General features: G+C 38.7%; 66 protein-coding genes and 1 pseudogene (2 of these 67 cut by a window edge). 19 read left to right on the top strand and 48 right to left on the bottom strand.

Annotation, left to right across the window (positions count from 1 at the left end; translation table 11 throughout):
- Positions 1–99, top strand: the 3' portion of a protein-coding gene (gene grxD, locus EAH57_RS11965; protein ID WP_004671348.1) for a Grx4 family monothiol glutaredoxin. It extends 243 nt beyond the left edge of the window; 99 of the gene's 342 nt are visible here — the last part of the coding sequence; its start codon lies beyond the left edge, outside the window; the stop codon is at positions 97–99.
- Positions 100–150: 51 nt separating this feature from the next.
- Here the strand turns inward: grxD and EAH57_RS11970 are convergent, their stop codons facing one another.
- Complete coding sequence (locus EAH57_RS11970) at positions 151–474, bottom strand: hypothetical protein (protein ID WP_121930242.1); 324 nt, start codon at positions 472–474, stop codon at positions 151–153.
- Between the two features lie 128 nt (positions 475–602).
- Here EAH57_RS11970 and EAH57_RS11975 point away from each other — a divergent pair, with 128 nt between their 5' ends.
- Positions 603–1523, top strand: a complete 921-nt coding sequence (locus EAH57_RS11975; protein ID WP_121930243.1) for a LysR substrate-binding domain-containing protein — start codon at positions 603–605, stop codon at positions 1521–1523.
- A gap of 37 nt (positions 1524–1560) precedes the next feature.
- Here EAH57_RS11975 and map read toward each other — a convergent pair whose 3' ends face one another.
- Positions 1561–2355 (bottom strand): type I methionyl aminopeptidase, encoded by a 795-nt coding sequence (map, locus tag EAH57_RS11980; RefSeq protein ID WP_121930244.1) that lies wholly within the window; start codon positions 2353–2355, stop codon positions 1561–1563.
- Positions 2356–2697: 342 nt separating this feature from the next.
- Here map and brnQ point away from each other — a divergent pair, with 342 nt between their 5' ends.
- Positions 2698–3999: a branched-chain amino acid transport system II carrier protein gene (brnQ, locus tag EAH57_RS11985; protein ID WP_121930245.1), complete on the top strand. Its 1302-nt coding sequence runs from the start codon at positions 2698–2700 to the stop codon at positions 3997–3999.
- A 402-nt stretch (positions 4000–4401) separates the two neighbouring features.
- The gene (locus EAH57_RS11990; protein ID WP_121930246.1) at positions 4402–4662 is read left to right on the top strand and encodes a hypothetical protein; all 261 of its coding nucleotides are present in this window, start codon (positions 4402–4404) and stop codon (positions 4660–4662) included.
- A gap of 13 nt (positions 4663–4675) precedes the next feature.
- Here the strand turns inward: EAH57_RS11990 and EAH57_RS11995 are convergent, their stop codons facing one another.
- Positions 4676–5131, bottom strand: a complete 456-nt coding sequence (locus EAH57_RS11995; protein WP_121930247.1) for a hypothetical protein — start codon at positions 5129–5131, stop codon at positions 4676–4678.
- 137 nt (positions 5132–5268) lie between these two features.
- Here EAH57_RS11995 and EAH57_RS12000 point away from each other — a divergent pair, with 137 nt between their 5' ends.
- Together EAH57_RS12000 and EAH57_RS12005 are read left to right on the top strand one after the other, a co-directional pair.
- Complete coding sequence (locus tag EAH57_RS12000) at positions 5269–6126, top strand: alpha/beta fold hydrolase (protein ID WP_171407458.1); 858 nt, start codon at positions 5269–5271, stop codon at positions 6124–6126.
- Between the two features lie 711 nt (positions 6127–6837).
- A complete protein-coding gene (locus tag EAH57_RS12005; protein WP_004671360.1) occupies positions 6838–7302 on the top strand; it encodes a MarR family winged helix-turn-helix transcriptional regulator in 465 nt (154 codons plus the stop codon).
- A gap of 58 nt (positions 7303–7360) precedes the next feature.
- Here EAH57_RS12005 and EAH57_RS12010 read toward each other — a convergent pair whose 3' ends face one another.
- The 5 genes from EAH57_RS12010 to EAH57_RS12030 all read right to left on the bottom strand — a co-directional run bounded on the left by EAH57_RS12010 (position 7361) and on the right by EAH57_RS12030 (position 13672).
- Complete coding sequence (locus EAH57_RS12010; protein ID WP_121930249.1) at positions 7361–8029, bottom strand: SOS response-associated peptidase; 669 nt, start codon at positions 8027–8029, stop codon at positions 7361–7363.
- 78 nt (positions 8030–8107) lie between these two features.
- Entirely contained in the window at positions 8108–8728 is a 621-nt protein-coding gene (locus EAH57_RS12015) for a 2OG-Fe(II) oxygenase (RefSeq protein ID WP_121930250.1), read from the bottom strand.
- Positions 8729–8933: 205 nt separating this feature from the next.
- Positions 8934–11096 carry a malate synthase G gene (locus EAH57_RS12020; RefSeq protein ID WP_121930251.1) on the bottom strand — a complete coding sequence of 721 codons (2163 nt, stop codon included), beginning with the start codon at positions 11094–11096 and terminating at the stop codon, positions 8934–8936.
- Between the two features lie 292 nt (positions 11097–11388).
- Entirely contained in the window at positions 11389–12534 is a 1146-nt protein-coding gene (gene zapE, locus EAH57_RS12025; RefSeq protein ID WP_121930252.1) for a cell division protein ZapE, read from the bottom strand.
- Between the two features lie 118 nt (positions 12535–12652).
- Positions 12653–13672: an AraC family transcriptional regulator gene (locus EAH57_RS12030; protein WP_121930253.1), complete on the bottom strand. Its 1020-nt coding sequence runs from the start codon at positions 13670–13672 to the stop codon at positions 12653–12655.
- Between the two features lie 155 nt (positions 13673–13827).
- Between EAH57_RS12030 and EAH57_RS12035 the strand changes: the two genes are divergently transcribed.
- Positions 13828–15342 (top strand): flavin-containing monooxygenase, encoded by a 1515-nt coding sequence (locus tag EAH57_RS12035; protein WP_121930254.1) that lies wholly within the window; start codon positions 13828–13830, stop codon positions 15340–15342.
- A gap of 47 nt (positions 15343–15389) precedes the next feature.
- Positions 15390–16307, top strand: coding sequence for a lysine exporter LysO family protein (locus tag EAH57_RS12040; protein WP_121930255.1), 918 nt, complete (start codon positions 15390–15392; stop codon positions 16305–16307).
- A gap of 69 nt (positions 16308–16376) precedes the next feature.
- Here EAH57_RS12040 and pyrF read toward each other — a convergent pair whose 3' ends face one another.
- Positions 16377–17057: an orotidine-5'-phosphate decarboxylase gene (gene pyrF / locus EAH57_RS12045; protein WP_121930256.1), complete on the bottom strand. Its 681-nt coding sequence runs from the start codon at positions 17055–17057 to the stop codon at positions 16377–16379.
- Between the two features lie 111 nt (positions 17058–17168).
- On the bottom strand, positions 17169–17717 hold the full coding sequence (locus tag EAH57_RS12050) for a helix-turn-helix domain-containing protein (RefSeq protein ID WP_121930325.1): 549 nt from the start codon (positions 17715–17717) through the stop codon (positions 17169–17171).
- A gap of 88 nt (positions 17718–17805) precedes the next feature.
- Between EAH57_RS12050 and EAH57_RS12055 the strand changes: the two genes are divergently transcribed.
- Both EAH57_RS12055 and EAH57_RS12060 read left to right on the top strand, forming a co-directional pair.
- Positions 17806–18462 (top strand): AzlC family ABC transporter permease, encoded by a 657-nt coding sequence (locus EAH57_RS12055; RefSeq protein ID WP_121930257.1) that lies wholly within the window; start codon positions 17806–17808, stop codon positions 18460–18462.
- A complete protein-coding gene (locus EAH57_RS12060) occupies positions 18459–18785 on the top strand; it encodes an AzlD domain-containing protein (protein WP_121930258.1) in 327 nt (108 codons plus the stop codon). Before EAH57_RS12055 ends, EAH57_RS12060 begins: the two co-directional genes overlap by 4 nt.
- 86 nt (positions 18786–18871) lie before the next feature.
- On the opposite strand, the gene EAH57_RS12065 is transcribed toward EAH57_RS12060, so the two are convergent.
- From EAH57_RS12065 to EAH57_RS12200, 28 genes and pseudogenes are all read right to left on the bottom strand, one after another.
- Entirely contained in the window at positions 18872–19237 is a 366-nt protein-coding gene (locus EAH57_RS12065) for a lipopolysaccharide assembly protein LapA domain-containing protein (protein WP_121930259.1), read from the bottom strand.
- A gap of 14 nt (positions 19238–19251) precedes the next feature.
- Positions 19252–19554 carry an integration host factor subunit beta gene (locus EAH57_RS12070; protein ID WP_004671373.1) on the bottom strand — a complete coding sequence of 101 codons (303 nt, stop codon included), beginning with the start codon at positions 19552–19554 and terminating at the stop codon, positions 19252–19254.
- A gap of 156 nt (positions 19555–19710) precedes the next feature.
- Positions 19711–21393: a 30S ribosomal protein S1 gene (gene rpsA, locus EAH57_RS12075; RefSeq protein ID WP_005197163.1), complete on the bottom strand. Its 1683-nt coding sequence runs from the start codon at positions 21391–21393 to the stop codon at positions 19711–19713.
- Between the two features lie 114 nt (positions 21394–21507).
- Complete coding sequence (gene cmk, locus EAH57_RS12080; RefSeq protein ID WP_121930260.1) at positions 21508–22188, bottom strand: (d)CMP kinase; 681 nt, start codon at positions 22186–22188, stop codon at positions 21508–21510.
- A gap of 9 nt (positions 22189–22197) precedes the next feature.
- Positions 22198–22638, bottom strand: a complete 441-nt coding sequence (locus EAH57_RS12085) for an SRPBCC family protein (protein ID WP_121930261.1) — start codon at positions 22636–22638, stop codon at positions 22198–22200.
- A gap of 27 nt (positions 22639–22665) precedes the next feature.
- A pseudogene (tadA, locus tag EAH57_RS12090) lies at positions 22666–23215 on the bottom strand (tRNA adenosine(34) deaminase TadA).
- A 5-nt stretch (positions 23216–23220) separates the two neighbouring features.
- Complete coding sequence (locus EAH57_RS12095; RefSeq protein WP_171407459.1) at positions 23221–24345, bottom strand: enoyl-CoA hydratase/isomerase family protein; 1125 nt, start codon at positions 24343–24345, stop codon at positions 23221–23223.
- Complete coding sequence (gene ung, locus EAH57_RS12100; RefSeq protein WP_121930264.1) at positions 24342–25055, bottom strand: uracil-DNA glycosylase; 714 nt, start codon at positions 25053–25055, stop codon at positions 24342–24344. The genes EAH57_RS12095 and ung overlap by 4 nt, the downstream gene beginning before the upstream one ends.
- 44 nt (positions 25056–25099) lie before the next feature.
- Positions 25100–25696: a 6-pyruvoyl trahydropterin synthase family protein gene (locus EAH57_RS12105; RefSeq protein WP_121930326.1), complete on the bottom strand. Its 597-nt coding sequence runs from the start codon at positions 25694–25696 to the stop codon at positions 25100–25102.
- Positions 25697–25798: 102 nt separating this feature from the next.
- Positions 25799–26758, bottom strand: a complete 960-nt coding sequence (gspK, locus tag EAH57_RS12110; protein ID WP_121930265.1) for a type II secretion system minor pseudopilin GspK — start codon at positions 26756–26758, stop codon at positions 25799–25801.
- A gap of 5 nt (positions 26759–26763) precedes the next feature.
- Entirely contained in the window at positions 26764–27381 is a 618-nt protein-coding gene (gene gspJ / locus EAH57_RS12115) for a type II secretion system minor pseudopilin GspJ (protein WP_171407460.1), read from the bottom strand.
- Positions 27381–27767: a type II secretion system minor pseudopilin GspI gene (gene gspI, locus EAH57_RS12120; protein ID WP_004671386.1), complete on the bottom strand. Its 387-nt coding sequence runs from the start codon at positions 27765–27767 to the stop codon at positions 27381–27383. The genes gspJ and gspI overlap by 1 nt, the downstream gene beginning before the upstream one ends.
- Positions 27754–28305 (bottom strand): pilus assembly FimT family protein, encoded by a 552-nt coding sequence (locus tag EAH57_RS12125; RefSeq protein WP_121930327.1) that lies wholly within the window; start codon positions 28303–28305, stop codon positions 27754–27756. Before EAH57_RS12125 ends, gspI begins: the two co-directional genes overlap by 14 nt.
- A gap of 8 nt (positions 28306–28313) precedes the next feature.
- Entirely contained in the window at positions 28314–28925 is a 612-nt protein-coding gene (locus EAH57_RS12130; protein ID WP_165382378.1) for a TetR/AcrR family transcriptional regulator, read from the bottom strand.
- A gap of 41 nt (positions 28926–28966) precedes the next feature.
- On the bottom strand, positions 28967–29740 hold the full coding sequence (locus EAH57_RS12135; protein WP_121930268.1) for a TatD family hydrolase: 774 nt from the start codon (positions 29738–29740) through the stop codon (positions 28967–28969).
- 22 nt (positions 29741–29762) lie between these two features.
- Positions 29763–30107, bottom strand: coding sequence for a PilZ domain-containing protein (locus tag EAH57_RS12140; RefSeq protein ID WP_121930269.1), 345 nt, complete (start codon positions 30105–30107; stop codon positions 29763–29765).
- 358 nt (positions 30108–30465) lie between these two features.
- Positions 30466–30774, bottom strand: a complete 309-nt coding sequence (locus tag EAH57_RS12145) for a hypothetical protein (protein ID WP_121930270.1) — start codon at positions 30772–30774, stop codon at positions 30466–30468.
- 202 nt (positions 30775–30976) lie between these two features.
- Positions 30977–31978, bottom strand: coding sequence for a DNA polymerase III subunit delta' (locus EAH57_RS12150; protein ID WP_121930271.1), 1002 nt, complete (start codon positions 31976–31978; stop codon positions 30977–30979).
- Position 31979: 1 nt separating this feature from the next.
- Complete coding sequence (kdsB, locus tag EAH57_RS12155) at positions 31980–32741, bottom strand: 3-deoxy-manno-octulosonate cytidylyltransferase (RefSeq protein ID WP_121930272.1); 762 nt, start codon at positions 32739–32741, stop codon at positions 31980–31982.
- 9 nt (positions 32742–32750) lie between these two features.
- Complete coding sequence (lpxK, locus tag EAH57_RS12160; RefSeq protein WP_121930273.1) at positions 32751–33761, bottom strand: tetraacyldisaccharide 4'-kinase; 1011 nt, start codon at positions 33759–33761, stop codon at positions 32751–32753.
- 2 nt (positions 33762–33763) lie between these two features.
- A complete protein-coding gene (gene msbA, locus EAH57_RS12165) occupies positions 33764–35491 on the bottom strand; it encodes a lipid A export permease/ATP-binding protein MsbA (protein ID WP_121930274.1) in 1728 nt (575 codons plus the stop codon).
- Positions 35488–35916 (bottom strand): ExbD/TolR family protein, encoded by a 429-nt coding sequence (locus EAH57_RS12170; RefSeq protein ID WP_121930275.1) that lies wholly within the window; start codon positions 35914–35916, stop codon positions 35488–35490. The genes msbA and EAH57_RS12170 overlap by 4 nt, the downstream gene beginning before the upstream one ends.
- Positions 35917–35930: 14 nt before the next feature.
- On the bottom strand, positions 35931–36560 hold the full coding sequence (locus tag EAH57_RS12175) for a MotA/TolQ/ExbB proton channel family protein (protein WP_121930276.1): 630 nt from the start codon (positions 36558–36560) through the stop codon (positions 35931–35933).
- Positions 36561–36616: 56 nt separating this feature from the next.
- Positions 36617–37504, bottom strand: a complete 888-nt coding sequence (locus EAH57_RS12180) for a ParB/RepB/Spo0J family partition protein (RefSeq protein WP_005197195.1) — start codon at positions 37502–37504, stop codon at positions 36617–36619.
- Positions 37501–38283, bottom strand: a complete 783-nt coding sequence (locus EAH57_RS12185) for a ParA family protein (protein WP_121930277.1) — start codon at positions 38281–38283, stop codon at positions 37501–37503. The genes EAH57_RS12180 and EAH57_RS12185 overlap by 4 nt, the downstream gene beginning before the upstream one ends.
- Before the next feature lie 18 nt (positions 38284–38301).
- Positions 38302–38937 carry a 16S rRNA (guanine(527)-N(7))-methyltransferase RsmG gene (gene rsmG / locus EAH57_RS12190; RefSeq protein WP_121930278.1) on the bottom strand — a complete coding sequence of 212 codons (636 nt, stop codon included), beginning with the start codon at positions 38935–38937 and terminating at the stop codon, positions 38302–38304.
- A gap of 167 nt (positions 38938–39104) precedes the next feature.
- Entirely contained in the window at positions 39105–39794 is a 690-nt protein-coding gene (gene murU, locus EAH57_RS12195; protein ID WP_121930279.1) for an N-acetylmuramate alpha-1-phosphate uridylyltransferase MurU, read from the bottom strand.
- Entirely contained in the window at positions 39794–40807 is a 1014-nt protein-coding gene (locus EAH57_RS12200) for an aminoglycoside phosphotransferase family protein (protein WP_121930280.1), read from the bottom strand. Before EAH57_RS12200 ends, murU begins: the two co-directional genes overlap by 1 nt.
- 118 nt (positions 40808–40925) lie before the next feature.
- Here EAH57_RS12200 and EAH57_RS12205 point away from each other — a divergent pair, with 118 nt between their 5' ends.
- Positions 40926–43400, top strand: a complete 2475-nt coding sequence (locus EAH57_RS12205; RefSeq protein ID WP_121930281.1) for an LPS-assembly protein LptD — start codon at positions 40926–40928, stop codon at positions 43398–43400.
- Complete coding sequence (locus EAH57_RS12210) at positions 43400–44707, top strand: peptidylprolyl isomerase (RefSeq protein WP_121930282.1); 1308 nt, start codon at positions 43400–43402, stop codon at positions 44705–44707. The genes EAH57_RS12205 and EAH57_RS12210 overlap by 1 nt, the downstream gene beginning before the upstream one ends.
- 109 nt (positions 44708–44816) lie before the next feature.
- Here EAH57_RS12210 and fba read toward each other — a convergent pair whose 3' ends face one another.
- From fba to EAH57_RS12225, 3 genes are all read right to left on the bottom strand, one after another.
- Positions 44817–45854: a class II fructose-bisphosphate aldolase gene (gene fba / locus EAH57_RS12215; RefSeq protein WP_004671418.1), complete on the bottom strand. Its 1038-nt coding sequence runs from the start codon at positions 45852–45854 to the stop codon at positions 44817–44819.
- A gap of 213 nt (positions 45855–46067) precedes the next feature.
- The gene (gene rhlB / locus EAH57_RS12220; RefSeq protein ID WP_121930328.1) at positions 46068–47219 is read right to left on the bottom strand and encodes an ATP-dependent RNA helicase RhlB; all 1152 of its coding nucleotides are present in this window, start codon (positions 47217–47219) and stop codon (positions 46068–46070) included.
- 106 nt (positions 47220–47325) lie between these two features.
- Entirely contained in the window at positions 47326–47538 is a 213-nt protein-coding gene (locus tag EAH57_RS12225; RefSeq protein ID WP_004653893.1) for a cold-shock protein, read from the bottom strand.
- Between the two features lie 356 nt (positions 47539–47894).
- Between EAH57_RS12225 and EAH57_RS12230 the strand changes: the two genes are divergently transcribed.
- From EAH57_RS12230 to EAH57_RS12250, 5 genes are all read left to right on the top strand, one after another.
- Positions 47895–48137: a sulfurtransferase TusA family protein gene (locus EAH57_RS12230; protein ID WP_121930329.1), complete on the top strand. Its 243-nt coding sequence runs from the start codon at positions 47895–47897 to the stop codon at positions 48135–48137.
- 138 nt (positions 48138–48275) lie between these two features.
- The gene (rpoH, locus tag EAH57_RS12235) at positions 48276–49145 is read left to right on the top strand and encodes an RNA polymerase sigma factor RpoH (RefSeq protein WP_004671421.1); all 870 of its coding nucleotides are present in this window, start codon (positions 48276–48278) and stop codon (positions 49143–49145) included.
- Between the two features lie 101 nt (positions 49146–49246).
- Positions 49247–49612: a DUF423 domain-containing protein gene (locus EAH57_RS12240; protein WP_004671423.1), complete on the top strand. Its 366-nt coding sequence runs from the start codon at positions 49247–49249 to the stop codon at positions 49610–49612.
- A 9-nt stretch (positions 49613–49621) separates the two neighbouring features.
- Positions 49622–49819 (top strand): sulfur carrier protein ThiS, encoded by a 198-nt coding sequence (thiS, locus tag EAH57_RS12245; RefSeq protein ID WP_121930283.1) that lies wholly within the window; start codon positions 49622–49624, stop codon positions 49817–49819.
- Positions 49820–49842: 23 nt separating this feature from the next.
- Positions 49843–50628, top strand: coding sequence for a thiazole synthase (locus EAH57_RS12250; protein ID WP_121930284.1), 786 nt, complete (start codon positions 49843–49845; stop codon positions 50626–50628).
- Positions 50629–50680: 52 nt separating this feature from the next.
- On the opposite strand, the gene EAH57_RS12255 is transcribed toward EAH57_RS12250, so the two are convergent.
- The 4 genes from EAH57_RS12255 to yaaA form a co-directional block, all read right to left on the bottom strand.
- Positions 50681–51136, bottom strand: a complete 456-nt coding sequence (locus EAH57_RS12255; RefSeq protein ID WP_121930285.1) for an NUDIX domain-containing protein — start codon at positions 51134–51136, stop codon at positions 50681–50683.
- A 94-nt stretch (positions 51137–51230) separates the two neighbouring features.
- The gene (locus EAH57_RS12260) at positions 51231–51851 is read right to left on the bottom strand and encodes a metal-dependent hydrolase (protein WP_121930286.1); all 621 of its coding nucleotides are present in this window, start codon (positions 51849–51851) and stop codon (positions 51231–51233) included.
- A gap of 12 nt (positions 51852–51863) precedes the next feature.
- Positions 51864–52124 (bottom strand): hypothetical protein, encoded by a 261-nt coding sequence (locus EAH57_RS12265; RefSeq protein ID WP_005197227.1) that lies wholly within the window; start codon positions 52122–52124, stop codon positions 51864–51866.
- A gap of 30 nt (positions 52125–52154) precedes the next feature.
- The gene (yaaA, locus tag EAH57_RS12270; RefSeq protein WP_121930287.1) at positions 52155–52928 is read right to left on the bottom strand and encodes a peroxide stress protein YaaA; all 774 of its coding nucleotides are present in this window, start codon (positions 52926–52928) and stop codon (positions 52155–52157) included.
- A 124-nt stretch (positions 52929–53052) separates the two neighbouring features.
- On the opposite strand from yaaA, the gene EAH57_RS12275 reads away from it, so the two are divergent.
- Together EAH57_RS12275 and EAH57_RS12280 are read left to right on the top strand one after the other, a co-directional pair.
- Positions 53053–53682 (top strand): alpha/beta hydrolase, encoded by a 630-nt coding sequence (locus tag EAH57_RS12275; protein WP_121930288.1) that lies wholly within the window; start codon positions 53053–53055, stop codon positions 53680–53682.
- A 91-nt stretch (positions 53683–53773) separates the two neighbouring features.
- Positions 53774–54847: a DUF2157 domain-containing protein gene (locus EAH57_RS12280; RefSeq protein ID WP_121930289.1), complete on the top strand. Its 1074-nt coding sequence runs from the start codon at positions 53774–53776 to the stop codon at positions 54845–54847.
- 3 nt (positions 54848–54850) lie between these two features.
- Here the strand turns inward: EAH57_RS12280 and EAH57_RS12285 are convergent, their stop codons facing one another.
- The 3 genes from EAH57_RS12285 to rtcR form a co-directional block, all read right to left on the bottom strand.
- Positions 54851–56080, bottom strand: a complete 1230-nt coding sequence (locus tag EAH57_RS12285) for a type II toxin-antitoxin system HipA family toxin (protein WP_121930290.1) — start codon at positions 56078–56080, stop codon at positions 54851–54853.
- Complete coding sequence (locus tag EAH57_RS12290) at positions 56080–56400, bottom strand: helix-turn-helix domain-containing protein (protein WP_121930330.1); 321 nt, start codon at positions 56398–56400, stop codon at positions 56080–56082. Before EAH57_RS12290 ends, EAH57_RS12285 begins: the two co-directional genes overlap by 1 nt.
- Before the next feature lie 71 nt (positions 56401–56471).
- A protein-coding gene (gene rtcR / locus EAH57_RS12295) for an RNA repair transcriptional activator RtcR (RefSeq protein ID WP_121930291.1) crosses the window boundary here: on the bottom strand, positions 56472–57671 show its 3' portion. It continues 393 nt past the right edge of the window; only the last 1200 of its 1593 coding nucleotides appear in the window; the start codon falls outside the window, past its right edge; the stop codon is at positions 56472–56474.

The raw sequence follows: 57671 nt of genomic DNA on the forward strand, positions 1-57671 counted from the left end.
GGCGAGCTTATTGGTGGTAGCGATATCATGCTTGAAATGTTCCAAAATGGTGAGTTAAAACCATTAGTTGAACAACACAGCGCGGCACCTGAGGCCTAAGCTGTACAAAAGAAAGCCAATCAAATGATTGGCTTTTTTATTGAGTTAAATTTAATTCTGATTAAAACCAATGTATCTAAACATTCCTTCCACACCCAAATCAGCTTTATAGATTTGCATTGCAGCATAATCTGCTTGCGTCACACTGAGAAAAATATTCATGTTTGGATCTTCATGTATTTCCTCAACAGGCTGTGGCAATGCCTCTTCAAAACGATCAGATATATACTCAAAACCTAAATCCATAGCGATAAACAAAGTATGTTCACAAGGCTGAATATACTGTTCTTGCTCCCAATCTAAAACTGCATGATCACAATAAGGACAGCAAACATTTGCTGTAGCAGTAGACACTTCAATCAGTTGATAAGGCATATTGATCAATCAAAAAAATTTTAACGATTATAAAAGAAATTATGCTTCACAAAAAACATCTACTCATCACTTATTTTTGCAACGATATATCTATAAAATAATGAATGTTGCAGAAATGGAATTAAATAATGTTAACTGATTTAGATGATTTTTATTGTTTTGCTCTTGTTGTCGAACATGGTGGCTTTAGTGCTGCAGAACGTGCCACAGAAATCCCAAAGTCTAAACTCAGCCGTAGAGTCTATAACCTAGAAGAACAATTAGGCGTGCGTCTAATCCAACGCAGTTCACGTCATTTTGCTGTTACCGACATTGGTATGGATGTTTATCGACATGCTCAAGTGATGATGAATGCCGCTCAAGCAGCGCATGATGCGGTTAATCATTTAAGTAGTGAACCTCGAGGAGTCATAAAAATCGGCGTTCCCGTGGATATTGCTCAAAATCAGATGGCAAAAATCCTTCCAGCTTTTTTAAAGAAATATCCTGAAGTTCGTGTACAAATGATAGTTAGTAATCGCCGTATTGATGTGATCAATGAGGGCGTAGATATCGCCTTACGTGTGCGTTCTAAATTAGATGATGATCCGAACTTGGTTTTGCGAGAATTTGAAGCCATTGAGCAACGCCTCTTTGCCAGCCAAGCCTACCTAAATGAATTTGGACATTTAAGCACACCAGAACAACTGACCGATCATCGTATTATTAGTATGGCTGAAGATCATCTCGATCAACATTTCTTACTCACCGACCCAAATAAACTACAGAAAAAAATCAAAGTTAATCCTGTCATTATGGGTTCAAACTTACTCATGCTCGCTGAATTAGCTAGTCAAAACTGTGGTATTGCTTTGCTACCTGATAGCATCGCACAAGACTTCGTTCAATCTGGTCAATTGGTGAAAGTATTGCCTGAGTGGACTGCACCACATGGTATTTTCCATGCCGTTTATCCTTCACGTAGAGGATTATTGCCGGCAGTACGGGTATTTATCGACTATTTAGTTGAGCAACTGGCTCAGTGTGCAACAAAAAAGGTTCGATATTAAAATATCGAACCTTTGCTTTACTTCGCAATGTTCATAACTAAATACTAGGATAATGACCTGTTCCATTCGGCCACGGGGTCAATAACTCAAAACCATCATCAGTAACTGCTACCATGTGTTCCCATTGCGCTGATAGTGATTTGTCTTGTGTGACCACCGTCCAGCCATCACTTAACTCTTTAATCTGTGGCTTTCCAGCATTGACCATCGGCTCAATGGTAAAAACCATTCCTTTTTTCAATACCATGCCTTGACCTTTTTGACCATAATGCAAGATATTCGGTTGTTCATGGTAAACACGTCCGATCCCATGCCCACAGTATTCACGCACGATACTATAGCCTTCCCGTTGCGCAACGGATTGAATTGCATGACCAATATCACCCAATGTCGCGCCAGGCTTGACCGTATGAATACCCGCTAGCATCGCCTCGTAGGTTGTTTCGACTAATTTTTTTGCTTCCGAGGCAGGTTCGCCCACAAAATACATACGACTGGTGTCACCAAAATAACCATCTTTAATGACCGCAACATCAATATTTAGAATATCACCATCTTGCAAAACCCTTTTCGCAGAAGGAATTCCGTGACACACTTCTTCATTAACCGAAATACAGGTGGTTTTGGTAAAACCGTGATAGCCAACATTAGCAGGAATAACTTGTAATGTATTGACGATATAATCATTACAGATATCATCTAAATATTCAGTTGAAACACCAGCCTTTATATAAGGGCCAATCATTTCCAATACTTGTGCCGCCAAACGACCTGAGATACGTAATCTCTCAATATCTTGTTCTGTTTTAATGGTCACAGTAGAAGCTCTCATCCGAGATATTCCTTATAAAAAACAAATTAATTCGAAAAATGCAGATCAAGTATTGCATTGTGTATTTCAGATAGTTGTACGCTTCAACCATAAAATCTTCAATCATTTTATGACTAAAACAGCATTTTTATTTTACATTTAATTTCAATTATGATCACAGGAAAAAACGATAGCACACGTGATACCAGCTCTAGCTTTTAACAAATTCAATTAAGCCATAACACTGTAAAGTTCTAATGCGGTCTTTTTAGCCAAAAATAAAGCAACTTTCACATAAATTAGTTTCAAATAACCGCCTTTATGCTCTAAAATTCGCACTTTTATTTTAAACTCCCCTCTTTTATGAACCAACTCCGTACAGGAGATATTATTGCTTTAGGTTTTATGACCTTTGCACTGTTTATTGGTGCTGGTAATATTATTTTTCCTCCCATTGTTGCCCAGCAAGCTGGTGAACATGTGTGGCTTGCTGCATTTGGCTTCTTAATCACCGCAGTTGGTCTTCCTGTTATTACCATCATGGCCTTGTCTCGCACCCAAGGTTCAATTGAAACCATCAGTTCACCACTCGGACGTTTTGCCAGTTTATTGCTCACAATCGTCTGCTATTTAACTGTAGGGCCACTTTTTGCAACCCCACGTACAGCTACTGTTTCCTATGAGATTGGCTTTGCGCCTTACTTTGGAACATCAAGTGGCAGCCTTTTTATTTATAGTATCATTTACTTTGCTTTTGTTACGGCTATTTCGCTTTATCCAAACAAACTCTTAGATACTGTAGGTCATGTACTTGCACCATTAAAAATTATTGCGTTGGCAATACTCGGCATTGCTGCATTTGCTATACCGACTGGATTGATCTCACCACCCATCAATAACTACGTTGCCAGTCCAGTTTCCGAAGGTTTTGTCAGTGGTTACTTGACCATGGATACGTTAGGCGCTTTAGTCTTTGGTATTGTGATCATTCAAGCGATTCAGTCTCGTGGTGTAACCGACACTAAGCTCATAACCAAGTATGCCATCATTGCAAGTCTGATTGCGGGTGTAGGGCTTACTCTAGTTTATATCAGCTTATTTAAGCTTGGTTTAGGTAGCCATGAAGTCGCTGCAAATGCAGACAATGGTGCAATTATCTTGCATGCCTATGTACAGCACGCATTTGGCGATTATGGCTCTTATTTTCTCACAGGTTTGATTTTCCTTGCCTGTATGGTGACAGCAATTGGTTTAACCTGCGCATGTGCCGAATACTTCACAGAGTTGACTGGTCTACCTTACAAATTATTGGTTTTTATTCTCACAGGGTTTTCACTATTAATTTCAAACTTAGGCTTAACCAAGTTGATCGCCTTCTCAATTCCAGTTTTGAGTGCAATTTATCCACCCGCAATTGTGGTGATTATGCTGAGCTTTTTTTGGAAATATTGGAATAAGCCCTCTATTGTCGTCGGTTCAGTGACTGGTGTTGCTTTCCTTTTTGGTATCATCGAAGCCATTAAAGCAGCAGGCTTTGGTACTCACTTACCTGCTTTCATTGAACAATTACCATTAAATGAACAAAATCTTGCATGGTTACTTCCATCTTTAATCATTCTTGTAATTGCAATGATCGTTGATCGAGTGTTAGCTGCAAAAAGATAAAATGATTTGTCGTTAAGATAGTGTTTTACCCAAACATGATTTTAGCTATACGAAAAATGTTCCTTTACCCAATGGACGTATTTTGTTTACGACAAATTATTCTCACCTAAACATCGCTATCCATATAAACATCGCATTTTTCATACCCGAATCACCAATTAGCACTAATGAATAGCATTGCTAAGTTTTTCAAAATGTAAAAAAATGGAGTTGATATTTAACAAAAAATACCAACAATATACATTAAGAATACTAAAAAACCTTAACAATCAATACCAATATAAACTTATTCAAAAAAATTATAGATTTACCTATTGAAATAAAGAGAAAATCGCAGTACAACTTAAATAACAATTCCGACGAAATCGCATGGTTTTGTCATCAAAACAAGGAGGGATGGAGATGTTATCAACACATTTCAACAAGCAAGTCTTCATTAACACTCTGAAGACCAATGACTCAATTATTTATGCCATTACCACACTTGCATTAATGGCTACACTCTTATTTCAGGGTGCCATTAAAGGCAACTTGAAACCTGAATATTTTGTTTACGCACTGATTGTCTCATTGGCATTTTGTGTATGGGCATTCGTTGATCAAAAATTCCGACAGCTCAGCCTCGCACGCAAGATAAAATCTTTAAGGAAAGTGGATGAGTGATCATCCATTTTTTTTAATTCAGAAATTTAGCAATTGTTGCAAATACCAATACTGCTGTCGCACCTAGCTCAACAACAATTAAACTCAGCATGATGAGACTCATTGACCAAGCAGGAAGTGTCCATCGCCCTAATTGATGCGGTTGTTTGAATTGATTGGTGGTATCCTTTAAAAAGCCATGAATGATATAAGTCAAAATTGACATCGCAAAAAAGAATAAATTTGCAATGACGCAAAACAAAGCAATAGTCTCTGATAAAACGGTAAAATAACTTAAAACAGCAAGAATCAAACTCGCAGCAGCATAAAGTAGGCTACTACGATGGGCAATATCTACATAATAATGTGCTCTTGCTTGTTCTGTTTTTCTAATCTGATAATACTTCCAGACTCCAGTCAGCATACCAACCCATAAAAAAATCCCACTAAACACAATCGCAATTTGTGTCGCGCTACTCAAATCATACATCTCGTCACCCCAATAAAAATATGATTCATTATGCGCACCTATATTACCTAAAAATTGACTTTGTAGTCATTTTTTAATCGAGTTTCTTTTTAGAACTCATGTAAAGTAAAAAGATGCAATTACAAGAGTATTTTCAAATGAATACCTATGAATCATGCTGGATCAATTGTAAAGATGGCTATCAACTGGCTGCCCAATTTTATCCTACACAAGTTGACAGCAAAAATTATCCAATTTTGATTTGCCCCGCAACAGGCATCACAAAAACGTTCTATCATTCTTTCGCTGAATGGCTAAGCCAACGAGGCTACCCTGTTCTAAGTTTTGATTTTAGAGGAATCGGAGAATCACTACATGAGCCGTTGAAAAACTCCACGGCCAGTATTAACGATTGGGGAATTTTAGACATCCCCGCAGCAGTTGACAGCTTATTGCATCAAACACAATCTGAGAAAGTAATCATCATTGGGCACAGTGCTGGTGGACAGCTACTTGGTATTAACCCCAACTATGACAAAGTCGCTAAAGTAGTCGCAATTGCAGGTTCTACTGGACATGTAAAAGGATTAAAAGGCAAGACCAAATTTTTAGCACCCATTATGTTTAATATAATTTTTCCAGTCTCTAGCTTTATCAAAGGTTATGGTGCAACACAATTTATCGGAATGGGCGAAAATTTACCCAAAAATGTAGCGAAGCAATGGGCGGAATTTTGCAGTAAACCGGGTTATGTCATGAACGCTGTAGGTAAAACCATATTTGAAGATTATCATCAGGAAATTCAATGCCCTATTACTTCATTTTGGGCTACTGATGATGAGATCGCTACTCAAGCAAACGTCAAAGAGCTCTTAGGTTTATATCCAAATGCCAAGACCAAATTAATTGAGCTAAAACCTCAACAACATGGCTATAAGCAGATTGGGCATATGTTAATGTTTAAAAAATCACATCAGAAGTTATGGCCTATTATTGAAAATGAATTAACAGTCTAATCTTCTCTATCTATCTCCTCTTTTAGATTCACACTTTCCGCATCTAAACGCGTAATCCAGTTTAGATGCGTTTTTTTTATTATGTTTTGATGGTTGCGATTTGCTAGGTATGACTTTTTATTTCTTGTGTTATCAATTAATTTTTCTTATCCAACAATATTATTAATTAGAAAATCTTAACAAATAATACTTCTAAAGTAATAAATTTAAGTCTCCTCGCTATAAAGTGTGATAAAGCATGTATTTATTCAACATTACTTATCACTTCTTTTCCATCAAATTTTAACCAAATGATTAAAACAAACACATGTATTTTTTATATATTTAACGATTATTTATTTTATAAATATAATGATTTTGTATTTTTATGACATTTTAGACAGAATTTTTTATAAAAAAGTCACGTCAAAAAGCGTATTTTTTTCCTACAATACGATTACTCTACAAATGAGCAGAAATGTAAAATTGTAGGAATATCACTGAAATAAAATGATTCAGGAAATACATTATTCATTACAAATTTATGTGAATTTTGTGATAATTCCCTTAATCATTTATAAAGATAGTTTCATAATTATCTTTGGTAGATTTGCTATAAATGAAATGATAAAAAAATCAGAAAAGGTTTTTTTAGCAGATAAATTGTAGACATTTCATGGAATCTAAGAGCGACGCTATATTGCTCGATATACAAGCATGGGAAAGAAGTAAATGACAAAGAAATATGCGCGTTTTTTACCTACAGCCGAATCATTTAAACTAGAAGATTTTCCATACTATTGGATTTCTCAAGTAAATTCTCAGTACGTTCAAAATATTGACAACGTACTCAAGAAATATGGTTTAGACAACTCTCGTCGTCGTATTTTAATTGCATTAGAAGTTAAACCTCATGCAAGCGTGTCCGAACTTTCGGACATGGTGATTTCAAAAATGTCTACTACAACCAAGATTGTTTATCGCTTGAAAGATGAAGGTTATATCGAAACCTATTCTTGTAAAGATGATGGCCGTATTACCCGCGTTTATCTAACCGATAAAGGCAAAGAAATGGTCATCAAAATAAATGATCTAACTTCTGTTATTTTGGAACAATCTTTTGATGGCTTAACGCCCCTTCAAATTGAAAAAACCATGGAAATTTTAAAGCTTATGTTTAAAAATCTTGCGCGTTGATTTTTGCTTAGCGAGGAAGGCTTCGATTAGAAGCCTTTTTTATTTGGATTATAGAACTCTAGAATGCATCGAACATATTTAACTGTGGTGTGATTTTTTCTATCATTGCCTTAGGCACATATGAACATTCAAATTCTTCTACAGGGAAACCTTGCATAAAATCGAAGAGTTGATTCGGTTGTTTTAAACTTAGCCATTCATCTAAACGATCATGAGGAATAACCACAACTGATCGTTTTACATCACCTGGCTCATGAAAATCTTTCATCATTGGATGGTCAATTGCATTCATGGTCAACATGGTTGCAGAACGAATAATCTGATCATTTAATTTTCGAATCTCATAAAGTGCCGCAATAAAAAAACCTTTGCCATCTTTACGGCGAACTCCCCATCTTTGCGGCTTATGATCAATATATTTACTTTCATAAAACTCTGAGACAGGGATAACACCAAACTTACACTTAGATGCGGCTTCTTGAAAGCTTGGCTTCTGAAAAATTGTTTCGTGCCGCGCATTATAAGTATGCTTCGTGATATTGGTATCTTCAGACCATTTAGGCACTAACCCAAATAACACCTCACGCCACTCCAAACCTTGTTCCGATTTAAACAATAAAGGAGTCTTATAACTTGGATAGACTTCATCCGCATACTCAAAAGGAATAAGCGGAAGTTCAAGTTGCTTCGCTTGTTCAATAGTCAAAGGTTTATAATTAGCACACATAAGATCACTTAATCATACAACGCTCAAAAATAAGATATTAAAAAGGAGGTCTATTCACCTCCTCACTTTGTTCAAACCTTATTTAAATAACTTTTTCAATTTCGCACTTAAACCATGTACAAAACGATGTTTGGCATTGGCTTCGTCGCTGGTTAAAAAATTGATCTGAATGGATTGTCGTTGCCCTTCATAAGGAACATAACCGTGCCAACCGTTATCAGTCACTTTAAAAGCAACCAATGTGCCTGGACCCGCATTAATCTCTTCAACATAATCGTCCATATTCTTTTCATCATTTAAAATACGAAGACGACCCGTAGGTGCATCCCACGATTCATTTAAATAAATCAAAATAGTCAATAACTTGGTCTTCGAATCAGAATGAATACGCCCATCTTTTTGACGAGAATAACCGCGTAAAGTGATCATCATTGGATGCTCCATCACATCCACATCAAATTTTTCAGTCAGGATTTGACGGAACGCTTTACTATCTAAAGATTTCAAAAAACGATCAAAATTGGGTTTAATTTCTACATCTTCTATGTTGTAACTACCACCTTGTTCAATCTTTGGAAAATCTTGAATAACAGCTTTCACTTCAGCGTCTACTATCGAATTTTCCACAACAAAGTATGGGTAAGGTGAAGTAGAAACTTGCGCTTGTTTTAAAGCATCTAATTTTAAAATATGTGACATCGTTACGATTCGACTGAATGATCAAATTAAAATAAATTATAGCAAATATTTTATTTGTATGATGTTTCGTATTTTTAACAATTGCTTAACATAAAATATCTCACCAACCACTTTTGTTTGTACTTTTTATTAACCTGATATTTATCGATACAAATTAATATGCATAAAAAAGAGCCTCCGTAGAGGCTCTTTGGATTAGATGAGATTAATCGCCTGTATAACCTTTTAATTTTAAACGCGCAGCGTGTAACAATGGCTCTGTGTAACCTGAAGGTTGCTCTGCACCTTTAAAGATCAAGTCTGAAGCCGCTTGGAAAGCAACACCATCAAAATTTGGTGCCATCGGCGTATAAAGCGCATCATTCGCATTTTGTTGATCAACAATAACCGCCATACGTTTTAGTACGTCTTCAACTTGAGTGCGCGTTACAATACCGTGACGCAACCAGTTTGCAACGTGCTGAGAAGAAATACGTAATGTTGCACGGTCTTCCATTAAACCAACGTTGTTGATATCTGGAACTTTAGAACAGCCAACACCAAGATCAACCCAACGAACAACATAACCTAAAATACCCTGACAGTTATTTTCAAGTTCATTGTTCAGTTCTTCAGCCGTCCAATTTGTTTCAGGCGCGAAAGGAGGTGTTAACAAGTCATCTAAAGACAACATGTTTTCAGCAGCTAACTCATCTTGACGTGCTTTCACATTGATTTGATGGTAATGCATTGCATGCAAAACAGCACCTGTTGGAGAAGGAACCCATGCACAAGTCGCACCAGCATTTGGATGTGCAGTCTTAGTTGCTAACATGTCTTTCATGCTGTCTGGTTTTGGCCACATGCCTTTACCAATTTGTGCTTTTCCTTGTAAACCACACGCCAAACCAATTGCTACGTTACGGTTTTCGTAAGATGCAATCCATTTTTGTGTTTTAACAGCTTCTTTACGTACCATTGGCGCAGCTTCCATAGAGGTGTGAATTTCATCACCTGTACGGTCCATAAAACCAGTATTAATGAAGATTGTACGGTCTTTAGCAGCAGCAATACAGTTTTTCAAGTTTACAGAGGTACGACGCTCTTCGTCCATGATTCCGATTTTGAGTGTTTTTGCTGGTAAGCCAAGCGCTTGTTCTGCACGCTCAAATAACTCAACTGCAAATGCCACTTCTTCTGGACCATGCATTTTTGGTTTAACGATATACATCGAACCTTTACGAGAGTTTTTATTCTCATTTTGGCCACGAATATCTGCAATTGAAAGTAATGGCGTCACCAAAGCATCCATAATGCCTTCAAAAACTTCTTTACCTTCAACTAAGATCGCAGGGTTTGTCATCAAGTGACCAACGTTACGAAGTAGCATCAGTGAACGACCATGTAATGTTGTGGTGCCACCAATTAAGTTTTGAACGGTACGATCTTTGTTCAGCGTACGAGTAACGGTTTTGCCATTTTTCTCGATTGATTCTTGCAGATCACCTTTCATCAAACCTAACCAGTTACGGTAGCCTTCAACTTTCTCTTCTGCATCAACGGCTGCAACAGAATCTTCTAAATCTTGAATCGTTGTAATTGCAGCTTCAAGTGTTAAATCCTTAACACCAGCAGCGTCTGTTTTACCGACTGGACTATTTGCATCGATATCAATGATAACGTGTAAGCCATTATTTAATAAAACGATTTCTGTTGGATTGGCAGCATCACCATTAAAACCAACAAACTGAGACTCATGCTCTAAAGATGTTGTAGAACCATCTTTCAAAGTTACGACTAAACGATTGTGATCAATCGCATATTTGGTCGCATCCGCATGTGAACCTTGTGCCAACGGGAAAGTTTGATTCAAGAAGTCCTTAGCAAATGCAATTACCTTATCGCCACGAACTGGATTATAACCCTTACCTTTTTCCGCACCGCCTTCTTCAGAAATTACATCTGTACCATAAAGCGCATCGTATAAAGAGCCCCAACGTGCATTTGCAGCGTTCAAGCAATAACGTGCGTTACGTACAGGTACTACCAATTGGGGACCTGCTAATAGAGCAATTTCTTCATCTACATTTTCAGTTGTAACATTGAAGTCTGCAACTTCTGGCACTAAGTAACCGATTTCAGTTAAAAATGCTTTATATGCGTTTAGTTCAAATTTATTGTTGCGATGCCATTCATCAATCTTCGCTTGGAGCTCTTCACGCTTAGCCAATAATGCTTTGTTCTTTGGGCTAAGATCGACAACGACTTGCTCGAAGTTTTTCCAATAAGTTTCACTGTCTAAACCAGAATCTGGTAAAGCTTCATTTTCGATGAAATCGTAAAGTTCTTTAGCAATCGCTAGCTTGCCTTTTTGAATACGTGCAGTCATTGTCTTTCCTGATGGTGCTAACTTTTTATAACAAGAAACCTAGTATACCGATTTATACTAGCCTGAATAGTAATATCACATTCCTAAATAGTAAGCATTTTCCAAGCAGAAGGTATTGACAAATATCAATTTACACCTTATTTGAAAAATAAAATATATAACGTCCTTACTGTTTCAGTTTGCAACACACTCAATTCTAAAACCTACTTAGTTATAGCAAAATTTAACCAAGAATAAAGCTTTCTGTATCTATATTTATAAAAAAAGACATTCCGAAGAATGCCTTGTAGTTTTATGATGTTTTCGCAATTTGAATTTGCCGATGTTCAGAATTCAGATACTCATCTGATTGCATTTCTAACAATCTTGAACGTGTCCGCTCAATTTCAAATGCCAATCTATCCCCTTTATAAAGCTCAATAATTGAGTCTTCTGAGGTCAGTAATAACTTCACACCACGATCATAAAATTCGTCGACTAAATAAATGAAACGACGTGTTCCCTCTGACAAGAAATCAGTCAGATGCGGAACACCACTCACCAATACCGTATTATAAATATTGGCGATCTCAATAAAATCAGCAGGACTACGTGGTTTAAAACAGAGTTCCGAAAACTCACACCACAAAACATCTTCAGTGTGTCCCAAAGTCTCTACTACTCGATTATTAATCATAATCGGAGAGTTTGACTGTACCTGAGTTTGTGTTAAAGCATGAAAACGCTCTGACATCCAAGACTGTACATCATGACCAAGCGGGTGTTTAAACAGCTGTGCTTGTTTTAATACCCGTAAACGATAGTCAATCCCTGCATCTACATTCAAAACTGTACAGTTTTTCTGTACCAATTCAATCGTAGGCAAGAAGCGATCACGGTGAATACCATTTTTATATAAACCCTCTGGCGCAATGTTTGAGGTTGCAACCAAAGTAACGCCCCGCTCGAACAATTTTTGGAATAAATCACTCAGAATCATTGCGTCAGTTACGTTTGATACAAAAAACTCATCAAAGCATATCACCACAGCATTTTTATAAATCTGATCAGCGACTGAATCTAGAGGATTGCGTTGTCCTGAAAGCTTATTTAACTCTTTATGTACATGTTGCATAAAGTGATGGAAATGCATCCGTATTTTACGACGGAATGGAACTGATTCATAGAATTGATCCATGAGCCAAGTTTTTCCACGACCAACACCACCCCACATATAAACACCTTTAGGGTAGGTTTGACGACGGAAACGTCGAAATGCTTTTTTTGAAGCCTTATAGCGAGTGAGTAACTCTTTCCATACTCGATCTAACTCTTGCACTGCCTGAGCCTGAGCTTCATCAGGCATGAATTGTCCTGACTCAATTGCTTGAGCATAACGCTCAGCAGGTGACGTTGGAATATATGCAGTACTATGTGAGTCTGGTTTAGAATTTGACATAAGGTGTTATTGCAATTTTAATTGAGGAAAATTATATCGAACATTGAGTTCAAAGACATTAGATTTTAGGCTTATTTATCATCACGTTTAAACATCATAATGTACCATTTTTAATCATTTAATGATTTCGATTATATTGGCGAGGACTGTGTCCAAACCACCTTTTGAATGCATGATTGAAAGCCGCTGGCTCAGAATAACCCAACATTTCGGCAATTTGTTCAATTGAGTATGAGCTGCCTTCGATAAATTTTATTGCCTTTTGCTTTATCAGTCTTTCACGAATTTCTTTATAGCTGGTCTGCATTTGCTGCAATTGATGCCTTAAAGTTCGCTCTGGAATTTTCAATGCACATGCTGTTTCAGTCATGGTTGGTATAACTCCATTTTGTAACTCTAGATAATCCTCAACGTATTCGACGATCGTCACTTTTGAATCAGAAACCTTTTCTAATAGTTCTATGTCACGTAGGCATTTTTCTTCATACATTCTATAAGTTAGTGCATCAGCCGAAGGAACACTAACATCCAAAATTTGAGTATTTTCTAAAATAAATACGGCTTGCTTACACCCAAATTTGACATCTTGACCATAATATTGCTGATATGCAGCGGTTAATTGCACATCATCTGGTCTTTGAAAAGGCAGTTCGATCTGAATATTGGGGGTTTCGAGTCCCATCATCTTAAATATATCTTGTAGGAACTTATAGGTTCCTGAGATTTCACATTGCACTCTAAACTGCCCTAAATGGGTATCTAGATCAGTAGGTTGATAAAATAAATGAATCGCTTTATTGTCAATTTCGAGCTGTAAAGAACCAAATAAATGAGTTAACTGTTGGAAACGCACACCATTCAACAAGGCATGATGTAAAGTTTCACTGGTAACGATCAACATGAGAAAAGGACCGTATCCAGCCAGTGCATAATGTTGCCCGATGAACAGACCTTGTTCTGGCGCAATATCCTGACTAATATGTTGCAAAATATCCCATTCAATTGCATCAGGTATAATTGAACTTGGATCTAAAGCATCAGCCTGTATTCCCATATTTGCTAAACGTGCATCCACATCAATACCAACATGACGCATGCCTTGAATCAAATACATCAATCCGAGGATAGATCTCTTCATAATTCTGAATACAATTCTCAAAACTTTAATGTTTTACTATAAAAACATATATAAATGAATTGCCGAAATGATCAAGTTTTACGTCTATACAATCATATTTAATCTCGCCAAAACCTTTAAACTGGCACAAAATTTAGTGGTATAGGGCGTGGACTATGCGTAATGTAAACCAGAATGCAATTCAAAAAACTAAAGTTGCAATTATTGGTGCAGGTTTTGGTGGCTTAGCAATGGCAATTCGACTATTACAAAGCCAAATCAAGGATTTTGTAATCTTAGAAAAAACCAATGATGTTGGCGGTACATGGCGTGAAAATCAATATCCTGGCGCTGCTTGCGATGTGCAATCACACATGTATTCCCTGTCATTTGCACCCAAAACAGACTGGTCGAAGCGCTATGCCGAGGCAGATGAAATCTTTGATTATATTCAAGATATTACTGAACAATACACACTGAAAGATTATTGTAAATTCAATCATGAAGTCACACATGCCGAGTTTGATGAAGATCGTAATATTTGGACGGTAGAATTTAAAGACCAACCTACGCTTGAAGCACAGTTTGTTATCTTTGCTTCAGGTCCACTCCATGTCCCTCAAGTTCCACATCTCAAAGGCATAGAAAAATTTAAAGGTAAGGTTTTCCACTCTTCTCAATGGGATCACAATTACGATCTAAGCGGTAAATCCGTTGCCTCAATTGGTACAGGTGGCAGTGCAATTCAATATATTCCTGAAATCGCACCGGAAGTTAAGCAACTTTATGTTCTTCAACGTACTGCAGCTTGGGTCATCCCTCGTGATGAACGTAAATACTCAAAATTAAGTAAAACATTATTTAAAGCGTCCAATCTCTATCGTCAAATTCACCGTAGTCGTTTGTACTGGACCAATGAATCTCGCGTCGTACCAATTGTACAACCTCAGATTATGAAATATGGTCAAAAACTTGCTGAAGCCTTTATTCGCTTCCAAGTCAAAGACAAAGAACTTGCAAAGAAACTTACACCTGACTTCGTGATGGGTTGTAAGCGTATTCTGATTTCAAATAAATATTTTCCTACCTTCAACCGTAAAAATGTTGAGTTAATCACGGATGGTGTTCAAGAAATTACAGAAAATGGCATAATGACCAAAGATGGTAAAGAACGTCAAATCGATTGCTTAATTTACGGCACAGGTTTTATCACTGATCCACGCATCTATTTGAAGCATTTCAATTGTGTTGGACGCAATGGGATTGAACTCAAACAAGCATGGAAAGATGGCGCAGAAAGTTACTACGGTATTAGCACCAAAAACTTCCCCAACTTGTTCCAGTTATTGGGTCCGAACACAATTCTTGGGCATAACTCTGTGATTTTCATGATCGAATCACAAGTGAATTACATTCTTCAGTTGATCCAAACCGTAGATAAAACAGGTACTCAAGCAATTGAAGTCAAACATGACGTACAGGATCAATTTAACGAACGTGTCCAAGAACAACTTAAAGGTACGGTCTGGCAAGCTGGTGGTTGTAGTAGTTGGTACCAAGCAGCTGATGGTAAAAACTTCTCTTTATGGCCAACCTATACTTGGAGATTCTGGTTAGAAACCCGTAAAGTAAATGTAGCTGATTATAATTTTATCAGTACTACAGCAAATGTAAAAAACAATGCAGCCTAATCAATAATTCTTCATAATAAGCAGGTTATTCGTGACCTGCTTTTTTTATGCAATCTGTCGTCCTTATTTTCCAAATTTTTATTGCAATAAGCTTAGGCTATTTCTTAGCTCCCCACTTATCACAAAAAATTAAGCGATTTGTTTTTCAAATCCTTCCTTATTTTTCTTATATTCTATTAATTAGTGTTGCATTTGAACTCAGCCAAGCGTTGAACCACATTCCAAATCCTATTGCAATTTTACCACCTGCAGTATTAATCGCATTTACCACCTCGATCGGCTCATTTTTCATTTGTTTGATTACCTACAAAATCATTGATCGCCAAAGCGTACAAGGAAGAATTTCATTACATCTATTCATCAATGCATTGAAAAATATTGCTAAAGCATTTTTAGCATTGGGTGTCGGAATTCTGCTTGGCACACTTGTAAATATCTCTAATCTACAAATCACATTTAATAGTTGGTATTTATTACTGATATTTATCTGCTTGATCGGTATTGAGCTCGCCTTTACACAATTTGATCGCAGTTGGTTGAGTTGGAAAATTTTACTTGTTCCTATTGCTGCCATTATTGGCTCGTGTTTAGCCTCTATTTTCAACTATTTTATTTTATCCAATGACTATAGCTTGAATGAAGTGATGGCTTTGGCCCAAGGCTATGGTTGGTATTCAATGTCTGGGATTTTATTCACAGAACTACACTCAGCCAAACTCGGTGGGATTGCCTTATTAACTGATCTGTTCAGAGAAATTTTTGCGATTATATTGATGTATTGTCTGGGTTGGCGTTTTCCACGATCGGCAATTTCAAGTGCTGGCGCAACCTCGATGGATGTCACACTCGCCATGGTCAAACAATCATGTGGTACGCATTACATACCACATGCAATGATGAGTGGATTAATTCTCTCGTTACTTGCGCCACTATTAATCAGCTTGTTTTTAAATCTGAAATTATAATGGCTATTCAGTTTGCTAATTCGTCGATCACACCATAGGCGAACATAGTTCACCTATCCATGAGTAGATTTAAATCGAAGCTAAAATCGACTTTAACATTTCGGTTGGATTGTCTGCTTTAGTGATTGGACGACCAATCACTAAATGTGTAGAACCATCTTGCATCGCTTGATTTGGTGTCACGATACGTTTTTGGTCATCGGCATTTGAGCCTTCAGGACGAATACCTGGGGTTACCAGTGCAAAATCTTGACCAAGCATTTCACGTAAGATTTTGGCTTCTTGGGCAGAACACACCACTCCATTCAAACCACTCTCTTGTGTAAGTTTTGCTAAGCGCTGTACCTGCTCAACAGGTTCAATATCCAAACCAATATCACGTAAATCTTCACGTCCCATCGAGGTTAAAACAGTCACCGCAATCAATTGAGTTTGATAATTTCCCGCCTGCAATCGCTCTACACAAGTTTCCATCATCTTACGGCCACCAGATGCATGGACATTGACCATCCAGACACCTAAATCTGCAGCTGCACAAACAGCTTGCGCAGTTGTATTTGGAATATCATGAAATTTTAGATCAAGGAAAACGTCAAACCCTTTATCTTGTAGGTTTTTAACAATAGATGGACCTTCACGAGTAAAAAGCTCTTTGCCCACTTTTACACGACAAAGTGACGGATCAAGCTGATCTACAATAGTTAGGGCGTCAAATTGGCTTTTTGCGTCTAAGGCAACAATAATACTCACAAATCTAGTTCCATCACATAAAAATCAGTTCATTATAAGATGATTAATAAAATGAACAAAGTAAGAAAGCATCCATAATGAAAAAAGCTTTCTCACCACGATACCTTTCAGCTATCTTTGCTCAGAAATTAATATTGCTCTGGTATCTTGTTCCAATGCTTCGAAAATATGTTCTTGGTCAGCAGGATAACAAATATAATCCCCTTCACCTAACAACACAGAATCAGAAATCAATCCAACCCTTGCTCTACCTTTCATGATAATAATATGTTCAATACTGCCTATCGAATGCGGTTGACTACAACGAGGTGCGCCAGGTTGCGTTGTCAAAATATACACATCTCGTCTAGCTCCTGTTGGACAGGTTGCCAATAAAATTGCTTGATAATGTGCAATCTCCGAAGAAACAGATGGTCCTTCTCCAAAACGAATGACTTGTGTCTGAGCAATATTTGTTTCCATTAACTTCGCGAATGGAATTTCTAAAGCAACACATAAAGCCCATAAAGTTTCGAGACTAGGATTGCCTTGAGCCGACTCTAGCTGAGACAAGGTCGATTTAGCAATACCTGCTCGACGAGCAAGTTCAGCCAAAGATATTCCAGCCTTTTGTCTTTCTCTTTGTAAACCTTTTGCAACAATTTCTATTGGTAACGCCATAAAACACCATAAAGAACGAACGTTCGCTTTGACGAACATATAAATATTATTCTATTATATCGTACGTTCGTTTTATATAGAAAACATAATGCAAGATAAAGACCGATATAATCTAATCAAAGCCATAATACTTATATCTATTGCAACGGGTATTGTTGGTATTTCACTCGGTTCAGTTGCAGCTAGCTTCAATCTACCGATTTGGATACCTTTACTCCTATCCATTACCGTACTTGCTGGGGCAGCCGAATTCACTTTCATTGGGATGATTGCAACTGGTGCAAACCCAATTTTTGCAGCACTGACTGGCATATTAATCAATTTGCGCCATTTGCCATTTGGACTTTCAGTCGCAACATTTATTGAGAAAAATAGGTCTAGGTTTATTGCTTGCCATATCATGAATGATGAAAGTGTCATGTTTGGCTTAAGTCAACAATCGCCACAGTTAAAAAAGTGGGCATATTGGATGTGTGGCTTAGGGATTAGTCTTCTTTGGCCAATCGGTGTTTTGATCGGTTATCTATTAAGTAAGAGCATTCCAGATATTTATGTATTTGGCATTGATGCTGCATTTCCAGCAATTCTTTTCGCACTAATTTTGCCACTATTAAGAAACAAAACAACTCGAAATAGAGTATTCGTCGGCACGACACTATCTTTAGCCTCAATCCCTATACTCCCTACAGGTTTGCCCGTTTTAATATCAATGTTTGGTTTACTTTTGGGGATTAAGTCAAAATGAAAGACAGTCAAAGTTATATCTTTGTTGGAATCGTTATTCTGGCTTTGGGTACATATCTGATTCGTTACTCAGGCTTTTATTTAGCCAATCGTATGACAATCAGAGAACATCATAGACAACTCCTATCTGACTCGGCTTGTGTACTGCTCTTTACATTAGCTGTATTCAATACGCTTTTCACCGAAGGTCACTTTAGTGGCATTAGTAAAATTATCGGTGTTTCCGTTGCTATTATTTTTGCTTGGAAAAAATACTCCCTTATTATCGTTATTTTAGTGGCAATGATGATTACTGCGATCTTAAGATATCTAGGCTTTCCTTAAAATAAAAAAATAGCTCTTTAATCAAATAAAGAGCTATTTTTTAGCTGTAAAATCGTTAGATTTTAAAGCACTTGAAATATCTTAAATTATAGTGGATTACGAGGTTGGCTTTCTGAATTAATATCCATCACCGTTTTCTCATGTCTCACACTGGCTGCAACTTCTGCTGCAGCTTGCTGAGCAAGTTGAATTTGCTCTTTGCGAAGATGGTCAATATCTTTACGTAATCGCTTGATTTCCCAACTCGTTTGAAAAACGCGAAAAACCTGTACGCCCAGCAATAATCCAACCACAACACCCAATGCTAAAGTCAATAAAAGCAAAAGACCTAAACGCATGGCAGGAACTTGAGTAAATAATAAATCTACTGGCAGCTCTGTTGGGTTTTGAAGCACTAAAGCAAGCGAATAGCCAAAAATAACAACGAGCAATGCAATTAATACATAACGCATAAACACCTCAACTCTTAATCAGCGGTTTCGTTTACTGCATCACGAAGTGCTTTACCTGGTTTAAAATGAGGAACAGCTTTTGCCGCAACATCAACAGATTTACCAGTTTTAGGATTCCGACCTAAACGTGGCTCACGGTGATGTAAAGCAAAGCTACCAAAACCACGAATCTCGATACGATCACCAGTTGAAAGTGCTTCAATCATTTGATCGATCATAATCTTTACAGCATCTTCCACTAATGGTTCAGCCAAGTGTGGGTTTTTAAGTGCAATCCGTTCAATTAAATCAGATTTATTAAGTGCTTCAGTAGTCATTGATGACCTCTTTAATTATTGCTACTTCTCAGTTTTTTAATAATAACCTGTTTAAATACAAAACGGTAGCGTAGTACATCAATACTACGCTACCGTTTACAGTATTTTTGTATAAAAAAGTACGTATCTGTTACAAGAAACGTACCTTTTAACAAATTACTTCATTTGAGCTTTAATTAAGTCACCAATGGTTTTAGGACCATTGCTTTCTGCAGTTTGAGTTGCAGCAGCTTGACGAACAGTGTTCACAGCTTCTTTCTCTTCAGCTTCGTCTTTCGCTTTGATAGACAAGTTGATAGAGCGAGACTTACGATCAACGTTGATGATCTTCGCTTCAACTTCTTGACCAACTTCTAGGAACTTAGTCGCATCTTCAACGCGATCGCGGTTGATTTCAGATGCTTTAAGCGTTGCTTCGATGTCATCAGCAAGTTTAACTGTTGCGCCTTTAGCATCAACTGCAGTTACAGTACCTTTAACTAAAGCACCACGTTCATTCGCAGCTAAGAAGTCATTGAATGGATCGCTGTTTAATTGCTTGATACCAAGGCTGATACGGTTACCTTCAGCATCTACAGATAAGATAACTGCTTCAACTGTGTCGCCTTTCTTGTAACGACGAATCGCTTCTTCGCCTTGTTCGTTCCAAGAAATATCAGACAAGTGTACTAAACCGTCGATTCCACCAGATAAACCGATGAAGATACCGAAATCAGTGATTGACTTAATCGTACCAGAAACTTTTTCGCCTTTTTCATTTGCTTTAGCAAACTCTTCCCATGGGTTAGCACGAGTTTGTTTGATACCCAATGAAATACGACGACGTTCTTCATCAACTTCAAGAACCATAACATCAACTTCATCACCGATCTGAACAACTTTAGATGGGTGGATGTTTTTGTTAGTGTGGTCCATTTCTGAAACGTGTACTAAGCCTTCAACGCCTTCAGCGATTTCAGCAAAACAACCGTAATCAGTTAAGTTAGTCACACGTGCTTTAACGATAGAACCTTTAGGATAACGGTTCATGATCGCTAACCATGGATCTTCGCCTAATTGCTTAAGACCTAAAGATACGCGGTTACGCTCACGGTCAAACTTAAGTACTTTAACTGTAACTTCTTGACCAACTTCAACAACTTCTGAAGGATGTTTGATGCGTTTCCAAGCCATATCTGTGATATGAAGAAGACCATCAATACCACCAAGATCAACGAATGCACCGTAATCAGTAAGGTTCTTAATAGTACCTGTAACTGTTTGGCCTTCTTCAAGTTGAGCAAGTAATGCTTCACGGTCAGCTGAAGATTCAGCTTCCATAACTGCACGACGAGATACAACAACGTTGTTACGTTTCGCATCAAGTTTGATTACTTTAAACTCTAACTCTTTACCTTCAAGGTGAGTAGTGTCACGGATAGGACGCGTGTCAACTAAAGAACCTGGTAAGAATGCACGAACAGGACCGATGTCAACAGTGAAACCGCCTTTAACCTTACCAGAGATAACACCAGTAACGATTTCGCCGTCTTCAAAGATTTTCTCAAGCTTAGTCCAAGTTTCAGCACGTTTTGCTTTTTCACGTGATAAAACTGTTTGACCCATACCGTTGTCAAGTGCTTCAACCACTACGTCAACAGTATCACCAACTTGAACTTCAAGTTCACGTTGTTCATTTAAAAATTCAGCACGATCAACAACGCCTTCAGATTTAAGGCCAGTGTCAACAGTAACCCAGTCAGAATCGATACTAACAACAGTACCTTGGATGACTGCACCCTTTTCAACGTTGAGGTTTAATTCACTTTCTTCAAAGAGGGCTGCAAAAGATTCGGTCATGATATACCTGATAAAGTCCGCGGTCTTGGATCAGACAAGGCCGGTTTAGTTAAGTTGTTACATTGTCCAAAAAATCTGATCAAGCAATGCTTCAACTGATAAAAAATTGTGTATCTATTTTATACGGCTATTGATATAGTCAACCATCAACTGAAATACTTCATTGATACCTATTGTAGAACTATCAATGACATACGCATCTTCAGCGGGTCTGAGAGGAGCAACAGTACGCTCCATATCTCTTTTATCCCTAGCCTGTATGTTAGATAAAATGTCGCTTATTTTAGCATCAAGACCCATGCCCTGCAACTGTTTTACACGGCGCTCTGCACGAGACTCAGCCGATGCCGTCAAATAAATTTTAGCTTGCGCTTCTGGAAAGATCGATGTCGCCATATCACGACCATCGGCAACCAAGCCAGGTGTTTGGATAAATGCACGTTGGCGTTCAAATAAAGCTTTACGCAATTCAGGAACAACCGCAACTTTTGATGCGTACTCTCCAACCTGCTCAGTCCTGATCGTATTGGTGACATCGACACCATCCAACAAGATCAATGTAGTTGTATCCGTTGTTTTGAATTCAATATCCAAATTGAGCGCACAATCAATACATTGCTCTAATTTTACATCCAGTTGGTCGAGCAGATCTTGTTGAAACAGTGACAGCCCGAGTAAACGATAAAGTGCGCCAGAATCTAATAAATTATAATGATAATGAGCAGCAATTTTTGCAGCCAAAGTCCCTTTACCAGATCCACTTGGACCATCAATCGTAATAATATGAACTGTCATTCCCATCTCTTATGCAGCAACTGATTTCGCTAATTTTGAAAATCCTAGTGTAATCGCTGCTTTGAGTTGTGCAAGAACTAATTTGCTTACAAAAGGTGCTTTTGCTGTAAATTCAATCTTATAGGTTACCAAAGTGATATAAGGCGTAATTTCTTTGAAATCAATTTGCCCCAAATGGTGCTTAACCAATCGATTGTTAATTATTTTATATTCAATACGTTGATTTTCTTCTAACAGAGTGATCTCTTCTTGAAGTGGCTTAATTGGACCAAAGCCCAAACGGCGAATTGAACCGATACCATCTGGACGTTTAGGATCAGCAGAATCCTTGACACGCACCACCTGTAACGGTGCAAAAGCTTTACTATAAGTTGCGTGTTTTGACAATAACTCAAAAACCTCAGAGATCGGTGCATTGAATTCTTTTTGTATGGTGATTGCATTACGCATAGTTTCGCCTTTTTAATTAAACCAAAATCATCGGAGGCTTAGTTTGCCACAATCGCTGAGACATTTTGAATCATTTAAGGACGTTTTTTGATAAACGGCTTTTCTTCTTTTCGCTTCTTCTTTGTTTAAAAAAATCACTGAGTTGAGTTGAACATTCCGCTTGTAAACAACCTTGTTTAAAGGTGAATTTATGGTTGTAATAACCATTTTCAAGCAGTTGACGGGCACTGACCAGTGAACCTGCCTTAGGCTCAGTTGTAGCAAACACTACACGTTGAACACGCGCGTGAATTAAAGCCCCCACACACATTGTGCAAGGCTCAAGCGTGACATAAAGCGTGGCATCATCAGGAAGTCGGTAATTATTGATAGATTGACAGGCCATACGTAGCGCTTGAATCTCTGCATGCGCCGTAGGATCCGAAAGTTTGATCGGGGCATTATAGCCCACCCCAATGATTTCACCTTGGCTGACAATAACAGCCCCTACAGGAATCTCCCCCTGAGCTGCGGCTAATGCAGCCTGCTCGTAAGCAAACTGCATCCAATGTTCATCATTACTATTATTTTTACTCATATGCCTTAAACAATAATACCGTATTGTCTTAACAAAGCATTCCAGCTATCAATATTTGTCACTGGTGGACAATCAGATAAAATATCTTTTAAAGTAATTTTCTCTGTCGCTTTCCATTCTGGAGAGAGATCTTTGTCCACTAAGCGAGCACGCACGCCTTCTACGAAGTCAGGATGACGGATTTTCCAATCAGAAATCTGAGCTTCTAGCGCAAAAACCTCATCCCAAGCATGACCCTGTTTACCCCATTGCCAAAGTAACCACGTGATCGCTGCTGTACTCGGTGACCCCTTTTGCAAGTTCTCACTTGCCTGACGCAACCAATCACTACTCGCCTCACTCAATCCGATAATTGCCTGATAATCAAATTCAAAGTTTTGACCACGACAAACACTATGAATAACATCAATCGAATTTTGCAAAGGACCTGCTGCAACTGGACGATGCAGACTATTTAATGTGTCATCAATGGCACGGAAAGCACCTGCTGGATAATGATTCCAATCTACATTTAAGACTTTTTGCAAGACATTATCACGTTGCGCTTCACAGATATGTGTCGCCCAACCGATACTAAATGCACCAGCAGCCGTCATAATCGATCCAGTTAGACCAGTGAACAAACCAATTTGTCCCCGATCGGCCAGAAATCGACTTCCCCCTACATCTGGATATAAACCGATATTGATTTCAGGCATAGCCAAACGTGAATAAGGTGTCACTAAACGGAATGGAGCCGCCATGAATAAACCAAGCCCACCACCCATCACATAGCCTTCACCCCAAACTACAATCGGCTTAGCATAATTATGAAGTAATAGGTCTAAGGCATATTCTTGCTCAAAGAATTTATTCGCAGTGTCAACTTCTTTATTTACAACCAATTGACGAAGCTTACGTACGTCTCCACCTGCACAAAATGCTTTTGGTGTGGTTGAATCTAACCAAATTGCTTTGACACTTTCATCATCATGAAAATGCTCAAACACTCGAAAAAGTGCAGTTACAATAGACTCGTCTAATGCATGTAAAGATTTTGGTCGGTTAAGACGAATGACTCGCCAACCATTTTTTTCTTGCTCAATAACCAAATCAGGATGATAGCTATTTAAATCAGGAGAAGTCATTATGCGTCCAATTGCCAGTCTATAGGCTCAATGCCATGTTGTTTCAAATAATGATTGCTTTTAGAAAATACTTTACAGCCAAAAAAACCACCACGGTTTGCCGCCAATGGCGACGGATGAGCTGCACTTAATACGAGATGTTTATTACGATCAATACGTTGTCCTTTACGCTGTGCATAAGCACCCCATAAAATAAAGACCACGTGTTCGCGCTGCTCATTTAATACATCGATCACAGCGTCTGTAAAATCTTCCCAGCCTTGCTTTTGATGAGAAGTTGGTTGGCCTGCCTCTACGGTCAGTACACTATTCAACAACAGCACACCCTGCGCAGCCCACTTATTCAAATCACCATGCCGAGAAATAGGCACGGCCAAATCACTATGCAATTCATGGAAAATATTACGTAAAGAAGGTGGTAATGCAACCCCTCTTTGCACAGAAAAACTTAAACCATTGGCTTGATTTGGCCCGTGATATGGATCTTGACCTAAAATTACAACTTTAACAGCACTCAAAGGCGTTGTATTTAGTGCATTAAAAATATGTTTACTTGGTGGGTAAATCGTCTTCTCTGCAAGTCTTTGCTGTTGCAAGAACTCACGTAAATGATCCATCTTCTGACCGAGCAGAAATTCTGATAATGAGATTTTCCATGACTCATCCAGCTGAACTTTACTTAACTTGTCCTGTTGCTGTTCAGTAAATTGCATCAATGTTCCTTGAGATAAATTCACTCCCTTGAGTGAGTAGGTACTTAAATATTAACTTGTAATTCTACATTCGGGTTTTGAAATCGCATTCCATTTTTCAAGCGCTCATACATTTGTGGATCACTCCACTCACTTTGAACCTGCTCTGAAAAAACGATTTGATCTAGGCTCAATATGCCCATTTGTTCATTATCAATATCTTCTTGAAAACTTTGTGCATAACCCGTATCAGTTTCGTGAACAATCACCGAATATACTTCAACATCCCCTTCGCCATTCTGGGTAACGGTTGAATTTAATACTTGTTGCGCAAGAAAAAAGAAAATACGAGAAAATTGTTCTGCTGATGGTGAAACAGGCAAAGCCACCCAACGTGCGCTAAAGGTTTTGCATGCATCAATATACGCAGCATCGTCTTTTTGCCAATAACAAATCGCATGATCAAAACTATCAAATAGTTCTTTAATCACGCCTTTAAGCAGTCCAAAATCATAAACCATTTGCCCATGATCTAACTTTGACGCTTTTAGTAATAATTCAACTTTATAGCTATGCCCATGAATCGAACGCTTACAGCGATCCGATGTACAATTTCGTACAATATGCGCGTTTTCAAACTTAAATAATTTACGAATTAACATGCACCAAGCTGATCTTTTTTGCAAACAAGCTTTATTATAAAGCAAAAAAACAAGCATTGGGATTGAATTTAAATCTTGTGACTATTCAATAATCCAATCTACTCACTTAAAAGGGGCAAGACTTCTTGAATAGACAGCAACTTGTTTATCTTGTCGGTGCATCGAGCTGCTAAATTGGCGCTTCCGCTCACTTAAAACAACTTCTATTTGTGCAGTAAAAAATGAGGATTTACTGTCTAACCACGTCGCCGCATCTGCCTTATTTTGCTGCTCTATTCCTGAAAAAGCATTGAGCTTCCACAAATCTTCAACATTATTGAAATACGATAAATCAGCTTGTTTTGTTTTTAATTCTTGCTCTACAGCATTGACATCGACGCTTGGATCAATACTTGCCAACAATAATGCCGGCGCAGTGTTCATATTAATTTTTGTTGGTTCTGGCAATGCCGTAATATATTGCTTAATCAAATCGTAGTTTTTCCCTTCGAACCCTCTAACCAACTTCAATTCTTCAATACTGTGAAATTTGGTATTTGGAGCTAGATAAGAAGGATCTAATCCTTGATAATAATTACTCTCAGCACCCATCGCACCTGTTGTTTCATCATCAGTATCTTGCCAATCAATCACAGCTTGGCTTAGCTCTGCGGGCAAACCAACACGCTGTAAAAGTTTTTCAAACCAGCGACGAGCCAAATCATCAACTTCATTGCCATTTGCTTTTACCAAATTATTTAAGTTGAATTTTCCAGATTCATCCACTAAACGACCTTGAACAGAACCACCATCAACAGGAAATGATGGCATTGGTTTGGCCCAATTCTCTTGTAAATGATCAACACTGTTACCGTTATCGCTATCTTGAATCAACAACTCCGAGAAAAATGCTTCGGCACTTTTGGCATAAAGTAAAGATTGATTCTGACGCATCAAATAGCCTGTATTTTCAGCACTATTACTTTGTCGTTTTGCAATGGTTGCTGCAAGAATCGTCGCAAGTGCAACCATAACCAAGATCGTAAGCAATGCAATACCACGTTGAGACGCATATGTCTTCATAGCAATTACTGACCACCCTGATTGTTGCTGACCAAGCTATATATCCACTCATAGTCTGTACCTGCGACCGTGAGCTGTATTTTAAAACCTAATGGTAATTTTTTTAATTCATTCACATTATTTGAATCACTCGTGTTTTCTGGCCACTCCGACAATTCCTGAGGATTCAATACCAGTACTTTAAACTGATCAACATTTTCTAACAAAGTACTTGAAATCGGCTGCACACGATTGGGGATGTTTAAATTTGCATATTTCAAACGATAGACTTTTTTTTGTGCTTCATCAAAACGATATTCAATACGCTCGTAAGGAGATAAGCCTTGTTTCAATGGATCAGATACACCAGCTTTACTGAACATAAAACTTCGATCATCCAACACCACGGCAGCCTGAAGCTGTCGTCCATCATTAGCCGTTAAAGGAATAATTTGTAAGCTGTCTCTTAAAACCTGTTGATAAGCATCCTGCAAAGCGAACAAATGTACCTCATGTTCGGCATTACGGTCTTTCACTTTTAGTAAATAGTCAAATACTTTCCATCCCAACATCGAAAGCACAGCAAAAATCGCAATCGCAACCAGCAATTCCACCAAAGTAAAAGCTTGCTGTTTATATTTCATCATGTCTTCGCTTGTTCAGGATAGTTAAAAAATACTATATTGCTAATACCTGCTTCTACTTTATCCTGATCAACGTTAAACAAACTTATCTGTAACTCAATACGTTGTATTTTGGGGCTAATTGTAGGTTCAGCTTTTTTATCAATTTGCCACGTTTCACCTTGTGAAGAAACTTGCTTTGATTGAGTTCCATCTAACCATTCTTTATTCATTTCCATCATCGCAACTTCATTCATTGCAACAAATTGAGCTTTGGTCCGCAAAATCGCATTTGAGGTTGCTTGAGTGTATTGCATTGCAATTTTAGTCAATGCAATCGCAGCCACTGCAAAAATCGCAAGTGCGACCATGACTTCAAGTAATGTAAATGCCTTATTCTTCTTCATTTACTTTACCCAAATGATCCAGCGACAGCTCATGTCCAATCGGTCGTTGCTCATAATAAAATTGAATTCGAACAGGCTTCACCTCACCATTGCCAAACCAAATCAGTTGTGGCGCCCTGCCACCTAATAGATCGTCATTCTGTGCTCTTTTATAATTTTCAGTATCTAAACTTTGAATGCTAAAAGATACATTTTTCGGTAACTGACGAGGTTTGAACTCTTTATAAACCTGCCAAATACGATCCGCTTGTTGAATACGCTCATGACTTTGATCATGATATTCAAACAGGTTATAACTAAAAGATGAAACATCTGTTGCATTTTGAGTATTTAACGCAAAAACTTTTGCTTGATCTGTGGCTTCTTTATTGATTTTCTTAAGATCAAGAATAAACATTTCCCTAGCTTGCATCGCTCTACGCTGATCAACACCACCGATATTCAAGACCACCAAAGATGTCATGATGGTCATAATCACAATCACCACCATGATCTCAATCAGGGTAAATGCTTGTTGCGATCTCAGTGAAGACTTCATTTTATTGGTCACGAAGATGAAACTTGTTCAAGCTGCTTAGGCATAGCCAAAGCTTGCTCAATATAAGCGACTCGTAATGTATCTCTAGAACCTAAATAGCGCTGATAAAAACTTGAATTTAGGATAACTGCTGCACCATAGGTCAAAGACCAAATAGATGCTAAATAATCACGGGTTGTCATACTACTGTTAATATCAAGCAAATAACTTTCCGTCATTCGAATGATAATACGTAATCGTTGACGGCGAATCTTATATAACTCACTAAATAATTGCTGAATACCTTGTGCTGTCGTTGATAAACGCTCTTCAATTTGATGAAATAGTGCGGTACGTTCAGGATGGTGTAAATGATGCAACATAAAAAAAGCTAAATGCTCTGGAAAGCTTTTTTCTATATCTTGAATCATTGCTAACAACATTCGCTCATTGCGAATAATCAACAACATATATAATTCATCTTTACTCTGAAAATGCTTATATAAGGTGCCTTTTGCAAGATCCAATTCAGCCGCAAGAGCATCAAGCGTCATGCCCGCTTCGCCATTTTCTAATAGGAGTTGCTCAGCGATTTGAAAAATTAATACTTCTCGTGCTCGAAACTGAGCTTGACGATCCATTTTCACGTGATAACTCTCTTTCCTAATACAACAAAAACCGTTTATTTAAAATTTAAAAGATTTTCAAAATTCTGTGTTGTAATCACACCAATTTCTTCAACTGTTTTATCATATACATCAGCCAAGGCTTTTGCTACATACGGAACATATTTAGGTTCATTGGTTTTTCCTCGATAAGGCATAGGCGCCAAATAAGGACTATCCGTTTCAATCAATACACGATCTAACGGAACTTGTTTCGCAACATCACGCAGATCTTGGGCATTTTTAAAAGAAATAATACCTGAAAAAGAAATATAATAACCGCAATCTAAAACTGCTTTTGCTGTTTCCCAGTCTTCAGTAAAACAATGCAATATACCGTGGGTCGATTGTTCTGCCCGAATAATATCAATCGTATCGTGCTTAGCGGAGCGCGTATGTACAACCACAGGCTTCTTCACAATTTTTGATGCTTGAATATGTCGAGCAAAACACTGTTTTTGCTCAGCGACAAAATCTGTACTGTGATAATAATCTAAGCCTGTTTCCCCCAAAGCCCAGACCTTTTCGGATTGGGCTAGTTCGACTAAATAGTCCGTTGTTGCACGTGCCATAACATGACCATCTTCACAGGGATGCACACCCACTGTATAACCCACATCATCATGACGGGAAGCAATTTCTGCCAGTTTAATATGGTCATCAAGATCAACGGAGATTCCCATAAATTTTGAGACACCCGCAAGTCGAGCTTGTGCGAGTGCTTGATCTAGATTCCCATCATAAGGACTCAAATCTAACAGGGTTAAATGGCAATGCGTATCAACAAACACTCTTTCTTCCTATTCATGACGCTTACATCGTATAACTTGGACGATCCATACCTTTAGAACCTGCCAATAATTTCTCAGCCTCGTTCTTATAATACACACCTTTTTCGCCAGCCAACTGAATCGCAAAACCTTGTGGCTTGAAATGTGTCTGTTTGTGCGAGATCCAAATGACTTTACCAGTGAGCGGGATCTTTTGTGATTGCTCTGGTAGTGTCGCCAAAATAAAAACTTCCTGTCCCATTTTTACTGCTTGTTTAGTTGGGACAAATAATCCACCGCCTTGTACAAAAGGCATATAGCTCGATTGTAGAGTGGCCTTATCAGGAATATTGACCTGTATAATCCCACCCATCATTTGATGTTGCATAACCTTCCCCTGTTAAATACATAAAATTATCAATATCATTCCACATTGATAAACTTATAAAAACTATCAATTCGCTTTGATCTGTTTTATAAACGTCCTTTGAATTACCGCTTACTTAGTATCTATACATGATTTATCATTTGATTATAGAAAACAATCCTACAAACAACAAATACTGTTTCAGCAAAATGTTGCGAAAGAACACAAAACGGCTTGTATTTAGCTAGATTAGGAATTTTACATAGACCTTTCAGCACATAACATTAGACCAAGCCTTCAAATCATGCTTATGACAAAAGCTAAAAAACCGCTCATAATCAGATTACATTATGAACGGTTCAATTCGTTTTAAAAGGACTTACTTTTCAGTGCACTTATAATCAAAATTGAGTTTACTGATCGTTTGATCGGTATGTCGTGTCACAACAGCGATCTGCCGCGCCCCTGCTTCAATATAAAGTTTACCGCTAAACTGATTCGATTTTGCATTTTGTTGGTTATGATTAAATGAGTAGCTATACACGCACTCATAGGATTGTGAACCATGATTAGATGCGTTGATCAGAATAGAAGAGCCTTTGATATTTGACTCAAACTTGGGCTCAGCCATCGCAATGGCTGGTAAAATTACAAGTGATAATGCAACAGCTATAGATCTTATTTTCATCACTATATTCCTTATTTTTTGCTATTATTGTGAAGTACCTCACATTTTATATAAAATAAGTTCGGAAGTTATAATAAAAAACAATTTAAATACAATCTTTACAAAACATCTTAAAATGCAGCGCAGCCTCATGAATAACTATCCAATTAGCCGAAAAAATATTGATTCTTGCGAATCAAAAGCATGATAGCCCATCACTTTGTTATTGCGAAAACCCAAGCTCAACATTCATCAACTGAATAAACAACTCATCTACGACCAATTGCGATTGTACATTCTGCGCCACCATCAGTTTCTTTTGTTGGACGTCAGTATAAATCGCAAATAAGCGTTCTAAATGATATTGTTCAGCTAAATCCTGAAAATCTAAATCATCATTTCTCAATGATTGATTCAACTTAAAACTCATTAAATCTGCTAATAAATATTCGAACATGGTCATAAATTCTGTAAAACTTAACTCTTTAGACCATTTGTTGGCATAGTGCAACGGCATACTTTTTTCAGCTACTAATTTTAGCCAATCACTTAAGAACGAAGTGCGTTTTTGCAACCAACCGCTTTGCTCTATTTCAATCGCAGTCAACGGCATTCCGTTGGCTAGATTTAGCAATAATGAAATATGTTGAGTGCTAATATTTGGAACTTGTTGTTGCACAAATGACTGTGCATCTTCCACACTTAAGCGATCTAAAGCGAAACGTTGCAAACGACTGCGAATCGTTGCAGGTAATTTTAAGTAATGATCAGCAAGTAAAATCAAAATGACTTTCTCACCCGGTTCTTCAAGTGTTTTCAGTAAAGCATTTGCTGAAGCCATATTTAAAGCTTCTGCAGGTTCAATCACGATAACTCGCCAACCCTCACCAGTTTGCTGAACAAAAGGAAGTAAATCTCGTATTTTTTCTATTTTAATTTTCGCATTTTGTTTTTTATTGTCTTCATCTGTGGTGATATGCACATAATTCGGATGTGTATCAGATTTCAACCATTGGCAGCTTGCACATTCTCCACAGGCTGCTTGTGGCTGTTTATTCGCACATAATATCCAAGCAACAAAGCGTTCAGCAAACTCTTTTTTAGCACAGCCTTGCTTGCCATAGAATAATAGGCCATGCCCTATTTCAGGAAAGCGGGTTGTCAGCAATCCCCAAGTTTGTTCATGCCAAGCGTAAGTTTTTGTAGACTGGATATCGACGATCATATTATTCAAATGCACTCACTGGCATTGCATTGAGTCGATCTAAATCAGCTTGAGTATCGACACCTGGTGGTAAGTTGGCTTCGGCAACTGCGATCGCAATACGATGACCATTTTCTAGCACTCGAAGTTGCTCTAAACTTTCTAATTGTTCTAATTGACCTTGATCCCATGTGACATATTCTTGTAGTAACTTCACTCGATAAGCATATAAACCTAAATGACGAAATGCCTGATCATGTACCTGAGCTTCAGCTTGTTTCGCGCCATCACGATCATATGGAATTGTGGCACGACTAAAATAGAGTGCTTCATTGCGATTAGACATCACGACTTTAACAATACTATCGCGTTGAAACTCATCTAAATGATAAATTCGCTCGCACAATGTAGACATTGAACACTGCGGATTATCAACAAGAAGCTGTGTTACTTGTTTAACGAGCCGTGCAGGAAGTAATGGTTCATCACCCTGAACATTGACAATAATATCGTCTGCTGCCCAACCTTTAAGGCGTGCAACCTCACTCAAACGATCCGTCCCAGATGGATGATCCGCACTGGTCATAACCACATCTACCCCTTCAGCACGACAAGCATCAGCAATTCGAGGATCATCAGTCGCTACACATAAATCATCGAAACCTTCAACCTTCCGCGCTTGATCGACCACACGTAAAATCATCGGACGACCATGAATCAATAAAAGGGGTTTTGCTGGCAAACGAGAACTCGCAAAACGAGCAGGTATAACGATATGTTTCATGGTGATTCTCTAAGAAAATTGAATACCAACTTGTTGCAACTGCTGTTTCAACAAGTCATAACAATCAGATGATAAAACGGCCTCAACAGGTACAACCCAAATTGGTATATTAAATTCAGGATGCTGTTGCAACAAACTTTTAAACTTTACAGCATCTTTTTCAGTCGTAATAATTGCATCTTGCGAATCAAAAATTAAATCTGCGATTTCATAATCATAGTGATCTGGAAATTCATGTGCTTGATATTGACTCACACCCAGCTTACTTAGTGTCTGATAAAAGCGCTGCGGAAAGCCGATCCCAACGACAGCATTAAAATATTGGTTCGCATCAAACCAACTTAACTCTAAATGATTGTTGAGTAGATAAGGTTGCCCAACATCTAAATGCATATTGTTATGTGGCTGAGCAACTTTAGTATGTTCGATAACTGTGCTGCTTTTTAATCTTGATTTTGGTTCTCGCAAATACCCTTCAGGTAATAGCTTTTCATTGCCTAAACCACGGTTTTGATCCAATACAATCCATTCAATCTGACGACCTAAAGCCCAATGCTGAAGACCATCATCGCTAATAATCAAATCAAGATCACCAACAGTTTGCAACAATAACTCTATAGATGCTTGACGATTAGGCCCAACTGCCATCGGGACATCGGTCGACTGAACAATCAAACAAGGTTCGTCACCAACAATGGAAGGTTCAGATAGCTGTTCAACTTTTGCAGGAAAAGGACCCTGTCCGCCATAACCACGACTGATCACCCCAACACGCACACCTTGCTGTTGCAAATATTTGACCAACTCAATCAGCAATGGGGTTTTGCCGCTTCCACCAACCGTAATATTACCAATCACCATGACAGGCACAGGCGCGTGATAAACCCTTTTGATACCTACTGTATACAAGCTTTGATTTAGACAGAAACCAAACCGATATAACCATGACAATGGGCGCAAAACAATTAACCATGAAGCTTGTTCATTCCAAGCATCTTGTATACGTTGCGCCATCGACATGATTAATCTTCCTCAAAATTACGCTGATGTAACTGGTAGTACATACCATGTTTAGCAAGTAACTCTGTGTGCGTACCCTGCTCTATAATCGCACCTTTGTCCATGACGACAATAAGATCTGCATTTTCAACTGTTGATAGGCGGTGTGCAATCACGATAGTGGTACGACCTTGCATCGCCTCATCAAATGCTTGTTGAATGAAGTATTCGGACTCATTATCAAGCGCACTGGTTGCTTCATCTAAAATCAAGATCGGTGAATTTTTCAAAATTGCTCTTGCAATCGCAATTCGTTGACGTTGACCACCAGATAGATTTAAACCTTGCGCACCTAGAACGGTGTTATATCCATGCGGCAACTCCATAATAAAGTCATGCGCATAGGCTGCTTTCGCCGCTGCAATGATTTGCTCATCACTTGAATCTTGCAGTTGTCCATAGGCAATATTGTCACGTACGCTACGGTTGAATAGCACTACTTGTTGGTTCACCATCGCAATTTGCGAACGCAAACTAAGCAACTCAATCTCTTGAACAGGAGTATCATCAAAATAAATCTGACCGCGACTCAGTTCTTGGAAGCGCGGCAACATATTCACTAACGAGGTTTTACCCGCACCAGAACGCCCAACCAATGCAATCGTTTGCCCAGCTTTTATATCTAAAGTGAAATCTTTAATCGCATGGGTGCCATCGCTATATTGCAAATTTGCATGATCAAATCGAATATTGCCTTTCAATGCAGGTTTTAATTGGCCTTTATTTTCTTCTTCTGGTAGATCCAATAATTCAAAAACCGAATGCGCAGCCGCTAAACCACGTTGTAGTTTTTCATTGATATCCGTTAAGTTTTTCACTGGCTTAGAAATCAAACCTGCAGCAGTAATATAAGCCACAAATTCACCTGCTGAAGTATCACCAAACACTTGCGGTCTTAACGCTAACCAAAGAATAAGTGCCATTGCACAAGACAAAACAAGCTGAACAACAGGACTGTTAATATTTTGAACCACGACCATTTTTAAACCACGGCGAAGGTTTTCTACCGATGATGTATAAAAACGTTGTTGTTCGAAAGCTTCACCTGTAAAGCTTTTGACTACTGAATTACCATTAATGGTTTCTTGAACCACGTGATTGACATCACCCATGGTATTTTGCACTTGCAGTGAAAGTTTACGCATTCGTTTCGCAGCAACACGAACCAAAATTCCAATCACTGGCATAAATACAATAATACAAAGCGTTAAGCGCCAGTTGGTATAAAATAAATAACTCAGCAACGCGATCACAATTAAACCATCTTTTACGACGGTTTGCAGTGAGTCCGATGAGGCTGCTGTTAACTGTTGTACGTTGTACATTAACTTAGAACTGATGTGTCCTGAAGTATTATCAAGATAATATTGTGCAGGTAGCCTTAGGAGTTTCGCATAAACTTCTTGACGGATACTAAACACCAATCTTCTTGAGATTACTGCTGTAAAGTAGCCACCTAAAAACAAGCCTATGCCACGGAAAAACATGAGCAAAATAATTAAAACGGGAAACCAGTTTAAATTTTCTCGACTACCTTCCTGAATCGCATCAATAATATATTTAAGTAGTTTAGCGACCGAGACCTCTGTGGCGGCATTGATACTAAAACCCAGCAATACTAATAAGGCGACGCCCCAATAAGATTTTAAATAAGTTAAAAGACGCAAATAGACTTTAAAATCTTGATTCACTCAGTAAAACCTCTAGTTGGAACTTTAGTGCTAATGTTGACATTGACAAAGCCAAGCTGTCCTGCCACATCCATCACACGAATCACATCTTGATGTGCTGCACTTGAATCAGCGGCAATAATGAACATAAAATCTCGGCGATCTTGGGCAACTTGTTTAATTGCGGTGCTTAAGTCAGCAATTTCTTTGCTTGATAATGCTTGACCATTCACAGAATAATACCCTTTTGAGTCTACCATGATTTCAATTTTGTGATCGAATTGTTTCGGCGGAACGCCTTGCGCATCAGGCAGCGTAAGATTTATGCGACTTTGCTGACTAAAAGTGGTTGAAAGCAATAAAAACACCAAAATAAATAACATGCAATCAATCATTGGTGTCAAATTAATATGAATATCTTCAACCTGAGAACGTTTAAATTTCATCATGACACCTATGCTTAGCTTGCGCGACGGTGTTCTTGTACATGCGCCGCTTTCTTATAAAAAAGTGCAGCATGAAACAATGTTGATTGTTGCTCTAACTCAGCAACATATTCATGTACGACACGCTGAAAATAGCGGTAGGCAATCATGGCAGGAATCGCAATTAACATCCCGACAGCAGTGGTAATTAAAGCCGTCGAAATCCCCGGCATCATCATGCTGGCATTCCCCGAAGAACCAATATCAACCACCAAAAAAGCCTCAATGATGCCAATGACCGTACCCAACAAACCCAGTAATGGTGCGATTGCACCTAATGTACCTAAAAAATTAATATTTTTTTCTAGATGACTGATTTCTTGTGAAGCTGTGGCTTCCATTTGAGCACGAGCAAATTGCTCACCTTGGCTTTGATGTGCATAACCCGCTGTTAGGATACGACCTAAAGGGCTGTTTTGAGCGGCATCATTTTCTAAATTTGAAATAACTGATTCTACATCAGCCCCCTGAATAAGGAGTGCTTGAGGTAAAACCTGCGAACGCTTCAAACGAATGAAACGTTCAATAATAATCGCAACCGTAAAAATTGATGAGAGAATAAGGGGCAGCATTAACCAACCACCCGCTTTCACAAGTTCCCACATATTATTCCCCAATAATATTTAAAAATATAAAAGGATGGTTTCTCAATGTTATCAGTTTAGTTCGGTAAACAAATATTTAGGATTCCATCCAACTCATCCAATGAATGATATTGAATCACTAATTTCCCTTTGCCTTTTTGATTATGGTCTATTTTCACATTTGCCCCAAAACGTTCAGATAACTTTTGAGTCAGTTGTTCAATATCTGGAGAAATTAGTGCCTTTTCCTTTTCAGGCTTCGGTTCATTCCACTCACGAACCAACTGTTCAGTTTGACGTACCGATAAGCCTTTTTCAATAACGATATCTACAACTGCGATTTGGTCTTTGGCCTTTAGAGTCAAAATGGCACGTGCATGCCCCATATCAATTTGACCTTGCTGCATAAAGTCTTTAATTGGGTCGGCCAAGCTGAGTAACCGCAATAAATTGCTCACTGTGGTCCGTGCTTTACCAACGGTTTCAGCAATCTCCTGATGACTTAAACCAAATTCTTCATGGAAACGTTGCAATGCCAAGGCCTGATCGATCGGATTTAGATCTTGACGTTGAATATTTTCAATCAACGCCAAAGCAATCGCCACTTGGTCATTGAGTTCACGCACAATTGCAGGAATTTCTGTCAATCCCGCCATTTGTGCTGCACGCCAACGACGCTCACCCGCAATAATTTCGTATGGATACTGTTCATCGTCGACAGGACGAATCACAATTGGCTGCATCACACCATGTTTTTCAATCGAAGAAGCAAGCTCTTTTAACTCTTGCTCCTGAATAAAACGACGCGGCTGATACTCCCCACGCTTCAATAAATTGACATCAATCTGCTTGAGTTGACCATGATCTAAAGCTTGTGCCTCAAGTTGCAATTTCTCTTTCTGAATTGAACCCAGTAGCGCATCTAAACCACGACCTTTAGCCAACCCGCGTTTTTTGATGCTCATACAGCACTTCCTTTTTTCACTTTACTTTTCTTCAATATTTCTGCGGCCAAATTCAAATATGCAACCGCACCTTTCGAGCTTTTTTCAAAATAGATCACAGGTAAACCGTGTGCAGGCGCTTCAGCCAAACGGATATTCCTTGGTACAACCGTATCATACAGTTTCTTACCAAAATATTGCTCCAACTCAGCTGAGACATCACGTGTCAATGCATTACGAGCATCGTACATGGTACGTAATACCCCAACAATTTCCAAGTTTGGATTAAGGGCTTTTTGTATACGATCAATTGTTTGTGTTAAATCAGCCAACCCTTCCAAAGCATAATACTCACATTGCATTGGAATAATTACACCATTAACTGCAGCCAAGGCATTGACCGTAATAAGGCTTAAACTCGGTGCACAGTCGACAATAATATAATCATATGATGCAGCAATTTCTTGCAATGCATTTTTTAGAATAAACTCACGTCCATCTTGCTCTGCGATTGCAAGTTCTACACCTGCAAGCTCACGATTTGCACCTAAAACCTTATAACCCACCTCGGCTTTTTGAATTGCAGTCTCGATCGGAACTTCACCTAGAAGGACGTCGGTTATTGAATAAAGAAGATCATTTTTTTGAACGCCAGACCCCATCGTGGCATTGCCTTGTGAGTCCATATCAATCAATAAGACGCGTTTCTTTAAGATCGCCAAGGATGCAGCAAGATTTACGGCTGTCGTGGTTTTCCCGACACCACCTTTTTGGTTTGCAATCGCAATAATTTGAGCCATGATTACCCTTAATATTTTTTATTGAATACGTTGAAGTAAAAGTAAATGACGCTGTTCATCCAATCTTGGTACCCGAAGCTCAATCACTTTACACGAATATTTATCTTTCAACTGCTCAACCTCATCCGTTGGGATTAAGCCTTTCATCGCAGCAATGATACTCTGCTCACGCATATAAGGTTGTGCTGCATCCACAAAGTCAGACAATGAGGCAAAAGCTCGACTTGTAATGACATCGAAATGACCAAGCTCATTGATGCTTTCTTCATTTTCAACACGTGTTTGCACTGCAATTACATTTTTTAGCTTCAAATCTGCAATAAATTGTTTCAAGAAACGAATCTTTTTACCATTTGAATCTAACAACACACAATGACGTTCTGGTTGACACAATGCAATGATCATGCCCGGCATACCACCACCTGTACCGACATCCAACAAACGCCCCTGTGGTAAATCCTTTAAGATACTTAAACTATCCAATAAATGTTTAACCAACATTTCTTTAGGATCGCGAATAGCCGTCAGGTTATATGCCTTATTCCATAGCACTAAAGCATCTTGATATTTCAACAACAGTGTTAGGGCTTCTTCGCTCAGGCTTAATCCTAAGGCTTGACTTCCTTGCTTTAATTCTTGAAAAAAAGGATGCATAACTGTGCAACATCTCGATAAATTTGCTGTGCAGTATACCGATTTCTGATACAAGACACAGTAGGACTTGTTGAACGATTATGCAGTTAAACATTTTACAGCATGATAAACTGCACAATCCTTTGTATTTTGCCATTCTTCATACAAATCAAAGATAGACAACGTATTTATAAAAGCTCGCCGTGCTGAATCTGTTGATCAAGTTGCTCTAAACGCTCAGGCGTTCCAACATCCACCCAGACGGCTTGCATTTTCTCAGCCGAAACCTGCTGTTGTTGCATCGCTTGCTTTAACAATGGTGCTAAAGGTCGCTTTCCGCCCTCTAAACCAGCAAACATTTGTGGAGATAATACCGCCACACCACTATAAGTCAGCGCCTCACCCAGTTGTGCCTGCTCAAAAGTATAAGCGTGCTCATTTGCAAGAATAAAGTCACCTTTTAGATGTTGTGGTGGGTTTTCAACCAAGACCAAATGCGCTTGTTTGTGATCAAGATTAACTTTCAACAATGAAGAAAAATCCATGGTTGTCCATACATCACCATTGACCAAGATAAATGGTTCATCACCTAACAAAGGTAATGCATTGATGATTCCACCTGCTGTCTCTAAACCTTCGCCCTCATGTGACCAAAGAATAGTTACACCAAATTGAGCGCCATCACCTAAAGTAGCAACAAGTTTATCAGCCAACCAAGCCGTATTAATGACGATTTCAGTCACACCGATTTGTTGTAGCTTTTCAATATGCCAAACAATCAATGGCTTCCCACCCACTTCTAACAATGGTTTTGGTGTGTGTAAGGTTAAAGGTCGCATGCGGTTGCCTAGACCCGCAGCAAGAATCATCGCTTTCATTATGCCGCAACCTCGTAATCACCATACTTCACAATAAACTTTGGCATCACCACATCACGAATAAACTGCATAAAATCATTTAATTCATTATAGCCTTGGCTTTCTTCAAGCAAATACCACATCACTCGTGGCAAGTCATTTAAATAACCAGATTTTCCGTCGCGCTCAAACAAACGTACAAAAATACCTAGAATTTTGAGATGGCGCTGAATCGCCATAAGATCTGCATCGCGTTTGAATTGTTCAAAACTACGGTTTTCTCTGGCAGAGTTAGGCAACAAATTATAAAACACCTCAAACCAGTGATACACACGTTCAGCGTTCCATTGCACATAGGCATCACGTGTAATCGAAATGAGATCATAAGTATCAGCACCAATCACAGCATCCTGAAAATCAATCACACCTAAATCTTGTTCACTCTCAATTTTCATGAGGTTGCGACTATGAAAGTCACGGTGCACAATCACTTGTGGTTGATTGGTCGCCTCGACAGCCAGAAAGTCAAATGCTTGCTCAATCGTTACAAGCTGCTGCTCTGTAGGCTGAATATTCAACGAAGGCAATAACCACTCCGTCAATAATCGCATTTCAGTCATCAACTTTTCATAAGAGTACGCTGGCAAATGCTCTCGGCCATCAATTTGCTGCAATTCAATCAATTGCTTAAAACTCTGCGCATAGTATTGATCGACTGTTTCATCATTCAACAATGTGGATAGCACCACGTCACCAAAATCTTCTAACAGCAGCAAACCTTGCGCTAAGTCTTTCGCAACGATATGGGGCACACGAACACCATGCTGATCAAAGAACTCATCAATACTCACAAATGGAATACAATCTTCTTTTTCAGGAGGAGCATCCATCAGCATATATGTTTTGTTTTGTAACTTGATTCGCGCATAGCGACGGAAGCTGGCATCACCTGCTAGAAAGCTGATCTCGAACTGATCAGATTGCAGCGCGGTATGCAGCCAAGTTTGTATCAATTGTTCACGTTGTGTATTCATTTGCAATAAAATCTAAAACTAGCTGAGATTTTGAAAGCTTAAGTGTAGCCACTTATCAACTTTTTCTCTATGATGCGACAATAATTAATTGTGAATTAGCGTATTGGTTAATGAGACAATGAAACATCAGTTTAAATATAATCCTTTAGCAACTGCTATTTTGACACTCTTGTGTGGCGGCTCGATTCAATCAAGTCTCGCAGCGGATCAATCTGTGCCGTTTACGCCTCATGCCTCTACGCTTGACAATACACAGCTCAAAGCCCTTGCTCAAAACGAGCAAGAAACTTATGCAGGAGAAAAATTTTTCCAGCAATATTATGTTGACAAGTCTGCGCCAGAAGCGCAATTACGCAACAATCAATATTTAAGTTCAGCTTTCTGTCAAGGCACATGGGTCACACCGATCAATCCAGTCACCAAAACTGCCGATCAGAATGCAACAACATCAGTCATTACAGCCGATTACGGACACTACGATCCAAATGGCGACTCTGTTTTGCAAGGTAATGTGGTGATTGATCAAGAAGGCCGTATGATTCGTGCAGATCACGTCATTCTTGATTCCACGCAAACTCATGCCAATGCACAAGGGCGTGTTCAACTTGCCCAATCTGGCTTACTCACTCAAAGTGATCAGATCAACTATAACTTAAAGACCCAAACAGGCGATTTAAACAATAGTTTCTATATTGCTGAACAACAACATGCGCATGGTCATGCCAACCAAATTCGACGTCAAAATGAAAATCTAGTTGTTTTTACAGATGCAAGCTACACTGCGTGCCCACCTGGTCAAAAACCAGTATGGAAAATCCAAGCCAAGCAAATTGAGCTCAATCAAGAGACTGGACGTGGTGTCACACGTGGAACAAAACTCTATGTAAAAGATGTACCTGTACTTGCTGTACCCTATTTTAACTTCCCCATAGATGACCGACGCACCACAGGTATGCTAAGCCCTAACTTTGGTTATAGCAATGATGGTGGTGCACAACTCGCCGTACCTGTCTACCTCAATCTCGCGCCGAACTACGACTTAACACTTACACCGAGTTTTATGAGTAAACGTGGTGTTAAATTAGATGCCGAATACCGCTACATGACTGAGAACTTCGGTTCAGGTCAAATTTGGGGTGGTTATATACCAAATGACAAAGAGTACGATAAAGAAAATCGCTCAGATCTACACCTTATTCATAATTGGATCATCAATAATCAATGGTCAACTCACTTAGAATACAATTACGCATCTGATAAAGATTATTTTTCTGATTTCAACAACAACCCAAATACGAGAACCGATTTAAACTTACGTCGTGCGTGGGAACTTAATTATCGAAATGGTATTCCAGGCCTTAGCGCTCAACTAAAAGTTGAAGACTTCCAAACCCTTGATAAAGAAATCGAAGACAAAGATAAGCCTTATGCCCGACTACCTCAGTTCTTATTAAATTACGTCGCTGGTAACCCACAAGGACTACAGTACGAATTTAATAATGATACCGCTTATTTCAAGAAATCCATTAGTGATGGCTCTGCCTTGGAGTCTAGTGGTACGCGTATTTACAACCAGTTTGCAGTGCGTTACAACCACATCACACCATCATGGTTTTATGTCATTCCAGAAGTATCTGTACGCAGCATCAATACCTTTTATGATAGAGACTCAAAAGAAGGGCGTGGCCTTTCTACCTCAGATGACTTAGAGAAATCTGTGGTTGTCCCACAATTCAGCCTAGCAACTGGACTTACTTTTGAAAAAGATGGCAAATACCTACAAAGTATTTCTCCTCGCGCTTTCTATGCCTATTCACCATATAAGAAGCAAGATGACTATCCAAACTTCGACACAACTACAGCCTCGATCAGCTATGACCAGCTTTTCAACCCTTACCGCTTTTATGGACATGACCGCTTAGAAGATAATAACTTTTTATCTTTAGGGGTAACTTACAGCCTATTGGATATGGAAGGTTTGGAACGTATTCGCGCTAGTGTCGGTCAAAGCTATTATTTCAATGACCGTCGCGTCAGTTTAAATGAAGAACTTGATCGCTTTGATACGCAAAGTCGCACAGGACCAATTGTGAGCTTATCTAGCCAACTGAATCAAAATGTCACTATTAGTGCAAATTCAGCTTGGATGTCGAATGGAGATAATGCTCAGCGTGACGTCCAAGCCTACTACACGGGAGATAAAGGCAATCTCTACAATGTCGGTTATTTCTACCGAAAAGACATTAAAGATCGCCAAGATGCATATAACCAAGTTGTTGCATCCTTTATACAACCTGTAAAAGATAATTGGCGTATTATGGGTCATGCTCAATATGACCTAGACAACAATCTGATACGAGAATATTTACTTGGCGTAAACTACGAATCATGTTGTTGGGCTGTCTCAGTTTATGGTCGCTCTTACTATAATGATTTGGATGATCCAAACCTTCCAGACGTACATAGAAAGCGCGCTGTAATGGCGGAGTTTACACTTAAAGGTCTAGGCGCTTTAAACAATAAACTTGCTTCTCTTCTTGAGAATAGAGTTTTAGGCTTTAACAAAATCAATCAATCTTGGACACAACGTTAATGAAGATAAAACATTTTCAACATATCTTTAGAGCCACTGTTCTCGCTGCCCTAATTTCTTCATCAATGCAAAGCTTTGCTCAACCTACGGATGAGGTTGTTGCAATTGTGGATAGTAGTGTCATTCTCAGAAGTGATTTAGCGCAAGGAATTGCTGAAACTGAACACCAATTAAAAGCGCAAAATAAGCCAGTCCCTCCACAACAATACTTACAAATGCAGGTTCTGGATCAACTTATTGTTCGCCAAGCTCAATTGGAGCAAGTAAAACGCTACGGTATAAAACCCGACGAAAATAGCTTAAATGCTGCCGTATTGAGAGTTGCAAACCAGTCTGGTTCAAGCACACTCTCCGCTTTCCAGCAAAAGCTAGATGCGATTGCACCGAGTACTTATGAAAACTTACGCAATCGTATTGCGGAAGATCTTGCAATTGGTCGTCTGCGCCAACAACAAGTCATGTCTCGCATCAAAATCAGCGATCATGATGTTGAAAACTTTTTAAACTCACCAGAAGGTCAAGCGGCACTTGGTACGCAAGTTCATGTCATCCACATGCGTATTGCTGGTGAAAATACCGCTGAAGTACAAAAAGTTGCTCAAGAAGTAAGAAAGTCTCTCACCACTAGTGATGATCCTAAAGCTATTAGCACCAAGTTTTCCACTTCAACAGTTACAGTTGATGGTGCTGATATGGGCTTCCGCTCTTTATCAGACATTCCAACTGAGCTATCTGCCCGCGTTACCCCATTAAAAGTCGGACAAACGACTGAACTGGTTAACGTCCGTGATGGCACACATGTCTTAAAGTTACTTGATCGCAAGCAAAACGATCAAAAAGCCCTAGTACCCCAATATCAAACACGCCACATCCTCATTCAATCATCAGAGGTTGTTAGCCTCGATCGTGCCAAACAAATGATTGATAGTCTCTATAATCGAGTCAAGGCTGGTGATGATTTTGCTACCCTCGCTGCAACTTATTCGAATGATCCCGGTTCAGCTCGTGATGGCGGAAGTCTTGGCTGGGTGAGCCCAGGTGTGATGGTGCCAGAGTTTGACAAGGTGATGAAAGACATACCTGTTGGACAAGTTAGTGAACCATTCCAAAGTCAATTTGGTTGGCATATTTTAGAGGTTATGGACACTCGCCAACAAGATATGACCAAAGAAGCCCAAGAACGTATGGCTCGTCAAATTTTAGGTGAGCGTCAGTTTGAAATGGAAGTTGACAGTTGGACTCGTGAACTTCGAGCCAATGCCTATGTTGAAATCAAAGATGTAAGTTTAGATACAAAAGCACAATAAGCATCCATATACACCTTCAAGAAAATGCCAGCTTATCGCTGGCATTTTTTATAGCTAAAATAAAAAACAGCGACAATTGCCGCTGTTTTTAATTCATCACAAATCGGTTTTATTTGTAACGATCAACCATTTTCTCTAAAGAAATTGGGCGAATCTTGTCTGCATTACCCGCTGTACCAAATGCTTCGTAACGAGCAACACAAATATCTTTCATTGCTTCAACAGTTTCACCAAAGAATTTACGCGGATCAAACTCACTTGGTTTCTCAGCCATCATACGACGCATTGCGCCTGTAGAAGCCAAACGTAAATCTGTATCAATATTAATCTTACGCACACCATGCTTGATCGCCTCTACAAGCTGATCTACTGGCACACCATAAGTTTCTTTAATATCGCCGCCATATTGGTTGATTACCGCCAACCACTCTTGTGGTACAGAGCTTGAACCATGCATCACAAGATGCGTGTTTGGTAATGCAGTATGGATTTCTTTAATGCGATCAATTGCCAAGATATCGCCTGTAGGTGGACGAGTAAACTTGTACGCACCATGTGAAGTGCCTACAGCAATCGCCAGAGCATCTACATTAGTATCCGTAACAAATTGAGTTGCTTCTTCAACAGAGGTTAAAAGCTGAGAATGATCAAGTACACCTTCTGCACCTACACCATCTTCTTCACCAGCCATACCAGTTTCAAGGCTACCCAAGCAACCGATCTCACCTTCAACTGAAACACCACATGCATGTGCCAATGCAACCACACGACGTGTTACATCAACATTATATTCATACGAAGTTGGCGTTTTACCATCTACACCCAATGAACCATCCATCATCACCGAGCTAAAGCCCAACTGAATCGAACGTTGGCAAATATCAGGACTTGTACCATGATCTTGGTGCATTACCACAGGAATATGTGGCCACTCTTCAATCGCCGCCAAAATAAGATGACGCAAGAAAGGTGCACCTGCGTATTTGCGCGCACCAGCCGAAGCTTGCACGATTACAGGTGAATTTGTCGCATCTGCAGCAAGCATAATTGCGCGCATTTGTTCTAAGTTGTTTACGTTAAACGCTGGTACGCCGTAGTTATGTTCTGCAGCGTGGTCCAAGAGCTGGCGCATCGAGATTAGAGCCATAATATCCTCCCAGGTAATGCGCCATATTCTACATGTTGATCTATTTCAATTCAGCAACTAATCGCAGGATTTCAAAAAAAAACTGAATCTTTTGTGTAATTTGCGTATCAAAACACACTTACAAATAAAAAAGACCAAATCAAAAAATGATTTAGTCTTCTATGAATCAAATGTTTGGTTTTAAAACCACCAAGTCACTCTATTTACTTAAATCTAGCAATAGCCTTCCATTCGAGTCAGCGGTAATTTTTTACCAATCGCTTTTTCAATCTCAGGTAAATAAAATGCATCATCTTCCGATAAGAAACTAATACTTACACCCTGCGCACCTGCACGACCAGTACGACCAATACGATGCACGTAATCGTCAGATTGTTCAGGCAGAGTGAAGTTAATGACATGCGAAACACCGTCCACATGGATACCACGACCCGCAACATCCGTTGCAATCATAATATTGTTCTTGCCATTCTTAAATTGATCCAGCATTTTCACACGCTTATCTTGTGCAATTTCACCGGATAACATCCCAACTCGATAACCATCGCGTTTTAAATGATCATACAAACGGCGTACTTGATCACGACGGTTTGCAAAGATCATCACCTTATCAATCGGCTCATCACGAAGTATTTCTTGTAAAAGCTTATACTTATCTTGCTTCGCAACCATATAAACCCGTTGCTCTACATCACTATTGGTCTTTTGTTCTGGTTCAATTTCAACTGTTACCGGCTCAAATAACCATTGACGAGCAAGATTCAAGACATCATAACTAAATGTTGCTGAAAACAATAATGTTTGACGCTGCTCTTTCGCAGAAGAAAAACGAACAATTCTTTTTACAGAAGGAATAAAACCCATATCGAGCAAACGGTCAGCCTCATCAATCACTAAAAATTCGATGCGATCCAACCAAACTTCTTTTTGTTCAACAAAATCAATTAAACGCCCCGGTGTTGCGACAATAATATCAACAAAGTTGCGATCCAACATTTTCTTTTGCTTATCGAAATCCACACCACCCAACAAGGTAACAAGATGTAAATCTGAAAATTTTGTAAGTGCCTGTGCATCACTTTCGATTTGCAAAGCCAACTCACGTGTAGGTGCCAAAATTAACGCACGCGGCTCACCACGAAAGCGCTGATCTTGAATCGGATTATTTAATAGATCATTGATCACACTCACCAAAAAGGCAGCTGTTTTACCTGTACCTGTTTGTGCTCGACCAATGGCATCATGCCCTGCTAGCGTATATTTCAAAACCTTTTGTTGAATTGGGGTCATCTGAGTAAAACCCAAAGCATCAATCGCTTTTTTCAACTGCGGATGTAAATTTAAGGTTTCAAAACCTGGTGTCATATATGCTCTCGAACCATCAATGACCAAAACAAAGTCGTTATTATAAACAAAAACGCCCCAATATAACATTGGAGCGTTTCATATTGCATTAAAGCAATAAAACAAATTAGTCTAAAGGCTGAACGTTTTCAGCTTGGAAACCTTTTTGTCCTTGAACTACGCTAAATTCAACGCGTTGGCCGTCACGTAAAGAACGGTGACCGTCGCCCATAATTGCGCGGAAATGAACAAATACGTCATCACCACCATTACGCTGAATAAAACCAAAGCCTTTAGTGTCGTTAAACCACTTTACTACGCCTTGTTCACGAGCTGTCATAAGTCAATCCTCAGATATTGAAAGATAAGGACCTTCCGGTGTTGCAAACAGCAGAGCCAACAAGGTTTTAAAATTTTTTATAATTTTAAAGCTTGTAATCATTCTGTAAAACTAACAACAATTTCCGGTTACATCCATTTGTTATAGGTTTTAGTACAATCTAATTGTATTAAACACTCCCTAAAACGCACCGAGCTTAACATGGGTTTCCAACAATTAATAGATTTATTTTAAGTTATTTCCCCCGTTTCCATTGATTTCGTACGATTATTTGGTTGCATTTTTAATAAAACTTTTTCTCTAAAAGCCTTTCAAAATTTGTTAAGATCATTTTGAATGAAGTTATTTAAATGATTATGACCTTTACAATTTCTAGCTCAACTGAAGTTATTGATGCTTTAGGACAACCCTGTCCGATGCCACTACTTTTGCTCAAACGCGCCCTAAAAAAAGCAACCGGTAAAATACAATACCTATTAAAGTCTTCTGATCCACATAGTGAAATTGATGTAACACGATATTGCCAAATTCAGCAACTACAATGCCAAGTTCAAAAAATTTCTGAAAATGAATTCCACTATTTAATTGAATCTCTTTAGGGTTTTTCCAATTTACTTTTTTTGTTAAACTCTTGGTAAAGATAGATTTACATTTATATACTCAAATTTCCTTAATGATGAAGCACATTCGCATTAAGATTAAATTGCTGACCCAATACCATCCTATAAGGAGACTCCATGACTACTGACAGCAGCAATCAATTGATGCCCCTGTCATTGTCTGCGCCTGGCGTAAACCTTGGTGCATATATCAGTACTGTCAATCAAATTCCGATCTTAACGGCCGAGCAAGAAAAAGAACTTGCTGATCGTTATTATTACGACCAAGACCTTGATGCTGCCAAGCTATTGGTCATGTCACATTTACGCTTTGTGGTGCACATCGCGCGTAGCTACGCAGGCTACGGATTACCACAAGGTGATTTGATCCAAGAAGGCAACCTCGGATTAATGAAAGCAGTAAAACGTTTCGATCCAAATATGGGCGTTCGTTTGGTCTCGTTTGCCGTGCATTGGATCAAAGCTGAAATTCATGAATATGTGATTCGTAACTGGCGTATCGTCAAAATAGCGACCACCAAAGCTCAACGTAAATTATTTTTTAATTTACGCAGTCTAAAAAAATCAAGCAAAAAGCTGACGCTAGAAGAAGCAAAAGCCATAGCTCGTGATTTAAATGTTACAGCTGAACAAGTAATTGAAATGGAAGGTCGTCTAACTGCTTATGATGCCGCATTTGAAGCACAAGGCGATGATGATGATGACACGCCTCATACAGCACCTGCGCTTTATTTAGAAGATAGCCGTTATGACCCTGCTCGCTTAGTCGAAGAACAAGACTACGAAGAGCAAAGTACTGCTGCTTTACATGAGGCAATGGATCAGTTGGATGACCGATCGCGTAATATTTTACAACGCCGTTGGCTAGATGATGATAAATCGACCTTGCATGAGCTTGCTGCTGAATATAATGTTTCTGCCGAACGTATCCGCCAGCTAGAAAAAAATGCAATGGAAAAAATCAAGACCGCGATGTCAGCGAGTTAAAATACAACAAAAGGGCCATAAGCCCTTTTGTTGTATTTGGCTATGCTTAACTTTCTGAATATGGTAACTTTACCACTCAAATTTCTAGTTACATTGTAATTATGTGGATAGCGATCTCTGCGCTGAATCTCGCGCTTGCGGTGATGCTCGGTGCCTTTGGTGCACATGGCTTAAAATCTTTTGCTACGCCTGAACAACTTACTTGGTGGGCTACAGCAACACAATACTTCTTCTATCATGCCATTGGTTTGCTTATCTTGGCTGTATTAAATAAAACCACGCCAACCTTTCCAATAAAAATTCCTTTTATTTTGATTCAAATTGGTATCCTCTTTTTCTGCGGTTCGTTGTACATTATGGCGCTTGGCTTACCTAGAATATTAGGTGCAATCACCCCGATTGGTGGTGCATTTATGATTGTGGGTTGGGTGCTACTCGCATGGCAAGCAATCAAGCATGCGAAATAAGGATTTATCATGCAAATCTATCTAAATGGCGAGTTAACTGACACGTCTTGCGAAAACCTACAGCAACTGATTCAAGACTTAGCCCTAGAAGGCAAACGCTTCGCTGTAGAAAAGAATCAACAGATCATTCCGAAAAGTAGACTTGAGCAAACGACAATTGCTCATGAAGATCGTATTGAAATTATTCAAGCTGTTGGTGGCGGCTAATTGGCTAAAAATGGAGTAAGCCCATGCAAGATTCCCCTTTAATTATTGGTTCACGTACTTTTCAATCACGTTTATTGGTCGGAACTGGTAAATATAAAGATTTAAATGAAACTGATTTAGCCATTCAAGCCAGTGGTGCTGAGATTGTCACGGTTGCGATTCGTCGTGTAAATATTGGACAGCATCCAGATCAACCCAATTTACTTTCAGTGATTCCACCTGAGAAATACACGATTCTGCCAAATACTGCAGGCTGCTTCGATGCAGATAGCGCAATTCGTACTTGTATGTTGGCTCGTGAATTACTTGATGGTCATAACTTAGTTAAGCTCGAAGTGCTCGGTGATGAAAAAACTTTATATCCGAATGTGACCGCAACACTAAAAGCAGCGCAAACCCTGATTGATGATGGCTTCGAAATCATGGTCTACACTTCAGATGATCCGATTGTCGCTCAAGAACTTGAAAGCATGGGCTGTGTAGCAATCATGCCTTTGGGTAGTTTGATTGGTTCTGGTCTTGGTATTCTGAATCCACATACTATTTCAATCATCAAAGAAAATGCCAAAGTTCCTGTGTTAGTTGATGCCGGTGTAGGTACGGCTAGTGATGCTGCGATTGCGATGGAACTGGGCTGCGATGGTGTATTGATGAACACGGCGATTGCGGCTGCTCAAAACCCGATTTTGATGGCTTCAGCGATGAAGAAAGCTGTTGAAGCTGGTCGTGAGGCATTCTTAGCAGGCCCTATGCCACGTAAGCGTATGGCGAATGCAAGCTCACCTGAGACTGGGTATTTCTTTAAATAAGAATTGAGTAATAAGGGGGCTATATAAAGCCCCTTCATCTTTCAACTTATATTTATCGTGATTCCAAGTTAACAAAATGAATAATATTTTCCTGATGAGATAACAAAGCAATTTTTTGCAAAACATCAGGTTTTAAATCAGCTATTTTTGTTTTTTCCATCCATGAAATAATCTGAGATTCCCCTCCCTCTAGATAGGATAGTTTTGGCTGAATCTGACCTTTATAAATGTATAAAAATTCATGAAATTGCTCTTGGGATACAACATCACAAAAGAAGTTTTCAACAATTGCAAAAAGTACAGGTGAGTTAAAAGCTTCTCCCGTTTCCTCAAATACTTCTCGTTGAATTCCCTCAAGCGTTGTTTCAGAAAATTTTAATCGACCACCCACCAAAGAAATTGTTCCATCTGGGAATGCAGATACTAAAATTTGATCTTCGTGTTCTATCCATGCCGCCACACGAATATTGAGTTTCCCCTCGGCTACTTTTAATGTTAGATCTTTCACTGCATACTCAAAAAGTTGTTTAATCTCTGTATTTTATTATATTTTTTAATCCGCAATAAAAATCTTTATATCTTTTATTTGGATAAAATAAGCACTAAACGTTAATTACATTCCCCAAATTATTTTTAGCGCTGTGCTCAAAATTCTGTTGAAAATATTCCGTTTGATACAGCGGTTCAATCTGATAAAAATGCGTTAGAACTTCTATTCTTTTAATAGAATAGACATCTGGATCAACCCAAGCATATTCTTGCTGAATCTGTTGTTCATATTCCGCAAAACGTTCTGCTGAAGCAGCTAGAATTGACAAATCAATATCTAATAAAAATTGCAAATCCAGTTCATCAGTCAATGCATGCTTTTGCGTGGCTGCAATCCAACGCTTTATTTTCTGAATACCATCAATTTGTAAGTCTTGAGCTAAATACCGCTCAAATAGCTCAGCACTTTTCAGCTCATTATCTTTAGCTTGTGGATCATAAACCGCATCATGAAACCACAAGGCCAATGCGACTGCATTCGAATCATTTAATTCAGATCGAATCGTTTCAACTAAAACAAGACATTCATATAAATGCTGAATCGTATGATAAGCCCTTTGCTTTTCGCTATAAGCAGCAATCAGTTTATTAAAAGTTCTCTGAGGTTCAGAAAACTGATAATGCCGATGCAACTCATACCATGATTTTTCTAATGTAGATAAATATTGCTGCATAATCAGTCATCTCTACATTGCTTGATTCAGCCATTTTGCCAATGATTCGGCATCTTTACGATCAAGAAAAAGCTGATATAAGGTACAGGAACCAAATTCATGTCTCAGTTCCTGTTGACGTACTGGGTGATTGCCAAAACGAAAACGTCTTGTTCCATCAGTATCTAATGGCAAAGCATAAACCCCATAACTACGCGGTTCTGTCAAATGTCCTTTAATACAGACTTGATCAGATGAAATCGCATGTTTTAATAAATGTTCTTTGCTTAACATCTCACCCCACCCACGACAAACTCAGGATGACTACTGTTCATCCCGTTTAAATACAAGTTCTTTATTTGATGAACTTTCTGCATCAAAGTAATATCCTTCACTATTAAATACTTTTAATTGTTCTGCTTGACTCAATTGATTTTCAATTAAGTATCTTGCCATTAGACCACGCGCTTTTTTCGCATAGAAACTAATCACTTTATATTTTCCATTTTTTTGATCTAAGAACACAGGTTTGATAATTTCCGCCTGAATTTTCTTTTCATTCACAGATTTATAATATTCGTCAGAGGCTAAATTTACCAATACTTTTGCATCAATTTCAGCTAAATCTTGATTAATTTGATCGGTGATAATGCCACCCCAAAACTCATATAAGTTATGTCCACGTGTATTCTTTAACTTTGTTCCCATTTCCAAACGGTATGGCATCATGAGATCTAAAGGACGTAACAAACCATAAAGCCCCGACAACATCCTTAAATGCTGCTGCGCAAAATCAATATCTTGCTCGTCTAAATGATAGGCATCTAAACCTGTATAAACATCACCTTTGAATGCAAATATCGCTTGGCGAGCATTTGAGAAATCAAAATCTGCATTCCAGTCACGGAAACGCTCTACATTTAAATTGGCGATTTTCTCACTCACGGTCATTAATGATGCGATTTCACTCGCTGAAAGTTTGCGACACACATCTATCAACTGCTGTGATTGTTCCAATAAGCGTGGCTGGGTATGTGTATCGGTAGGTAAAGCCGTTTCGTAATCAAGTGTTTTCGCAGGAGAAATTAGAGCAAGCATATTCAATCAATATCAATTTATCTTGGTTAAACTATAACAGTTGAGAATTTTTAATGCCAATTCGTGTTCTCGTTAAGTTTTATCGGTAAAATAGTGGATTCTTCCATAATTCATTACATATTTTATGTCTGAACAACTATTCATCCAAGGTCCTGTTGGTCAAATCGAAATGTTTGTTGATCAACCCCAAGGTGAAATCACGGGTTTTGCTATTGTCTGTCATCCTCACCCACTACAAGGGGGTACACCCCATCACAAAGTGCCTGTTTTACTCTCGCAAATTTTTAATGAAATGGGTTGTATTGTTTACCGTCCAAGTTTTCGTGGGCTAGGTGGTAGTGAAGGTACGCATGACCAAGGTCATGGTGAAACTGATGATATGTTGGCTGTGATTGAATATGCACGTGCAAAACATGTGGGCTTAACGTTCTATGCAGGAGGTTTTAGTTTTGGCTCACATGTCTTAGCAAAATGCCAAGCGCAACTCAGTGAAGAGCTACGTCCGAAACAATTAGTTTTGTGTGGCTTACCAACAGGTTCCGTTGTTGATCTCCGTCACTACAAAACGCCTGAAATTAATGGTGATATTTTGTTTGTACATGGCGAACAGGATGATATTACCCTGCTCTCAGATATGATCACTTGGGCAAAGCCTCAAAAACACCCGATTACCATCATGCCTGGTGCAAATCATTTCTTTACAGGTTATTTGAAACAATTACGCCAAGTAATTGCTCGCTTTTTAAAATTGTAGGCTTAACAACAAATTATTAAGAAAAATATACTTCTTTTGAATCCGATGTCTGTTATATCAGTACAGATAAAATAGGCATTAGGTTTCTTTAATGAAGTTAAATAAAAAACAGGGACTATTTTTAAAACACACCATTGAGTATTGGAAACAACAAGGAACGATTACACCTGACGTCGCCAATGATCTTAAAAGCAGCTTTTCCATTCGATCTTTTGATTGGGAACGACTAGCAAAATATTCATTTTGGATCTCGATGATTTGCACAGTGATTGCAGTAGCTGCAATCACCCTAGACGAATGGTTAATGACAATACTTGAACAATTATTTTTAAATTCAAAAGTCATCCCATGTCTCATATTTGCTGCTGCAGCCGCTGCTTTTTATATATTTGCCTATCGTCGCCGTAAAACTAAGCCCTTACATCACTTTAGCAATGAGGCGATTATTTTTGCTGGCGTACTTTCTACAGCCGTTTCTGTGGCTTATTTTGGACAAGCGATTGATAATGGTAGCGGACACTTCTCGCTGCTATTTTTACTTTCCACAATCATTTACGCCGCACTCGCCTTCTGGTTTCCCTCAAAACTGATTTGGATATTTTCTCTGCTTTCGCTCGGCTCTTGGTTCGGATCTGAAACAGGCTATATGTCTGGGTGGGGTGCATACTATTTAGGTATGAACTTCCCTTTGCGCTTTGTGTTATTTGGCGGAGTGCTGATTGGAGTCAGTCTATTGTTTAAACGTCACACGCGTTTTTCTGACTTTGCTCATTCAACGTATGTCATGGGCTTACTCTACCTATTTATTGCTTTATGGATTCTTTCAATTTTTGGCAACTATGGTGATTTAAGTAGCTGGTACAACGTTAAACAATACGAGCTACTTCATTGGGGCATCTTATTTGCATTTGTTGCTATCATTGTGATTATATATGGCTTAAAACACGATGATGCCACTTCACGCGGTTTTGGTATTACCTTTTTATTTCTAAACTTATATACCAAATATTTTGAGTTCTTTTGGGTTGGTATGCATAAAGCAATCTTCTTTATCATACTGGCGGCTTCATTTTGGTGGATTGGTCGACATGCAGAAAAACTTTGGAATTTAGAGTTTTTATCTAGCCAATCGCAGCGTAAAAAAGATAATCCACAATCGAAATAGCATCTAAGGTTTTAAATAACTCACGCCCATAGCAGAAATGACAATTTCTGCATCATGAGGTGTGAGTTGAGAGCGATAATACTGAATCAACTCAGCTTCCCACCCAATCATCTCATCTAAAATCTTTTGTGCTTGATCGGGACTCAATAAGAACTGATTTGCCATACTTAGTACATTTTCCCGTCCCATTTGAGTACCATAAATACCGATTTGCATACTCAGGCCTTGGGGCTTATATTCCTGATTTGGCACAATATCGAATAATGGTGCAATTCGCCAACGACCATTTTGATACATAAAAGCATGGTTCTTAGGATGATCATCATCGTTTCCAATCAAAATATTAAAAATCATCCGCCGAAATAATTCATGTATATCCAGTTGTAACATCCCTTTTCGATACATTTCATTTGCCATGAGTGGATATGACCAGCGTTGATGATTAGTGCTATTCCATTCTGCATCCAGTAACGTTAAACCACTTAACATCGGTAAACGTTTAAATTTTTGATTTTGCGTATCATAAATACGGTCAAAACGCTCTAACAGTAATACATCTTTCTGTTCACTCTGTTGAGAAACTTGAATAAGTTGATGTTTAGCAACAGCCAATCCCTTTTTTTCAGCAAAGCTTAAACAGGCAAATTCAACTTGCGGCACATTAATCAAATCATCCCGATCTTTTGGTTTAGCGAGGTATAACTTATCTTGATTAACCAAAGTAATTTTAGGTCTGGCCCCGCCTAATGAAGTCGTTTGTGCCATGGCCAACTGGATTCGTGTAATCGCCTCGCCTTTTCGCATGGCTGTACTAAAATCAAGAAAATCTGATAATTTAACTAAGTGCTGGAAATTTTCTAAAGTTGCTTTTTGAGTGACTGTTTTAATCTCACCCACACACAAATTCCCAAAACGGTCTGCATTTTTTGCTTTGATCAAAAAATCTAAGTCCGACCAAGGTGTATCTTTTTCTCTTGCATAAATTCGTTTGAGAATTACTTTCCCCCACGCATCAGGCATAATATCCATGACAAAATTCGGGATACCATTATTGGTAGTGATCGTATAAGGTTCTTTTCGCCATGGATAATGAACCTCATCTAGCACCCAAGTTGTCGGATAACTCGGCGCATAAACAAATTGCCCAACACCATTTTCAACGGTTAAACGCCCAAGGGTCACAAAATCAGTTTGATCAGGAAGCTGAATATATAAATAGATCGTTTGTTTCATTAAAAATCATCCTCATCTATTCGCTCCAAACGAACTCGGCTTTTTTGGCTTTCTTTATTTTCTATTACTGGAAGATTTTTTTGTAAATCAGTTAAAAGATTCAAATACCATAGTGCTTTTACAACCACACCAAATTCGACTGAATGATCACCTTTTTCAATACGTTTAACTGTTGATAGTGAAGTAGAAATTGCTTTAGCTAAATCACTTTGACGTAGCCGTTTCTCAAGTCTTTTTTGCTTGATCAAGGCAGCCAATTGCTGGGTAAATAATTGCCCATCAAGTGGATAAAACTTATTCTTATAGTTTATATCTGACACTTTATACAACTTAAAAGTTCATATATGAACTTAAATATAGCATAAAAAATTTAAATTCCGCAGAATGATTATTAAAAATCACTCCAACTCAAGCCAAACCGAGCCAAATATTTTTTGACTCGGTCACTGTCATTGGTTGTGTTTCGCTGCTGACGCGACGCTGCAAAAAGCTGACGACCAGCATCTGCCATTGACTTGGAATTTTCACAAATGGTGAGCACTCCCCGCAACTGGATTTGATCAAACTCATCAATTTGTTGAAGTTGATCAGTAGCTAAATACTTCAATAAAATATCTTCATGTTTTGTTTCATGTATATCTTTTTGAAGAAACCAAAGTTGCTTTAAGCGTTGAATCTCTTTTTCAACTGTTTCAGAGCGAATCAACTCTCCACTCGATAAAGTTGCTAACCGCGTCACACTTGCGGTTAAATCACGAAAATTTCCCTGCCATGATGCTTCTTTAGACTTGGCAAATTTCAAATACTCATCAAGAGCATCTCGTTGAAAACGTAGTTGTCGTTGATGATTTGCAGCAAAACGTTGTAATTCAAATTCAATATTAGGGGCAATATCTTCAATTCGGTCTTTGAGATTAGGTAAGAAGAACGTCCATGTATTGAGTCTCGCCCACAAGTCCTCACGAAAACGACCTTCTTGCACCTCTGTTCTGAGGTCTTTATTTGTCCCTGCAATCAACTGAAAATCTGCCTGAACTTCTTTATCACTTCCAACAGGAAAGAACGATTTATCCTCAAGTGCTTTAAGCAACATGGCTTGTTCATCTAACCCAAGCTCCCCAATTTCATCTAAAAATAAAATGCCTTGATCGGCACTTTTTAATAAACCTGCCCGAGAAGCTGCTGCGCCTGTAAAAGCTCCTTTGATATGCCCAAACAAACTCGACATGGCACTGTCACCACGTAAAGTGGCGCAGTTCACATCAATAAAACGCCCATTCAAATGGAACTTATCTTTCTTCAATTGAAAGATTTGTTTTGCTAGATGTGATTTACCCACACCTGTTGCACCCATAATTAGGATCGGTGCACTCGAACGCGTTGCCACTAACTCAACTTCGGTGATCAGTTGATTAAATTCATGGTTATAAGTTGAAATATTGGCCTTGAGTTGTTGCCAGTTTTGCTGCTGTTCATCTTCAAAACGCTGTTTGAGAACATCATATCTAGACAAGTCCAAATCTATAATGCGATATTCGCCCTCAGGCGTTTTCTGTTGGTTTGGCGCACTTTGAATCAGCTTGGCAGGTAA

Origin of the sequence: Acinetobacter sp. 2JN-4 (assembly GCF_003687745.1) — a bacterium.
Lineage (GTDB): Bacteria > Pseudomonadota > Gammaproteobacteria > Pseudomonadales > Moraxellaceae > Acinetobacter > Acinetobacter halotolerans.

Coding starts and splice junctions, on each gene's coding strand:
- EAH57_RS12230 (WP_121930329.1), top strand. CDS start 47,895: ATGACCTTTACAATTTCTAGCTCAACTGAAGTTATTGATGCTTTAGGA.
- gspJ (WP_171407460.1), bottom strand. CDS start 27,381: ATGAAATATAAACAGCAAGCTTTTACTTTGGTGGAATTGCTGGTTGCG.
- EAH57_RS11995 (WP_121930247.1), bottom strand. CDS start 5,131: ATGTATGATTTGAGTAGCGCGACACAAATTGCGATTGTGTTTAGTGGG.
- EAH57_RS12260 (WP_121930286.1), bottom strand. CDS start 51,851: ATGCAGCAATATTTATCTACATTAGAAAAATCATGGTATGAGTTGCAT.
- EAH57_RS12015 (WP_121930250.1), bottom strand. CDS start 8,728: ATGTCACATATTTTAAAATTAGATGCTTTAAAACAAGCGCAAGTTTCT.
- fba (WP_004671418.1), bottom strand. CDS start 45,854: ATGGCTCTAATCTCGATGCGCCAGCTCTTGGACCACGCTGCAGAACAT.
- EAH57_RS12275 (WP_121930288.1), top strand. CDS start 53,053: ATGTCTGAACAACTATTCATCCAAGGTCCTGTTGGTCAAATCGAAATG.
- EAH57_RS12060 (WP_121930258.1), top strand. CDS start 18,459: ATGAAAGACAGTCAAAGTTATATCTTTGTTGGAATCGTTATTCTGGCT.
- EAH57_RS12035 (WP_121930254.1), top strand. CDS start 13,828: ATGCGTAATGTAAACCAGAATGCAATTCAAAAAACTAAAGTTGCAATT.
- EAH57_RS12145 (WP_121930270.1), bottom strand. CDS start 30,774: ATGAAAATAAGATCTATAGCTGTTGCATTATCACTTGTAATTTTACCA.
- EAH57_RS12085 (WP_121930261.1), bottom strand. CDS start 22,638: ATGCGTAATGCAATCACCATACAAAAAGAATTCAATGCACCGATCTCT.
- EAH57_RS12010 (WP_121930249.1), bottom strand. CDS start 8,029: ATGTGTGCTAATTATAAACCTTTGACTATTGAACAAGCGAAGCAACTT.
- ung (WP_121930264.1), bottom strand. CDS start 25,055: ATGCAATTTACTGAACAGCAACAGGACAAGTTAAGTAAAGTTCAGCTG.
- EAH57_RS12250 (WP_121930284.1), top strand. CDS start 49,843: ATGCAAGATTCCCCTTTAATTATTGGTTCACGTACTTTTCAATCACGT.
- lpxK (WP_121930273.1), bottom strand. CDS start 33,761: ATGTCGATGGCGCAACGTATACAAGATGCTTGGAATGAACAAGCTTCA.
- EAH57_RS12030 (WP_121930253.1), bottom strand. CDS start 13,672: ATGAAGAGATCTATCCTCGGATTGATGTATTTGATTCAAGGCATGCGT.
- EAH57_RS12040 (WP_121930255.1), top strand. CDS start 15,390: ATGCAATCTGTCGTCCTTATTTTCCAAATTTTTATTGCAATAAGCTTA.
- EAH57_RS12200 (WP_121930280.1), bottom strand. CDS start 40,807: ATGAATACACAACGTGAACAATTGATACAAACTTGGCTGCATACCGCG.
- rhlB (WP_121930328.1), bottom strand. CDS start 47,219: ATGACACCAGGTTTTGAAACCTTAAATTTACATCCGCAGTTGAAAAAA.
- EAH57_RS12105 (WP_121930326.1), bottom strand. CDS start 25,696: ATGTTAATTCGTAAATTATTTAAGTTTGAAAACGCGCATATTGTACGA.
- EAH57_RS12070 (WP_004671373.1), bottom strand. CDS start 19,554: ATGACTACTGAAGCACTTAATAAATCTGATTTAATTGAACGGATTGCA.
- gspK (WP_121930265.1), bottom strand. CDS start 26,758: ATGAAGACATATGCGTCTCAACGTGGTATTGCATTGCTTACGATCTTG.
- cmk (WP_121930260.1), bottom strand. CDS start 22,188: ATGACAGTTCATATTATTACGATTGATGGTCCAAGTGGATCTGGTAAA.
- EAH57_RS12265 (WP_005197227.1), bottom strand. CDS start 52,124: ATGTTAAGCAAAGAACATTTATTAAAACATGCGATTTCATCTGATCAA.
- EAH57_RS12205 (WP_121930281.1), top strand. CDS start 40,926: ATGAAACATCAGTTTAAATATAATCCTTTAGCAACTGCTATTTTGACA.
- rpoH (WP_004671421.1), top strand. CDS start 48,276: ATGACTACTGACAGCAGCAATCAATTGATGCCCCTGTCATTGTCTGCG.
- EAH57_RS12065 (WP_121930259.1), bottom strand. CDS start 19,237: ATGCGTTATGTATTAATTGCATTGCTCGTTGTTATTTTTGGCTATTCG.
- EAH57_RS12185 (WP_121930277.1), bottom strand. CDS start 38,283: ATGGCTCAAATTATTGCGATTGCAAACCAAAAAGGTGGTGTCGGGAAA.
- map (WP_121930244.1), bottom strand. CDS start 2,355: ATGAGAGCTTCTACTGTGACCATTAAAACAGAACAAGATATTGAGAGA.
- EAH57_RS12175 (WP_121930276.1), bottom strand. CDS start 36,560: ATGTGGGAACTTGTGAAAGCGGGTGGTTGGTTAATGCTGCCCCTTATT.
- EAH57_RS12125 (WP_121930327.1), bottom strand. CDS start 28,305: ATGAAGTCTTCACTGAGATCGCAACAAGCATTTACCCTGATTGAGATC.
- EAH57_RS12285 (WP_121930290.1), bottom strand. CDS start 56,080: ATGAAACAAACGATCTATTTATATATTCAGCTTCCTGATCAAACTGAT.
- thiS (WP_121930283.1), top strand. CDS start 49,622: ATGCAAATCTATCTAAATGGCGAGTTAACTGACACGTCTTGCGAAAAC.
- EAH57_RS11970 (WP_121930242.1), bottom strand. CDS start 474: ATGCCTTATCAACTGATTGAAGTGTCTACTGCTACAGCAAATGTTTGC.
- kdsB (WP_121930272.1), bottom strand. CDS start 32,741: ATGAAACATATCGTTATACCTGCTCGTTTTGCGAGTTCTCGTTTGCCA.
- EAH57_RS12055 (WP_121930257.1), top strand. CDS start 17,806: ATGCAAGATAAAGACCGATATAATCTAATCAAAGCCATAATACTTATA.
- EAH57_RS11975 (WP_121930243.1), top strand. CDS start 603: ATGTTAACTGATTTAGATGATTTTTATTGTTTTGCTCTTGTTGTCGAA.
- EAH57_RS12050 (WP_121930325.1), bottom strand. CDS start 17,717: ATGGCGTTACCAATAGAAATTGTTGCAAAAGGTTTACAAAGAGAAAGA.
- EAH57_RS12280 (WP_121930289.1), top strand. CDS start 53,774: ATGAAGTTAAATAAAAAACAGGGACTATTTTTAAAACACACCATTGAG.
- EAH57_RS12000 (WP_171407458.1), top strand. CDS start 5,269: ATGAATACCTATGAATCATGCTGGATCAATTGTAAAGATGGCTATCAA.
- yaaA (WP_121930287.1), bottom strand. CDS start 52,928: ATGCTTGCTCTAATTTCTCCTGCGAAAACACTTGATTACGAAACGGCT.
- gspI (WP_004671386.1), bottom strand. CDS start 27,767: ATGAAGAAGAATAAGGCATTTACATTACTTGAAGTCATGGTCGCACTT.
- EAH57_RS12150 (WP_121930271.1), bottom strand. CDS start 31,978: ATGATCGTCGATATCCAGTCTACAAAAACTTACGCTTGGCATGAACAA.
- EAH57_RS12020 (WP_121930251.1), bottom strand. CDS start 11,096: ATGACTGCACGTATTCAAAAAGGCAAGCTAGCGATTGCTAAAGAACTT.
- EAH57_RS12005 (WP_004671360.1), top strand. CDS start 6,838: ATGACAAAGAAATATGCGCGTTTTTTACCTACAGCCGAATCATTTAAA.
- EAH57_RS11990 (WP_121930246.1), top strand. CDS start 4,402: ATGTTATCAACACATTTCAACAAGCAAGTCTTCATTAACACTCTGAAG.
- rsmG (WP_121930278.1), bottom strand. CDS start 38,937: ATGCATCCTTTTTTTCAAGAATTAAAGCAAGGAAGTCAAGCCTTAGGA.
- rpsA (WP_005197163.1), bottom strand. CDS start 21,393: ATGACCGAATCTTTTGCAGCCCTCTTTGAAGAAAGTGAATTAAACCTC.
- EAH57_RS12170 (WP_121930275.1), bottom strand. CDS start 35,916: ATGAAATTTAAACGTTCTCAGGTTGAAGATATTCATATTAATTTGACA.
- zapE (WP_121930252.1), bottom strand. CDS start 12,534: ATGTCAAATTCTAAACCAGACTCACATAGTACTGCATATATTCCAACG.
- EAH57_RS12140 (WP_121930269.1), bottom strand. CDS start 30,107: ATGCAACATCAAATGATGGGTGGGATTATACAGGTCAATATTCCTGAT.
- EAH57_RS12130 (WP_165382378.1), bottom strand. CDS start 28,925: ATGGATCGTCAAGCTCAGTTTCGAGCACGAGAAGTATTAATTTTTCAA.
- EAH57_RS12225 (WP_004653893.1), bottom strand. CDS start 47,538: ATGACAGCTCGTGAACAAGGCGTAGTAAAGTGGTTTAACGACACTAAA.
- EAH57_RS12210 (WP_121930282.1), top strand. CDS start 43,400: ATGAAGATAAAACATTTTCAACATATCTTTAGAGCCACTGTTCTCGCT.
- brnQ (WP_121930245.1), top strand. CDS start 2,698: ATGAACCAACTCCGTACAGGAGATATTATTGCTTTAGGTTTTATGACC.
- EAH57_RS12240 (WP_004671423.1), top strand. CDS start 49,247: ATGTGGATAGCGATCTCTGCGCTGAATCTCGCGCTTGCGGTGATGCTC.
- murU (WP_121930279.1), bottom strand. CDS start 39,794: ATGAAAGCGATGATTCTTGCTGCGGGTCTAGGCAACCGCATGCGACCT.
- EAH57_RS12180 (WP_005197195.1), bottom strand. CDS start 37,504: ATGAGCATCAAAAAACGCGGGTTGGCTAAAGGTCGTGGTTTAGATGCG.